Origin of the sequence: Aeromonas sp. s13, from assembly GCF_040907905.1 — a bacterium.
Lineage (GTDB): Bacteria > Pseudomonadota > Gammaproteobacteria > Enterobacterales > Aeromonadaceae > Aeromonas > Aeromonas veronii.
In genome coordinates this window covers 1-57284 of sequence record NZ_JBFOCS010000007.1, presented here as the reverse complement: position 1 = coordinate 57284, position 57284 = coordinate 1, and the positions used below count along the sequence as shown (strand labels likewise).

At 60.0% G+C, this 57284-nt stretch carries 47 protein-coding genes, 4 tRNA genes and 1 pseudogene (1 of these 52 running past the window's edge); 28 read left to right on the top strand and 24 right to left on the bottom strand.

Going from position 1 to position 57284, the window contains the following annotated elements; translation table 11 throughout:
• Window positions 1–377, bottom strand: the 5' portion of a protein-coding gene (locus AB5Y82_RS01105; protein WP_042080923.1) for a LuxR C-terminal-related transcriptional regulator. Its footprint begins 271 nt before the window's first position; 377 of the gene's 648 nt are visible here — the first part of the coding sequence; it begins with the start codon at window positions 375–377; its stop codon lies off the left edge, out of view.
• A gap of 426 nt (window positions 378–803) precedes the next feature.
• Here AB5Y82_RS01105 and AB5Y82_RS01100 point away from each other — a divergent pair, with 426 nt between their 5' ends.
• A complete protein-coding gene (locus AB5Y82_RS01100) occupies window positions 804–1391 on the top strand; it encodes a single-stranded DNA-binding protein (protein ID WP_005340181.1) in 588 nt (195 codons plus the stop codon).
• Window positions 1392–1540: 149 nt separating this feature from the next.
• Window positions 1541–2284 (top strand): ABC transporter substrate-binding protein, encoded by a 744-nt coding sequence (locus AB5Y82_RS01095; RefSeq protein WP_111899864.1) that lies wholly within the window; start codon window positions 1541–1543, stop codon window positions 2282–2284.
• Window positions 2285–2356: 72 nt separating this feature from the next.
• On the opposite strand, the gene AB5Y82_RS01090 is transcribed toward AB5Y82_RS01095, so the two are convergent.
• On the bottom strand, window positions 2357–2479 hold the full coding sequence (locus tag AB5Y82_RS01090; RefSeq protein ID WP_005306071.1) for a hypothetical protein: 123 nt from the start codon (window positions 2477–2479) through the stop codon (window positions 2357–2359).
• Between the two features lie 463 nt (window positions 2480–2942).
• Between AB5Y82_RS01090 and AB5Y82_RS01085 the strand changes: the two genes are divergently transcribed.
• The 8 genes from AB5Y82_RS01085 to AB5Y82_RS01050 all read left to right on the top strand — a co-directional run bounded on the left by AB5Y82_RS01085 (window position 2943) and on the right by AB5Y82_RS01050 (window position 10634).
• On the top strand, window positions 2943–3845 hold the full coding sequence (locus AB5Y82_RS01085) for a cation diffusion facilitator family transporter (protein ID WP_043822581.1): 903 nt from the start codon (window positions 2943–2945) through the stop codon (window positions 3843–3845).
• Window positions 3846–3991: 146 nt separating this feature from the next.
• A complete protein-coding gene (gene yjbD / locus AB5Y82_RS01080; RefSeq protein WP_005340165.1) occupies window positions 3992–4276 on the top strand; it encodes a DUF3811 domain-containing protein in 285 nt (94 codons plus the stop codon).
• 594 nt (window positions 4277–4870) lie between these two features.
• Window positions 4871–5083, top strand: a complete 213-nt coding sequence (gene cspA, locus AB5Y82_RS01075) for an RNA chaperone/antiterminator CspA (RefSeq protein WP_005316548.1) — start codon at window positions 4871–4873, stop codon at window positions 5081–5083.
• A gap of 305 nt (window positions 5084–5388) precedes the next feature.
• Window positions 5389–6747, top strand: a complete 1359-nt coding sequence (locus tag AB5Y82_RS01070) for an NCS2 family permease (RefSeq protein WP_042032197.1) — start codon at window positions 5389–5391, stop codon at window positions 6745–6747.
• A 238-nt stretch (window positions 6748–6985) separates the two neighbouring features.
• A complete protein-coding gene (dhaK, locus tag AB5Y82_RS01065) occupies window positions 6986–8056 on the top strand; it encodes a dihydroxyacetone kinase subunit DhaK (RefSeq protein ID WP_040067692.1) in 1071 nt (356 codons plus the stop codon).
• Window positions 8057–8065: 9 nt separating this feature from the next.
• Complete coding sequence (dhaL, locus tag AB5Y82_RS01060; protein WP_075116115.1) at window positions 8066–8695, top strand: dihydroxyacetone kinase subunit DhaL; 630 nt, start codon at window positions 8066–8068, stop codon at window positions 8693–8695.
• A gap of 1 nt (window position 8696) precedes the next feature.
• Window positions 8697–9413: a dihydroxyacetone kinase phosphoryl donor subunit DhaM gene (dhaM, locus tag AB5Y82_RS01055; protein WP_368173539.1), complete on the top strand. Its 717-nt coding sequence runs from the start codon at window positions 8697–8699 to the stop codon at window positions 9411–9413.
• A 138-nt stretch (window positions 9414–9551) separates the two neighbouring features.
• A complete protein-coding gene (locus AB5Y82_RS01050) occupies window positions 9552–10634 on the top strand; it encodes a glycerol dehydrogenase (protein WP_111899862.1) in 1083 nt (360 codons plus the stop codon).
• 94 nt (window positions 10635–10728) lie between these two features.
• Here AB5Y82_RS01050 and dhaR read toward each other — a convergent pair whose 3' ends face one another.
• Complete coding sequence (gene dhaR / locus AB5Y82_RS01045; RefSeq protein WP_368173538.1) at window positions 10729–12630, bottom strand: dihydroxyacetone kinase operon transcriptional regulator DhaR; 1902 nt, start codon at window positions 12628–12630, stop codon at window positions 10729–10731.
• A gap of 465 nt (window positions 12631–13095) precedes the next feature.
• Between dhaR and AB5Y82_RS01040 the strand changes: the two genes are divergently transcribed.
• The gene (locus tag AB5Y82_RS01040; RefSeq protein WP_368173537.1) at window positions 13096–14193 is read left to right on the top strand and encodes a hypothetical protein; all 1098 of its coding nucleotides are present in this window, start codon (window positions 13096–13098) and stop codon (window positions 14191–14193) included.
• A 423-nt stretch (window positions 14194–14616) separates the two neighbouring features.
• Here the strand turns inward: AB5Y82_RS01040 and ydiK are convergent, their stop codons facing one another.
• Together ydiK and AB5Y82_RS01030 are read right to left on the bottom strand one after the other, a co-directional pair.
• Complete coding sequence (ydiK, locus tag AB5Y82_RS01035) at window positions 14617–15702, bottom strand: AI-2E family transporter YdiK (protein WP_236317082.1); 1086 nt, start codon at window positions 15700–15702, stop codon at window positions 14617–14619.
• Window positions 15699–17087 carry a phosphatase PAP2 family protein gene (locus tag AB5Y82_RS01030; protein ID WP_368173536.1) on the bottom strand — a complete coding sequence of 463 codons (1389 nt, stop codon included), beginning with the start codon at window positions 17085–17087 and terminating at the stop codon, window positions 15699–15701. The genes ydiK and AB5Y82_RS01030 overlap by 4 nt, the downstream gene beginning before the upstream one ends.
• 185 nt (window positions 17088–17272) lie before the next feature.
• Here AB5Y82_RS01030 and AB5Y82_RS01025 point away from each other — a divergent pair, with 185 nt between their 5' ends.
• From AB5Y82_RS01025 to AB5Y82_RS00985, 9 genes are all read left to right on the top strand, one after another.
• Complete coding sequence (locus AB5Y82_RS01025) at window positions 17273–17653, top strand: hypothetical protein (RefSeq protein ID WP_005340143.1); 381 nt, start codon at window positions 17273–17275, stop codon at window positions 17651–17653.
• A 256-nt stretch (window positions 17654–17909) separates the two neighbouring features.
• The gene (gene hslR / locus AB5Y82_RS01020; RefSeq protein ID WP_005340141.1) at window positions 17910–18308 is read left to right on the top strand and encodes a ribosome-associated heat shock protein Hsp15; all 399 of its coding nucleotides are present in this window, start codon (window positions 17910–17912) and stop codon (window positions 18306–18308) included.
• A 77-nt stretch (window positions 18309–18385) separates the two neighbouring features.
• Window positions 18386–19270, top strand: coding sequence for an Hsp33 family molecular chaperone HslO (hslO, locus tag AB5Y82_RS01015; protein ID WP_005340140.1), 885 nt, complete (start codon window positions 18386–18388; stop codon window positions 19268–19270).
• A gap of 149 nt (window positions 19271–19419) precedes the next feature.
• A complete protein-coding gene (gene pckA / locus AB5Y82_RS01010; RefSeq protein ID WP_005340139.1) occupies window positions 19420–21045 on the top strand; it encodes a phosphoenolpyruvate carboxykinase (ATP) in 1626 nt (541 codons plus the stop codon).
• Window positions 21046–21238: 193 nt separating this feature from the next.
• A complete protein-coding gene (locus AB5Y82_RS01005; protein WP_005340138.1) occupies window positions 21239–21904 on the top strand; it encodes a GntR family transcriptional regulator in 666 nt (221 codons plus the stop codon).
• A gap of 33 nt (window positions 21905–21937) precedes the next feature.
• On the top strand, window positions 21938–23740 hold the full coding sequence (locus tag AB5Y82_RS01000) for an aminopeptidase P family protein (RefSeq protein WP_021231621.1): 1803 nt from the start codon (window positions 21938–21940) through the stop codon (window positions 23738–23740).
• Between the two features lie 87 nt (window positions 23741–23827).
• Window positions 23828–24232, top strand: a complete 405-nt coding sequence (locus AB5Y82_RS00995) for a nitrous oxide-stimulated promoter family protein (RefSeq protein ID WP_111899877.1) — start codon at window positions 23828–23830, stop codon at window positions 24230–24232.
• A gap of 112 nt (window positions 24233–24344) precedes the next feature.
• Entirely contained in the window at window positions 24345–24842 is a 498-nt protein-coding gene (locus tag AB5Y82_RS00990) for a GNAT family N-acetyltransferase (RefSeq protein ID WP_042079722.1), read from the top strand.
• Between the two features lie 97 nt (window positions 24843–24939).
• A complete protein-coding gene (locus AB5Y82_RS00985; RefSeq protein WP_005340126.1) occupies window positions 24940–25407 on the top strand; it encodes a glycine zipper 2TM domain-containing protein in 468 nt (155 codons plus the stop codon).
• Window positions 25408–25489: 82 nt separating this feature from the next.
• Here AB5Y82_RS00985 and amt read toward each other — a convergent pair whose 3' ends face one another.
• Complete coding sequence (amt, locus tag AB5Y82_RS00980; protein WP_005355035.1) at window positions 25490–26917, bottom strand: ammonium transporter; 1428 nt, start codon at window positions 26915–26917, stop codon at window positions 25490–25492.
• Between the two features lie 505 nt (window positions 26918–27422).
• On the opposite strand from amt, the gene AB5Y82_RS00975 reads away from it, so the two are divergent.
• On the top strand, window positions 27423–28346 hold the full coding sequence (locus AB5Y82_RS00975) for a GGDEF domain-containing protein (RefSeq protein ID WP_368173535.1): 924 nt from the start codon (window positions 27423–27425) through the stop codon (window positions 28344–28346).
• Between the two features lie 90 nt (window positions 28347–28436).
• Here the strand turns inward: AB5Y82_RS00975 and AB5Y82_RS00970 are convergent, their stop codons facing one another.
• Complete coding sequence (locus AB5Y82_RS00970; RefSeq protein WP_368173545.1) at window positions 28437–29057, bottom strand: outer membrane beta-barrel protein; 621 nt, start codon at window positions 29055–29057, stop codon at window positions 28437–28439.
• 248 nt (window positions 29058–29305) lie between these two features.
• On the opposite strand from AB5Y82_RS00970, the gene AB5Y82_RS00965 reads away from it, so the two are divergent.
• The gene (locus AB5Y82_RS00965; RefSeq protein ID WP_201296124.1) at window positions 29306–29944 is read left to right on the top strand and encodes an exopolysaccharide biosynthesis protein; all 639 of its coding nucleotides are present in this window, start codon (window positions 29306–29308) and stop codon (window positions 29942–29944) included.
• Between the two features lie 6 nt (window positions 29945–29950).
• On the opposite strand, the pseudogene AB5Y82_RS00960 reads toward AB5Y82_RS00965, so the two are convergent.
• The 7 genes and pseudogenes from AB5Y82_RS00960 to plsY form a co-directional block, all read right to left on the bottom strand.
• Window positions 29951–30124 (bottom strand): annotated as a pseudogene (locus tag AB5Y82_RS00960) (helix-turn-helix domain-containing protein); the annotation flags it as partial.
• Between the two features lie 384 nt (window positions 30125–30508).
• Complete coding sequence (locus AB5Y82_RS00955) at window positions 30509–31681, bottom strand: nucleoside recognition domain-containing protein (RefSeq protein ID WP_111899857.1); 1173 nt, start codon at window positions 31679–31681, stop codon at window positions 30509–30511.
• Window positions 31682–31786: 105 nt separating this feature from the next.
• Window positions 31787–31862 (bottom strand) — tRNA-Asn (locus AB5Y82_RS00950).
• 8 nt (window positions 31863–31870) lie between these two features.
• Window positions 31871–31946, bottom strand: a tRNA-Phe gene (locus AB5Y82_RS00945).
• Between the two features lie 3 nt (window positions 31947–31949).
• Window positions 31950–32025, bottom strand: a tRNA-Thr gene (locus AB5Y82_RS00940).
• Window positions 32026–32077: 52 nt separating this feature from the next.
• A tRNA-Phe gene (locus AB5Y82_RS00935) sits at window positions 32078–32153 on the bottom strand.
• A gap of 47 nt (window positions 32154–32200) precedes the next feature.
• On the bottom strand, window positions 32201–32863 hold the full coding sequence (gene plsY, locus AB5Y82_RS00930) for a glycerol-3-phosphate 1-O-acyltransferase PlsY (RefSeq protein WP_368173534.1): 663 nt from the start codon (window positions 32861–32863) through the stop codon (window positions 32201–32203).
• 157 nt (window positions 32864–33020) lie between these two features.
• Between plsY and folB the strand changes: the two genes are divergently transcribed.
• The 3 genes from folB (at window position 33021) to AB5Y82_RS00915 (ending at window position 34489) form a co-directional block, all read left to right on the top strand.
• A complete protein-coding gene (gene folB / locus AB5Y82_RS00925; protein ID WP_068978960.1) occupies window positions 33021–33392 on the top strand; it encodes a dihydroneopterin aldolase in 372 nt (123 codons plus the stop codon).
• The gene (gene folK / locus AB5Y82_RS00920; RefSeq protein WP_368173533.1) at window positions 33392–33901 is read left to right on the top strand and encodes a 2-amino-4-hydroxy-6-hydroxymethyldihydropteridine diphosphokinase; all 510 of its coding nucleotides are present in this window, start codon (window positions 33392–33394) and stop codon (window positions 33899–33901) included. Before folB ends, folK begins: the two co-directional genes overlap by 1 nt.
• Before the next feature lie 99 nt (window positions 33902–34000).
• A complete protein-coding gene (locus tag AB5Y82_RS00915; protein ID WP_368173532.1) occupies window positions 34001–34489 on the top strand; it encodes a YbaK/EbsC family protein in 489 nt (162 codons plus the stop codon).
• Here the strand turns inward: AB5Y82_RS00915 and mdtD are convergent.
• Together mdtD and AB5Y82_RS00905 are read right to left on the bottom strand one after the other, a co-directional pair.
• The gene (gene mdtD, locus AB5Y82_RS00910) at window positions 34461–35864 is read right to left on the bottom strand and encodes a multidrug transporter subunit MdtD (RefSeq protein ID WP_368173531.1); all 1404 of its coding nucleotides are present in this window, start codon (window positions 35862–35864) and stop codon (window positions 34461–34463) included. The two genes, AB5Y82_RS00915 and mdtD, sit on opposite strands and share 29 nt — an antisense overlap.
• Window positions 35865–35875: 11 nt before the next feature.
• Complete coding sequence (locus AB5Y82_RS00905) at window positions 35876–36484, bottom strand: TetR/AcrR family transcriptional regulator (protein WP_160880590.1); 609 nt, start codon at window positions 36482–36484, stop codon at window positions 35876–35878.
• Between the two features lie 90 nt (window positions 36485–36574).
• Here AB5Y82_RS00905 and AB5Y82_RS00900 point away from each other — a divergent pair, with 90 nt between their 5' ends.
• The gene (locus AB5Y82_RS00900) at window positions 36575–37675 is read left to right on the top strand and encodes an efflux RND transporter periplasmic adaptor subunit (protein WP_231719979.1); all 1101 of its coding nucleotides are present in this window, start codon (window positions 36575–36577) and stop codon (window positions 37673–37675) included.
• Window positions 37672–40779, top strand: a complete 3108-nt coding sequence (locus AB5Y82_RS00895; RefSeq protein ID WP_368173530.1) for an efflux RND transporter permease subunit — start codon at window positions 37672–37674, stop codon at window positions 40777–40779. Before AB5Y82_RS00900 ends, AB5Y82_RS00895 begins: the two co-directional genes overlap by 4 nt.
• Here AB5Y82_RS00895 and AB5Y82_RS00890 read toward each other — a convergent pair.
• The 5 genes from AB5Y82_RS00890 to AB5Y82_RS00870 all read right to left on the bottom strand — a co-directional run bounded on the left by AB5Y82_RS00890 (window position 40764) and on the right by AB5Y82_RS00870 (window position 50414).
• Entirely contained in the window at window positions 40764–41891 is a 1128-nt protein-coding gene (locus AB5Y82_RS00890; protein WP_368173529.1) for a GTP-binding protein, read from the bottom strand. The genes AB5Y82_RS00895 and AB5Y82_RS00890 overlap by 16 nt on opposite strands.
• A gap of 9 nt (window positions 41892–41900) precedes the next feature.
• Window positions 41901–43295: a D-arabinono-1,4-lactone oxidase gene (locus tag AB5Y82_RS00885; RefSeq protein WP_111899851.1), complete on the bottom strand. Its 1395-nt coding sequence runs from the start codon at window positions 43293–43295 to the stop codon at window positions 41901–41903.
• 162 nt (window positions 43296–43457) lie between these two features.
• A complete protein-coding gene (locus AB5Y82_RS00880) occupies window positions 43458–45044 on the bottom strand; it encodes an EAL domain-containing protein (protein ID WP_088868335.1) in 1587 nt (528 codons plus the stop codon).
• A gap of 280 nt (window positions 45045–45324) precedes the next feature.
• Window positions 45325–47922, bottom strand: coding sequence for a bifunctional aconitate hydratase 2/2-methylisocitrate dehydratase (acnB, locus tag AB5Y82_RS00875; protein WP_005355080.1), 2598 nt, complete (start codon window positions 47920–47922; stop codon window positions 45325–45327).
• Between the two features lie 230 nt (window positions 47923–48152).
• Complete coding sequence (locus AB5Y82_RS00870; protein ID WP_111899850.1) at window positions 48153–50414, bottom strand: patatin-like phospholipase family protein; 2262 nt, start codon at window positions 50412–50414, stop codon at window positions 48153–48155.
• 234 nt (window positions 50415–50648) lie between these two features.
• Between AB5Y82_RS00870 and AB5Y82_RS00865 the strand changes: the two genes are divergently transcribed.
• Window positions 50649–52559: a methyl-accepting chemotaxis protein gene (locus AB5Y82_RS00865; protein ID WP_159144443.1), complete on the top strand. Its 1911-nt coding sequence runs from the start codon at window positions 50649–50651 to the stop codon at window positions 52557–52559.
• A gap of 83 nt (window positions 52560–52642) precedes the next feature.
• On the opposite strand, the gene AB5Y82_RS00860 is transcribed toward AB5Y82_RS00865, so the two are convergent.
• The 3 genes from AB5Y82_RS00860 to aceF all read right to left on the bottom strand — a co-directional run bounded on the left by AB5Y82_RS00860 (window position 52643) and on the right by aceF (window position 57195).
• Window positions 52643–53605: a sensor domain-containing diguanylate cyclase gene (locus AB5Y82_RS00860; RefSeq protein ID WP_368173528.1), complete on the bottom strand. Its 963-nt coding sequence runs from the start codon at window positions 53603–53605 to the stop codon at window positions 52643–52645.
• A gap of 124 nt (window positions 53606–53729) precedes the next feature.
• Window positions 53730–55157: a dihydrolipoyl dehydrogenase gene (gene lpdA / locus AB5Y82_RS00855; protein WP_005341659.1), complete on the bottom strand. Its 1428-nt coding sequence runs from the start codon at window positions 55155–55157 to the stop codon at window positions 53730–53732.
• Window positions 55158–55305: 148 nt separating this feature from the next.
• Window positions 55306–57195, bottom strand: coding sequence for a pyruvate dehydrogenase complex dihydrolipoyllysine-residue acetyltransferase (gene aceF, locus AB5Y82_RS00850; RefSeq protein WP_159144445.1), 1890 nt, complete (start codon window positions 57193–57195; stop codon window positions 55306–55308).
• Window positions 57196–57284 lie beyond the last annotated feature (89 nt).

Genomic DNA, 57284 nt, shown 5'->3' with positions numbered 1-57284 from the left:
GGCATCCAGTACTCGCCCAACAGGATTTTCTGCAACCCGGCAACCAGTCTGTCGAGCGGATCCTGACGGAAAAACAGACCGCAGATCTGCGGCCACATCAGCAGCAGGTCGCGATCCGTCGCAGTGGGAGCATTGAGCAGCACGGTGGTCGCCATGCCAAAGCGTTCGGAGATCGCCCGGTTCCAGCCCAGTGACTGGCCGGAGCGAATATAGTCGAGATCGATGAGAAACAGCGTGCCGTCACACTGGTTATCTAGCTGATTAATCTCGTGGATTAGCTGGACGGGACGGCTCAAATGAGAGATGAGGTATGCAGCAAATGTGCTGGCCTGCACATTATTTTCAGTGACCAGTGCGATCGGGCATGCGGCTTTCATTGTGTGCTCTTCCTTGAACCTGTAAACCACCTAATCTGGCCGACTGAGTCTACCAAGGAGGTATGGGAGCACAATATTAAAAAAGTATGAGAATGGATCTCATAAATATCGTAACCATATGTTTTTAGTCGATTTAAAAACCTATTCCAATTCGCCAATCGGCCAGCATAACAGGAATATATGGCAGAAATGTGATGCCGGACGCGCCGGAAACAGCAGCAACCCGACCATCACTACGGCAGGAGCCAACAGTTACCTTTGGCACATCAAGCAGGTTAAGGATGCTGCCAATCCGCTTCGCAACTGTTACTATGACCGTCACATGCGTCTGCGGGACATTGCGCCCCGCACACAGCAACTAATCAGGTATCTAGTCGTGTTGGACCAGGTTTCGACCTGGCCGGTAAATAAGGTGGAAGAGAGATTATGGCCAGTCGAGGCATCAATAAAGTCATTCTGATCGGTAACCTCGGGCAAGACCCGGAAGTACGCTACATGCCGAGTGGCGGTGCTGTGACCAACATTACTCTGGCTACCTCCGAAACCTGGCGCGACAAGCAGACCGGTGAGCAGAAAGAGCGTACCGAATGGCATCGCGTCGTCTTCATGGGCAAGTTGGCCGAAGTGGCTGGCGAGTACCTGAAGAAGGGCTCCCAGGTCTATGTGGAAGGCAAACTGCAGACCCGCAAATGGCAAGATCAGAGCGGCCAGGAGCGCTACACCACTGAAGTGCTGGTCGACAGCTTCACTGGCGTGATGCAGATGCTGGGTGGCCGTCCGCAAGGCGGTCAGGGTATGGGCCAGAACATGGGTGGCCAATCCCAGGGTAACTGGGGTCAGCCACAGCAGAGCATGCCTGCCCAGCAGCCGATGAATCAGCAGCGCCCGGCACCGGCTCCGCAGCAGAATATGCAGCCGCAAGGCGGTTATGGCCGTCCTGCCCAGCAGCCGCAATCTGCGCCGCCGGTATATAACGAGCCGCCGATGGATTTCGACGACGATATCCCGTTCTAAGAACAGAATATTGAAAAGGCCCTGATAACTCAGGGTCTTTTTTTATGCACTCAGGCTGAACCTCTCAGCCCGAAAGGGATATAACGCTTTTTGGTTGCCTCCCCTACAGTGATGGATATTCTCCACAGGAGCGCTTTGTGAAAAGTGCAATGAAACTGCTCACCCCTTTATTGCTAATGCTGACCAGCATGCTCTCCGGCCAGTTGCAGGCAACGCCACTCAAGGTCGGGGTCAGCTTTGCCATCCCCCCTTATGTCATCGAAGGCGAGAATCGCGGCATTGAGCTGGATCTGCTGAAAGAGGCGTTCGCTGGCAGCGGCTATGAGCCCAACTTTGAATTTCTGCCGCTGGAGCGTACCTTCCGCCTGTTCGAGTCAGGAAAGCTGGATGCCATCATCAACGTCAGACCCGGTATGGTTGATCCTCACGTTCTGACCCAGCCCGTTATCACCTTCCATAACCGGATCTTCACCCTGCGCAGCACCCACATCAATACTCTGGACGACCTGCATTCAAAACGGGTTACCGCCTTTCAACGGGCAAGGATCATTCTGGGGGGCGCGTTCGCCACCATGGCCAACCAGAATCCCCACTATGAGGAGGTAGCCAAGCAGCAGGTGCAGGTACATCAGCTAATGCGCGGCAGGGTGGATGCAGTCGTACTGGAGGAGCGGGTGTTCTACTACTACCTCGACCAGCTGATTGCCACCGCTCAGGCAGGCGAGCACTACGAGCGCAATCAGGTCAGGCAAGCAGACCTCTTCCCGCCCACCGTCTATCACTTTGCCTTCCGAACGGCCGATGCCCGCAATCTGTTTGATAAGCGCCTTGAGGCGATGCGTCAGGATGGTCGTTATCACCAGATTTTCGCGGCTTACGGCGCCACACCGTGAGCCACAAACATAAAAGCCAGCCGGTAAGGGCTGGCTTTGTACTGGCTCCGAAGGAACAGCAGTAGGGGAGCGTTACTTCATTGCGCTGCCGTTTTTCAGTTCTGCTTTCTGACGTTTGGCTTCGCGTTTCTCTTTCAGTGACATCTGCGGTTTTTTCTTGGCATCTTTGCCGTTGTGATGTTCTTTGTTACTCATCATCAAACTCCAAAAATGTTACCCAGACAGTTGGTTCCCAGAGGGAGCCAGCATGCCATCCGAATCATCAACTTCAGTACGCTTGGTGGGATGGTGCAAGACCATCACCAGACCCAGCATACCCTCCAGCGGCATCCGGATCCAGCCTCATTCTCGTCCAAAAAATGCTGTGCTCCGCCCCCTGAGCGCAGAGGCCAAAGGACCTCGACAGGAAAGATCCAAAAAGAGTAATTCGCATTATTAAATGTTGTCACGCTTATATTAAGCCATCGTTACCTGGATATTTTCACGGATAAATATAAATCCCTCTCATTATTTATTGCCGCGCAAGAGGTCACCATTTTAATAAGCATTCGCAATATCATCAGAAACATCAGGTTACAACACCGAATAGGTTATTTCCGGTCAGCCGGATATAATGCGCGCCGCACCGAAATATCCGTTTTTATTCAGGAAGCTGTACATGAACAGAAAAACCAGAGCCGCCATGGTGTCGGTCTGCTCCAATATCAGTCTGATCATCATGAAAATGGTAGCCGGGTTCGCCAGCGGCTCGGTCAGTATCATCTCGGAGGCGATCCACTCCGCCATGGATCTGGTGGCGGCCCTGATCGCCCTGTTCGCGGTGAAAAAGTCCGATCTCCCGCCCGATGAGCGCCACCCCTATGGTCACGACAAGATTGAAAATGTCTCCGGTGTCATCGAAGCACTGCTTATCTTGCTGGCCGCAGGCTGGATCATCTTCGAAGCTGTCGACAAGCTAATCACCCCCAGCCCGATTGAAAGCATTGGCTGGGGCGTGCTGGTGATGGTGATCTCGGCGCTGGTCAACAGCGGCGTCTCAGCCTACCTCTACAAGGTGGCCCGGGAAGAAGAGTCAGTTGCATTGGCGGCCGATGCGCTCCATCTCAAGGCGGATGTGCTCACTTCAGCCGGTGTCGCCGTCGGTCTTGGCGGGATCTGGCTGGCCGGTCTGTTCGGCCATTCACTCGCCATCCTCGACCCGCTGGTCGCCATTGCGGTCGCCATCTTTATTGTCAGAGAGGCGATCAGCATGCTCAACGAGGCCTTCCAGCCGCTGATCGACCAGAGCATGAGCCCGGAAGAGCTGGCGATGACCAGCCGCATCATCACCGAATGCTGCCCTGCCGCCAGCGGTTTTCACGATCTGCGCAGCCGTCGTGCCGGTCGTCGTCGCCATATCGACTTCCATCTCACCCTGCCCCCGGAGATGAGCATCGGCGAAGCCCACGATATCTGTGATCGCATCGAACACGCCATCATGGCGCAGTTGCCCCACGCCATCGTGCTGATCCACGTCGAGCCGGAGGAGCAAGAGCTGCCCTCACCGCTCGCCATAAATTGAAATGTGGCAAACAGGCGGGAAAGTGGCAGCGAAATAACGGAAAGTTGGCACAAACCCGCATTTTTACTGCCGGAAAGCCGATTGCATAAGAAGTGATCGGCACAACTGTGTTAGGGTGTCTAACCACCCTGCCGCAGGAGCGCGCCGTGAAAAAGCTGGAAATGAAAGATCTGACCGAGGCCGAAAAAGCCGAGATAGCCTTGTTATTGCAAAAGGCACAAGCCAATGCAGACCACCAGCTGACCAACGGAGAGCGGAACAAGATCCGCGAAGAGGGTCGCCTGAAAATTGTGGCCGACCGCGCCGAAGCGGCCAAGGCAGCCTCCAAGCTGGCTCGCGAGAAAGCCAAAGAGCGCGCCAAAAACCAGGTACTGCCGGAAACCTTCAGCTGGATTGATTCGGTCAGCAACAAGTTTCGCAGCAAGCGCTGATCCCCTCTTGCAAAACGCCCGCTGGCACTTGTGCCTGCGGGCGTTTGCATGTCTGGGCGATGCTCGATGAGCCAGATTTGGCGCCGCCATTGATTTGCAGCCCAGAAGCTAATCGCAGCAGCAAAGAAGTGATTTACATTGTGAGTTAGAGAGAACGCCAACTGACAATCCCCATCTATCGCCAGCTTTTCATTTTTTCTCATATTTTTTGCCAGAACTGGCTACATAGTCAGGACAAAAAAGCCGAATCTGACTTGCCACAGGGTGATATGAGTCTGCACTGATTTTTCTATGCCGTTGAAATGCATCATGTTTACTATAAAAAATGATATTTTTGGCTGTTACAAAACATTAATATCGAGATAAAGTTTGCTTTAAAAATGAGAGCGTGTTTTAATCTTTCTCGATGGTTCGGCAGTTCAGACCTGATTATGTTAGGCAGTCATTTTAGTAAAGCAGTGATTAGCATAAGCGTTATCCTCGGATAATTCTTATCAAATAATTCTCCTTCTTTAGTGCTCCCCATACGTATTGCTGACGAAAAATCAAAAATTGCCATTTAGGTGGCATTCAACACTATTTAAGGAAATTATTATGTCTAACAAAATGACTGGTACCGTTAAGTTCTTCAACGCTGAGAAAGGTTTTGGTTTCATCTCCCCGGCTGACGGCAGCAAAGACGTGTTCGTACACTTCTCCGCTATCCAGTCCACCAGCTTCAAAACCCTGGACGAAGGTCAGCGCGTTGAGTTCACCATCGAGCAAGGCCAGAAAGGCCCGGCTGCTGCCAACGTAGTTGGTCTGTAATTCAAGCCGGAGCATGCTGCTGATGGCTCATGCCAACTGCTGACAGCTCTGCAAGAATTTAAAAAAACCCGCTTAGGCGGGTTTTTTGTTTTTCCCCGCTTTTTCCTCACAGCTCTCACCTCGCCCGACCGCTTGATCCCTCCCTTACACGCTCTCACCGCTTGAGTCTTAGAATGAGCTCCGAATGGACTCAAAATGTAAAATAGTGACGAAAAAGTCAGGTTATCCGCTGTATTTGCCGCGAATTCTTGCTATTTTGCGCGCCACCAACGCAAACGATTTCCTTCACACTTTCAGGATTAGTTATGGCAAAGCAAGATATGGCCGCCCAAACAGGGACAGGCGGCTTTCTGGACTCTTATTTTTCCATTTCTGCGCGCGGCAGCAGCGTGCGTCAGGAGCTGGTCGCGGGGCTGACCACCTTCCTGGCGATGGTCTACAGCATCATAGTGGTGCCGAATATGCTGGGTGCTGCCGGCTTTGAGCAGGGCCCGGTGTTTGTGGCCACCTGTTTGATCGCCGCCTTCGGCTCCCTGCTGATGGGGCTGTGGGCCAAGCTGCCGATGGCCATCGGTTGCGCCATCTCCCTCACCGCCTTTACTGCCTTCAGTCTGGTACTGGGTCAGGGGCTGAGCATTCCGGTCGCCCTGGGCGCCATCTTCCTGATGGGGGTGCTGTTCACCCTGATCAGCGTCACCGGCGTGCGTCAATGGATCCTGGATAACCTCCCCTCCGGCATCGCCCACGGCACCGGTATCGGTATCGGTCTGTTCCTGCTGCTGATCGCCACCAACGGCGTCGGCATGGTGATCAAGAACGAAGGGGCCGGTCTGCCGGTGCAACTGGGTGAAGTCACCGCTTTCCCGGTCATCATGACGGTGCTGGGTCTGGCCGCCATCTTCGGTCTCGAGCGTCGCAAGGTGCCGGGCGGCATCCTGATGGTGATTATCGCCATCTCCATCCTCGGTCTTATCTTCGACCCGAAAGTGACCTGGCAGGGCTTCTTCGCCATGCCGAGCCTGACTGGTGAGAAAGGCTCACTGGTGGGCAGCATGGATCTGCTGGGCGCCCTCAATCCGGTGGTCATTCCGACCGTACTGGCGCTGGTGATGACCGCCGTGTTTGACGCCACCGGCACCATCCGTGCCGTGGCCGGACAGGCGGGTCTCATCAACGAACGTGGCCACATCATCAGCGGCGGCAAGGCCCTGACTGCCGACTCCGTCAGCAGCATGGTGGCAGGCGCCGTTGGCGGTGCTCCGGCTGCCGTCTACATCGAATCTGCCGCAGGCACCGCGGCCGGTGGCAAAACCGGTCTGACCGCCGCGCTGGTCGGCGTGCTGTTCCTGCTGATGATCTTCCTCTCCCCGCTGAGCTATCTGGTACCGGCTTACGCCACCGCACCGGCTCTGATGTACGTCGGTCTGCTGATGCTGGGCAACGTCACCAAGCTGGACTTCAGCGACTCGGTCGATGCGCTCTCCGGCATGCTGTGCGCCGTCTTTATCGTGCTCACCTGCAACATCGTGACCGGCATCATGCTGGGCTTCGTAGCGCTGGTCATCGGTCGTCTGTTCGCTGCCGAGTGGAAGAAGCTGAACGTCGGCACCGTCATCATCGCCGTGGCGCTGGTGGTTTTCTACGCCGGTGGCTGGGCCATCTAACCCGTCCGCATATTCCGGTTATAGCCAAGGGCCCTGCGGGGCCCTTTTTCATGGCTGTGAGTCAGCTAACAGTTTCCCGCCCGCCAGCCCTGCGCCGTTTCAGATTGAAACACCCATCTCCCTTCTGCTGTTTCAAATCCGAACCAAATCGCCCGTCATTTTTATCCCTTTTTCTGTCGTTAGACTGGCTCCATCAACCATTTGCCCACCCGAGCGGTGGCAAGCCAAGGAGTGAGCCATGAAGAAACTGATCAATGCCGTCGATGCCGTGGTCCGTGAACAACTGATGGGGATGGCAGCCGCCCACCCCGAGCTCAAGGTACGTATCGAACCCCACTACATCACCCGCGCCGACTCCCCCGTGATGGGCAAGGTGGCGCTGGTCTCCGGCGGTGGCAGCGGCCACGAGCCGATGCACGGCGGGCTGGTGGGCAAAGGGATGCTGGATGGCGCCTGCCCCGGCGAGATTTTTACCTCCCCGACGCCGGATCAGATGTACGAGTGCGGTCAGGCCGTTGATGGCGGCGCGGGCGTGCTGTTTCTGGTGAAGAACTACACCGGCGACGTGCTCAACTTCGAAACCGCAGTCGAGCTGCTGCACGGCGACGGGGTCAAGGTAGGCTTCGCCCTGATCGATGACGACGTGGCGGTCAAAGACAGCCTCTACACTGCAGGTCGCCGTGGGGTTGCCACGACCGTGCTGTGCGAGAAGCTGGTCGGTGCCGCCGCCGAAGCAGGCTACGATCTGGCGCGCTGCGAGGCGCTGGCACGTCGCATCAACAACCAGAGCCGCACCATAGGCGTGGCCATGCATGCCTGCACCGTGCCTGCCGCTGGCAAGCCCTCCTTCACTCTGGCGGACAACGAGCTGGAGTTCGGCGTCGGTATCCACGGCGAGCCGGGCATCGAGCGCCGCCCCTTCACCGACCTCAATACCCTGGTGGACGACATGTTCAGCGAGCTTGCTGACAACACCCCCTATGGCCGCACCCTGCGCCATTGGGATCGCACCAGCGGCAGCTGGCAGGAAGAGCACACCTTCATCGAACCGCTGAATGCGGGCGATCGGGTCATCGCGCTGGTCAACAGTCTGGGCGGTACCCCCATCTCCGAGCTCTATGGCGTCTATGGTCGCCTCGCCACCCTGTGCGAAGAGGCGGGCATCCATCTGGTGCGCAACCTGATTGGCCCCTACTGCACCTCCCTCGACATGACCGGCATCTCCATCACCCTGCTCAAGGTGGATGACGAGCTGATGACCCTGTGGGATGCCCCCGTTCACACCCCCGCCCTGCGTCGCGGCTGCTAAGGAGAACCCATGTTAAGCAAGCATCACATCGTCAACTGGCTGCTCGACTGCGAACACATCTTTACCGAGCAGCGTGACTACCTCACCGCGCTGGATACCGACATCGGCGACGGCGACCACGGCCTCAACATGCAGCGCGGCTTTGCCAAAGTGGCCGAGAAACTGCCTGCGGTGGCGGACAAGGATATCGGTCAGGTGCTGAAAACCACTGGCATGACCTTGCTCTCCTCGGTCGGTGGCGCCAGCGGCCCGCTCTATGGCACCTTCTTTATCCGGGCCGCGGCCAGCACCGACGCCTGCCAGAGCCTGAGCCTCAGTCAGCTGTGCAAAATGCTGAGTGACGGGGTCGAGGGGATCGTCTCCCGCGGCCGCGCCGAGCCGGGCGACAAGACCATGTGCGACGCCTGGTGGCCAGCACTGGCCGCCCTGCAACAGGCGCAGCAGCAAGAGTTGTCGATCAGCGAAGCGCTGGACAAGGCGGTGGCAGCCGCCGCAGCCGGTACCGAGGCCACCATCCAGATGCAGGCTCGCAAGGGGCGCGCCAGCTATCTTGGCGAGCGCAGCATCGGCCATCAGGATGCCGGGGCCACCTCGACCCTGCTGCTGCTGACCGCCCTGCGTGACAGAGCGAGGTTGTGACATGATCGGAATCGTAGTTGTCTCTCACTGCGCCATGCTTGCGGCCGGTTTGAAAGCGCTGGCCGACCAGCTCGGCAGCCCGGCCCGATTGCTGCTGGCGGCCGGGGTCGATGACCCCGACCACCCCATCGGCACCGATGCCATCGCGGTGATGAGTGCGATTGAAGAAGCGGATGACGGCAGCGGCGTGCTGGTGCTGATGGACTTGGGCAGCGCCCTCTTGAGCGCCGAGACCGCCCTCGAACTGCTGCCCCCGGAGCTGAGCGCCCGGGTGCGGCTCTGCCCGGCCCCGCTGGTCGAGGGCACCCTGGCCGCCGTGGTGGCGGCCGGTTCCGGCCTGACGCTGGATGAGGTCGCCGCCGAGGCGCTCGGCGCGCTGGGCCCGAAACAAGCGATGCTGCCTGCCAGTGCGGTGCAAGCCGCCACTGAGACTGCCCCCGTTACCGACGACGGCTGGCTGCGCTGCGAGGTGCTGGTGGATAACCCCCACGGCCTGCATGTGCGCCCCGCCGCCCGACTGGTGGCCGCCCTCAAGCCCTTTGCCGCTGAACTCAAATTGCAAAAGGGGGACAAAGAGGCCAACCCCCGCAGCCTGACCCGGCTCGCCATGCTCAACGTGCGTCAGGGCGACCAGCTCACCCTGCTGGCGCGCGGGGAGGATGCCGCCGCAGCACTGACCTGCTTCCAGCAGCTGGCCGCCGAGCGCTTCGGCGACTGACGCCACTGCTTCAAGGGGCTGCACTCGCTCGCTGAGCCTGTGCAGCTTCATTCAAGACGAAGGAGTCCCCGGCACTGCCGCCCCTTCGCCCCTGTTAGTTTCAAAAGAAGTCTTATGAACTAGAGAGAGGGATAGAATATGGACCGCATTATCATCAGCCCCAGCAAATACGTGCAAGGCAACGGGGCCCTCGCCAATATCGGCAACTACGTCAAAGCGCTCGGTAGCAAGCCGCTGATCTTGGCTGACGCCTTCGTCACCAAGCTGGTGGGCGATACCGTGGCCACCAGCTTCCACGGCGCAGGCATCAAGCCCGAGTTCGACTGCTTCAACGGCGAGTGCTCCCGCCCCGAGATCGACCGTCTGCTGGCCCGCTGCAAGCAGACCCCGTTTGACGTCATCATCGGCATCGGCGGCGGCAAGACGCTGGATACCGCCAAGTCGGTCGCCTTTTACCAGAAGGTGCCGGTGGTCATAGTGCCCACCATCGCCTCCACCGATGCCCCCACCAGCGCGCTGGCGGTCATCTACACCCCGGAAGGGCAGTTCAGCGAATATCTGATGATCCCGACCAACCCCAACATGGTCATCATGGATACCGGCGTGGTCTCCCGCGCCCCGGTGCGGCTGTTGGTCTCCGGCATGGGGGATGCGCTCTCCACCTACTTCGAGGCGCGTGCCAACAAGGTTTCCGGTTGCCAGACCATGGCCGGGGGCGCCTCCACGCTGGCGGCGCAGGCCATCGCCGAGCTCTGCTACAAGACCCTGCTGGCCGATGGCTACAAAGCCAAGCTGGCGGTGGAACAGGGGCTCTGCACCAAGGCGGTGGAGAACATCATCGAGGCCAACACCTACCTGAGCGGTATCGGCTTCGAGAGCAGCGGTCTGGCCGCCGCCCACGCCATCCACAACGGCCTGACCCAGCTCGCCGAGTGCCACCACCTCTATCACGGTGAAAAAGTGGCGTTCGGTACCCTGGTGCAGCTGGTGCTGGAGAACGCGCCGATAGCGGAGATTGAAACTGTGCTGGGCTTCTGCCGCTCTGTGGGCCTGCCGACCAACCTGCATATGATGGGGGTCAAGGAGCTGGATATGGCGCGCCTGATGGAGGTAGCCAAAGCCTCCACCGCCGAGGGCGAGACCATCCACAATATGCCATTCAAGGTCACTGCCGAGGATGTGCTGGCGGCCATCGTCACCGCCCACCAACTGGGGCTGTAACCACGCCACCACAGACCCTGCCATATAACACGGCCCCGCAACTGCGGGGCCTTTTCGTTTTCTACGGGCCGGTTTGCAACGGCCTCAATAGCCATCAGCCGTGATAGTCGGCGGGATCGATCTCGAGCAGCTTGAGTCGTCGCCACAGGGTGGTGCGGCTGATACCCAAATGCTGAGCCATCTGGCTCACCTGCCCCTTGCAGGCGTGGGCGCAGCGCAGGATGGCTTGCCGCTCCAGCTCCGCCAAGGTGAGCAGCGGTTGCCCCACCACCTCGTCGGCCACCTGCTGATAGCCGTGCCGAATGGCGGCAGGCAGCGCCTCGGGCGGGATCGGCCCCTGACCGGCATGAAGCAGCGCATGCTCGATGGCGCTGCGCAGCTCCCCCAGATTGCCAGGCCAGGGATAGGCGAGCAGACAGTCGAGGGCCGCCGGACTGAACTGGCGTACCGGCTCGCGCCCCTGCGCCCCTAGCTGCTGGCTGATCAGGCCCGGCAGATCCGCCGCGCGCTCCCGCAATCCCGGCAGCCACAGCTCGCACGCCTGCAAGGCATAGAGCAGCTGGCGGCCAAACAGTCCCTCCTGCACCAGCTGCTCCAGCGGGGCGCTGCTGGTGGCGATGATCCGCACCTTGAGCGGCAGAATGCGGGCCGAATCGAAGCGCTGAATACGGCCGGTCTTGAGCAGTTGCAGCAGCGCCGCCTGCATGGGGGCAGAGAGGCACTCCACCTGCTCCAGTACCAACGTGCCGCCGTGGGCCAGCTCGAACTTGCCCGCCCGCTCCTGCCCCGCCTCGTCGGAACCCATCAACTCCAGCGCCATCCGCTCGCTCGGCAGCGCCTTGCAGTTGAGGGTAATGAGCGGCCCGGCAGCCCGCTCGCTGCCAAAGTGGATCGCCTCCGCCAGTTGGGCCTTGCCCACCTCCTCCTCGCCGCGCAGCAGGATCGGCCCCTGACTCTGGGCCGCCTGCCGGGCGTAGCGCAGCAGCTTGCGCATGGCGCTCGACTCCCCCACCAGCGCCGACAGCTCGGGCACCGTCTGGCGCAGCTGATGAATGGCCCGCAGCCGATCGACCGGGTGCAGCAAGGCAATAAAGCTGACCCCCTCCGGCCCCGGCAACGGCTTGAGGCTCACCAGCGCATTGATAAACTCCCCCTCCTGCGCGCCAAGCCGCTCCAGTGTCACCTCCACATGGCTGAGCGGCGTCTGGCCCTTGATGGCCAACTGTAACCGCTGGGGCAACAGCAGGTGCTGCTCCAGCGGTTGGCCGAGACAGAGCGCCGGATCGAGCCGCAGCCGGTGGGCCGCCAGCGCATTGAGGTAGCGCAAGCGCCCCTGAGGGTCCCAGGCCAGCACGCCGTCATCCATACCATCGAGCAGGGCGTAAAGCTCGCTCAGGTGGTGCTGGGACTCCTGCATCAGGGTTTCCATCTGCAGCAGATGGGCCAGCTCGCGCCCGGCGCTGACGGTGAGCGCCAGATCGCCGGCGCTCGCCTCCTCCACCTTGCAGATCAAAGCTATGATGGCGACCTGACGGCCATTGCTGTTGTAGACCGGGCTGGCGCAGCTGTGCCACGGGTGCAGAGTCTGGTTGAAATGCTGGGGGCCGCTGACGCAGAGCGGCACTCCCTCCAGCGCCGCCAGATTGATGGCATTGGTGCCGATGCGCCCCTCGCTGAAAAAGGCACCGGGGCCAAACCCCAGCGCTGCCAACTCCGCCAGCGTGCCGGGGTGGCCGGTCTGGGCCAGCAGGCAGCCGCTCTCGTCGGTGAGCAGCAGGGCGCAGGGGCGCCCCTCCATAAATTCGTAGAGATCCTCGAGGGCCATCTCGCCGGTGGTGAGCAGGTCGCGCTTGCGCTGGCGCAGGCTCTGCAAGGTCTGCCCCTTGGCGCTGTGGGGCGGATGCCAGAGGGTGGCACTGGTCTGGTGGGCGCAGCGCAGCCAGGATGCCTGCAGATAGTCGGGCCAAGCGAGCAGCGGCTGAAGGTCAGATGGCATGGTCACAGCAATATCCGGCAAGATGTGAGCCGACCATTTAACCACGCCAGCGCCCCCGATTCAGTGACCTACCTCAGAGGGTGGCAACCCCGCCCTCCTCCCGGTCGGGTTCACCGTCGGCAAACTGCTGGCCGAGCCAGTGGCAGAAGGCGCGGCACTCCTTCGATTTTTTGATATATAGCCCCCGATCACACTCCTGACTTGTTTATGAAAAGGAGGCCATATGGCGCTTTCCATTGCCGCCCCTTAAGGGTATTTTTGCTCAGTAGCGAAAAACAGAGCCAAAGGGAAACATTTGGCGAATGCGTTCAGCACTAGAGAGTGGTCGGCAATGTTGTTATTTAAAATGAACTTTTCGTGGCGACGTTCAAGGCGAACCAGAGTTATATGGAAAGCTCTATTAACGGATTAGTACAGCCTTCCATCTAATATTCTCTATATATTTAATCATTGTTCGGAGATTCAATGGCACAAGGTGTGGTTTCAGATAATTGGTCGCTTCAAGATATATCCAGACTATTAACATCAGGTATGGACGATAGCTCAGCAGATGAAATAATTGTGAAAGGCCATAGTCATTCATACAACTCAATTTCATTCGCATCTGTACAAACAGAAGCTCTCTTTGATTTTATTACTGACTTAGTTCTTCGTGATGAAATATTGGTTGAGGAAAAGTTCTCACATGTTTGGACTGCCTCAAACAGTCCTATTTTGAAAGCAAATAAACTAGGAGTAGTTAGAAGTTATCCATTTTTAAATGAACCTGAAAAATTAGTGTTGCCAAGAAATCGCATAATTGAACACATGTGTTCAAACGAATCGATCAAAAAATCACATCAAGAAAACGTAATTAGCTGGGAAAAGACCAAAAGAGCTGCAAACCCTTTGCTCTCTGCAACTATGTGGGGAGGTGCTGGAATGTGTGCGAGAAGTTTTGTTTATGAAAAAAGTTACACACCACATCCCTTGAGAAAAAGGTTTTTTGTTAATTCTGGGTTCATGTTACCTGCTGGCGATGCACTTCATCAAGTGACATCATTTTTGAATGATGAACAGATGAAAGTGTCAAAGAAAATTTATGGTACGGACTCACTTTATTCTTTGTTTGTAAATATGCCAGCGATCCCGCTTAGAGTGATACAAGAATCATCGTCAATTCCACAACTTATTGACGTAGCTTTAGAAATGAGAAAAGACTTTTTAAAACTACGAGAATGGCTCAAACAGTTTCAAAATGCGTTATCAAATGATGATATTCATGAAATCAATAATTACCGAAAACAACTAGATTCAGTATCACAAAATGTAAGTGCAAAGATAGGTTTAGGGGTATCAAATAAGCCAGTGACAATGGAAGCAGGAATGGGAATTTTTAAAATAGCAACTCAAGCTAACCCTATAAACTCACTCAAAAATCAATTTGGTGTTAGAGCAACGCTGAATAAATTGATTTTTGGTTCAAATGGTAAATCTGAAATTAAAAAGTTTGTAAAAATGTTCGATCAACATAACACTGGTATTGGTTATGATGTGGAGCGTCATTTTACTAAACATACATAACAAGTCGTTAAACTTGGATATATAACGGCTATGGGAGAAATTAGGACACCCACCTTTCTGAGCAAGTCGCCGTATCGCCAGCACAGCCAAGATGAGTGCCCCTTTTGGGTTTCCCTGATGGCGTATGTTGGTGCAATCAACAAACTAAACACCCTTGGTCTGCCTGACAGCCCGTAGGTTCGATTAGCCGTCAGGCGTAATCGGACGTTCGCGCAAATTGATTCCCCCACTATCACGGCCATCCATATTTCCCCTCTGCCAGATGCCGCTGATTCACGGAAACTCCGGGACAGCTGCATCTCGATCGTCCGATTACGCTTCGCTAATCGAACCTACATGGGATGGTAATAAACAACAGAGCCGCCCTTATGGGCGGCTCCTGGTATCAGCTATGGATGACTGAATCGTCTTTTTACTGAATCGTCACTCGGCCTTGGGCGCTTCAACCGCCGCACTCGCCGGTTGGTCATCTTCCTTGATCCAGGCATCCAGCAGGGTGTAGCCCACCGCCAGCACTACCGGGCCGATAAAGAGACCGATGATCCCCATGGTCAGCAAGCCACCGATTACCCCCACCAGAATGAGGATGAGCGGCAGGTCGGCGCCACGCTTGATCAGGAAGGGGCGCAGGAAGTTGTCCATGGTGCCCGCAATCAGTGACCACACCAGCAGGAAGGTGCCCCAGGTGGTGTCGCCGCTCCAGTAGAGGTAGCCGATACAGGCCAGCAGCACCGGGAAGGGGCCGATCTGGGCGACGATCAGCAGGAACATCACCACCACCAGCACCATGGCGTAAGGGATACCGGCAATCAGCAGGCCGACACCGGCCACCGAGGATTGCACCAGTGCGGTCACTACCACCCCCATCGCCACGGCACGGATCGCCTGTGAAGCGAGTACGGTGGCATTGTCACCACGCTGACCCGCCAGCCGGTGGGCGAAGCGGCGAATGCCGGTCGCCACCACTTCACCCGAGTGATAGAGCACCCCGCAGATACCGACCGTCAGCAGGAAGTGGACGAACAGCAGCCCCAGATTACCGGCCTGAGAGGCCAGCCAGCGGGCGGTCTGGCCAAAATAGGGGGCCAGCTTGGCAAACAGCACCTGACCACCGCTCGCCAGAATTTGCTGCCAGAAGTCATAGAGCTTGTCGCCCACCAGCGGGATCTGTTGCAACCAAAGCAGCTCCGGCGGCGGTGACTGGCTGATATGGGTACCCAGCTCGATCAGCATGGGCGCCTTCTCCGCCACATTGGCCAGCGTCATAAAGAGCGGGATGACGAACATCAGCAGCAGCACCAGCGTCATAAAGAGGGCCGCCAAGGTGCGCTTGCCCCACAACAGGCGCTGCACCATCAACATCAGCGGCCAGGTGGCGATGGTGATCATGGTGGCCCACACCAGCGCAGGCAGGAAGGGCTGCAACACCAAGAAACAGGAGATAATCAGGATGCTGAGAAACAGCACCCCCAGGGTTATCTTGGCCAAATCCACTTTTTTCACATTCATAGAGTTCCCTTGTCAGAGCCGTTGCCCTTGGGTCGAGTGTCGCATTTCAAGAAAGAGAGTATCCACCAGAGGCCAGCGCTCAACCAGAGCCCCAGCCCGAAAAAGAGCACAAACTGACCAAGCTGTATGGCCAGCGAACTGCTGGTCAGCAGCGGCAGCGCCCAGAGTCCCGCCCCGATCACCGCGCCCCCCGCCAGCGTAACCGCGCCAGTCACAATGGGGGGATAACCGCCGCAGGTCAGGGTAAGCAAACCGCCAACCCAGATCCCGAGAGCCGCCAGCCCGATCCCGGCCAGATGGGCCGACTGGGTCAGGCCCGCGCAAACCAGTGCTGCAGCGATCAGCAAGCCCCACACGGATGAACGCTGATCCAGCCGCCAGTAGGGGCGAACCGCCAGCAGCAAGGCGCCAATCAGCAGCCCCGCCGCCACGTCGGAGATAAAGTGCACCCCGAGCCAGACCCTCGCCAGACCTGTGGTCAGCGCCAGCAGCAAGGCCAGCGAATAGGCCAGCCCGCGCCGGGCAGGCCAGAGACAGCCAAGCAGCGCCCCCCAGAACAGCAGGGCCGAAGCGGTATGACCGCTCGGCATGCCAAAGCCTTGCGCGCTCTGGGCCGCCAGCAGCGGTTGCAGATGGAAGGGGCGCGGCCAGCCAATCCCCTCCTTGCTCGCCTGCACCAGCAAGCCAAGCCAGAGCATGGCGAACAGCAGCTGGCGCAACCGTGGCCACCCCAGCAGCGGGAGCAGCAAAGGTATCAGGGCAAGCTGAAAGCCGCCTGAACCAAACAGATTGCTGACCGACAGCCACCAAACATCGGGCCCCAGCCACTGTTGCAGACGCATCATCAGTGGGATCTCGACCTGATGCAGCGCATTGCCCTGCGCCACAAAATCGGCCTGCCAGCGCACCTCGCTCTCGGGCACCTTATCCAGTCGGGATTGCAGCCAGTCGAGCTGATCCGGGAAACGGCGCTGCTCGCGGGGCAGCTTGTTCACCGCGATCAAACGGGCATTGAGGATCTCCCCGCCCAGATTGGGGGCCTTCAGCAGCGAGACAAAATCGGAATCTTGCTGGGCGACGATGGGTTCCAGCGTGCGACAAGCGAAGATAAGCGCCCGCTGCCAGCGGCCCAACTCCAGCACCACCTCCCCCCGCAAGCCGGTCTCCTCATAGAGCTCGCGCAGCGCCGCCTGCTGCGGGCTCTCGCCGCCATCTATATAGCCACCGCTCAGGCTGTAGCGGGAGGAGATGCGATCCTGCACCAGCAGCAGTTGATCCTGATGGCGGATGGCGCAGGCCGCTGCCGTTGGGCCAGCCGGTTCGGCACTCAGGGCTGGCAGAGCGGCAAACAACGCCAGCAAGAGTAAAAAGAGGGTTCTCGACATCAATTTGCTTTCCCTATGCACAATGGCGACAAGCCTCCCAGAAATCAGATAGTTGGGCAACGGTAGCGGCCGGATCGCCGCCGTTCCCGCCGCGCTGGCGGTGCACGGAAGATTGCGATGAAGCAGGGCACTCCCTACTATTGGCGGCTATCTTCAATTTCATGCAGCAAACGCTGGAGCCCTCCATGAGACAGTTCGGCTTTTTCCTCGGCATCGCCATCGGTGTCATTTTGATCCTGTTCGGCAGCATCGTCATCTTCCAGGCGCTTCCTGCCGCACTGGATGTACTGGAGATGCCAAGCCGCATCCCGTTCGTGCGCGAGGTCTACACCTGGCTGATGACCAGCGCCAACGGCCTGACCGCCCAGCTGGAGCAGAACTTCCTGGAAGCCTTCCAGACCGTGCTCAAGCTGATCCTGCTCATCACCTTCATGTGGGTCTGCGTCAAGCTGGTCAACATGGGGGTGCTGATTATCCGCGCCGGGGTTGATCTCATCCGCACCGCCATCGCCCACAGCGAAGGCCCCCACGACCAGAAGAAGCCGGATCAGCACGATCACTTCTGACTCTGACATGGTCGATGGATGTGAACGCTGCCGCCCCCAACCGGGGCGGCAGTGTTATATGCGCGGTATGAAGGCCCCTCCCAGCCCCCATGGATACCCGATAAAGCAGCGGCTTTCCCTTGTGAATCAGCAAACTGCCCATATGTTGCATCACCTTGACATGGTTTGCGCCCCGCGCGGCGGCTGCCCGGTTTCTATCCCGACCCCGTGCTCTGGTATAATCGACCACCTCTTTTCCCCGTTATGGAGCCTGTTCATGCCCAATCATGCAGAAAGTGCCCTCGAGGTTCGTCTCGACAAGTGGTTGTGGGCGGCCCGTTTCTACAAGACCCGCTCCATTGCGCGGGATCAGATCGACGGGGGCAAGGTGCACTACAATGGTCAGCGCAGCAAACCGGGCAAACAGGTGGAAGTGGGTGCACTGATCCGCTTCTGGCAGGGGCAGGACGAACGCGAAGTGCGGGTGCTGGCCTTGAGCGAGCAGCGCAAATCGGCCCCGCTGGCCCAGCAGCTCTATGAAGAGACCGCCGAGAGCCTGAAAAAACGGGCCGAAAACAGCGAGGCGCGCCGCTTCAACAGCCAGTTTGCCCCCAGCCCCGAGCGCCGCCCCGACAAGCAGGAGCGACGCCAGTTGCTCAAGGTCAAACAGTACTGACCGACCCCGATTTGATACCGGGCTGGCATCAACCCCAGCCCGCCCGATTTACCTCACCGAAAAGCCAGGAATACATGATGAGCAACCAAGATCTGCTGTATCGCTATCTGTTTGAAGAGTACGAAGTGCGTGGCGAGCTGGTCCAGCTGGATCACACCTACCGCCACGTAGTGGAAGCCCAGAACTACCCGGTGCAGGTGCAAAAACTGCTGGGCGAGCTGCTGGTCGCCACCAGCCTGCTGACCGCCACCCTCAAGTTTGAAGGCTCCATCACGGTGCAGCTGCAGGGCGATGGCCCGGTGCGTCTGGCCGTGATCAACGGTGACAACAACCAGCAGCTGCGCGGCGTGGCCCGCTATGAAGGGGAGCTGCCGAGCGATGGCAAGCTGCAGAGCCTGATTGGTAATGGCCAGCTGATCATCACCATCACCCCGGAGCAGGGCGAGCGCTATCAGGGCATCATCGCGCTGGACGCCGACACCCTGGCGGGCTGCCTGGAGCACTACTTCGCCCGCTCCGAACAGCTGGCCACCAAGCTGTGGATCCGCACCGGCTATCACGAAGGTGCGCCGCGCGCTGCCGGCATCATGCTGCAGGAGCTGCCCGCCCAGAGCGAGGATCACAGCAACGACTTCGATCACCTGACCCAGCTCACCAGCACCATCAAGGATGAAGAGCTGTTCGGCCTGCAGGCAGAAGAGATCCTCTACCGTCTCTACCATCAGGACAAGGTGCGAGTGTTCGATCCGCAGGCGGTCGAGTTCCGCTGCACCTGCTCCCGCGAGCGCTGTGAAGGGGCTCTGCTGCAGATAGAAAAGGAAGAGGTCATGGAGATGGTGCAGGAGCTCGGCAAGATCGACATGCACTGTGATTATTGCGGCGCCCAGTACCAATTTAATGGGATCGATGTCGAAACCCTGTTCAGCAGGGCTCCCGGCAATGATGCAAACCAGTTACACTAATTAAAGGCGGGCAAAACCCGCCTTTAACTTTAATAACAAAAAAATACCCTATTTTATAAAGTTTGATGGCGATCGCTAAACTCTACCACCTAAGTGATAGGATGACCGTCAGATAGAACCCTACCAACCTCTGAACCCAGGAGAATACAATGACAATCGTGGCAGAACCCACCCTGGCCCAACAATTAGGACTGGACCAGTACGGCATCAAAAACAGCCAAGAAATCGTTCGCAACCCCTCTTACGAGCAGCTTTTCGCCGAAGAGACACGCCCTGACCTGGAAGGGTTCGAGCGCGGTGTTGTGACCGAGCTGGGCGCCGTCAACGTAAACACCGGTATCTTCACCGGTCGCTCCCCGAAAGATAAATATATCGTCAAAGATGCCACTACCCAGGATACTGTGTGGTGGTCTGACCAGGGTAAAAACGATAACAAAGCCATTACCCCGGAAGTGTGGTCACATCTGAAAGGGCTGGTCACCAAACAGCTCTCCGGCAAGCGCCTGTTTGTGGTCGACGGTTTCTGCGGTGCCAACCCGGATACCCGCCTGGCCGTGCGCATCATCACCGAGGTGGCCTGGCAGGCACACTTCGTGAAAAACATGTTCATCCGCCCGAGCGATGAAGAGCTGAAAACCTTCAAGCCTGACTTCGTGGTGATGAACGGTGCCAAGTGCACCAACCCGAACTGGAAGGAGCAGGGTCTCAACTCCGAGAACTTTGTTGCCTTCAACATGACCGAGAAGATGCAGCTCATCGGTGGCACCTGGTACGGTGGCGAGATGAAGAAGGGCATGTTCTCCATGATGAACTACTTCCTGCCCCTGCGCGGCATTGCCTCCATGCACTGCTCCGCCAACGTGGGTCAGGACGGCGACGTCGCCATCTTCTTCGGCCTCTCCGGCACCGGCAAGACCACCCTCTCCACCGATCCGAAGCGTCAGCTGATCGGCGATGACGAGCACGGCTGGGATGACCACGGCGTGTTCAACTTCGAAGGGGGCTGCTACGCCAAGACCATCAAGCTCTCCGAAGAGGCTGAGCCGGACATCTACCACGCCATCCGTCGCGATGCGCTGCTGGAGAACGTGACCGTTGCTGCCGATGGCACCATCGACTTCGATGATGGCTCCAAGACCGAGAACACCCGCGTCTCCTACCCCATCTATCACATCGACAACATCGTCAAGCCGGTCTCCAAGGCAGGTCACGCCACCAAGGTGATCTTCCTGACTGCCGACGCCTTCGGCGTGCTGCCTCCGGTCTCCAAACTGACCAAGGAACAGACCAAGTACCACTTCCTGTCTGGCTTCACCGCCAAACTGGCCGGTACCGAGCGCGGCATCACTGAGCCGACTCCGACCTTCTCCTCCTGCTTCGGCGCAGCCTTCCTCTCCCTGCACCCGACCAAGTACGGTCAGGAGCTGGTAAAACGGATGGAAGCGGCAGGTGCAGAGGCCTATCTGGTCAACACCGGCTGGAACGGCACCGGCAAGCGCATCTCCATCAAGGATACCCGCGCTATCATTGATGCCATCCTGGATGGCTCCATCGAGAAGGCCGAGACCAAGGTGCTGCCAATCTTCAATCTGGAGATCCCGACCGCGCTGCACGATGTGAACCCGGCGATCCTCGACCCGCGCGACACTTACGCCGACAAGGCCGAGTGGGATGCCAAGGCCGTCGATCTGGCAGGGCGCTTCATCAAGAACTTCGAGCGCTTCACCGATAACGACGAAGGCAAACGTCTGGTTGCGGCAGGCCCGCAGCTGTAACAGGCTCGCTTCGTATCAGTGACATCATGCCGGTCAGCCACGCTGACCGGCATTTTTGTTTTTGTGGAGCCTCGAACGCCGCCATCGCCCCCGTTAAAGGGGCCAAAACCTTGCCTTTGCCTATTGTGACAGGTTAGATTCAGCCAAACTTTATACAATATACAATTCTGTAACGCCCAATCGTGACTCGACCATGACCCCACCCTACAAGACCCGAACCCAGATGGTGATGGAAAACCTCCGTGGCCGGATCCTCCGTGGGGAGTTCCCCGCTGGCGCCCCCTTGCGTCAGGATGCCATTGCCAAAGAGCTGGCCGTGAGCCGCATTCCGGTGCGCGAAGCCCTGATGCAGCTGGAAGCGCAGGGGCTGGTGAAGTTCGAAGCCCATCGCGGCGCCGTGGTCACCATGCTGGACGCCTCGGCCATTGAAGAGCTCTTTTATTTGCGAGCGCTGCTGGAAGCCGATACCCTGTTTCACGCCGTCGACAAGATGACGGAAGCCACCTTCGCGCAAGCGGAGGCGATCCTCGCCCAGTTTGATCACGCCCTGGAGTCAGGCACCCAGATCGAACATTGGGCCGAGTTGAACCACAGCTTTCACGCCACCCTCTATCAGGCAGCCGGTCGCCCCCAGGCACTTGAACTGATCGCCCAGATCAATCTGAGCTGTGACCGCTATGTCCGCTTCGAGCTGCTGTTTGCCAGCGACGGGGTGGACAAGGCGGAGCGTGAACACGCCCAATTGCTGGAACTGTGCCGCGCCCGGCGCAAGCACGAGGCGGTGGTGCTGCTCAGGCAGCATATCGAAGCGGCAGGTCAGTCGATCAAGCGGATCCTGGCCAGCGGCCATAAAAACTGAACACTCATATAGCAACCATCTGGCACTAACGACATGAATAATTTCGAGATAATTGAAACCCGCGTCGCCCAAGTCAGGGCCGAGCTGGCCATGCAGGAGTTGGACGCATTTATCGTCCCCCACGATGATGAGCACCTCGGCGAGTACATCCCCGCCTATGCCGAGCGGCTTGACTGGATCACCGGTTTCAACGGCTCTGCCGGGGTCGCCATCATCATGGCCCAGCGGGCAGCCCTCTTTGTCGATGGTCGCTATACGGTGCAGGCGCGGATGCAAACTCCCGCCGAACTGTTCGAATTCCTCCACCTCATTGAAAATCCTCATGTGCAGTGGCTGGCCGAACAGCTGCCGTCAGGCTCCCGGGTTGGCTTCGATGCCCGCCTGCACAGCCTGACCTGGTACAAGAATGCCAAGGCCGTGCTGGCCGACCGCGGTATCGAGCTGATCCGCGTCGAGCAGAACCCCATCGACCTGAACTGGAGCGATCGCCCGGAGCCGACCAAGAGCCCGGTCATCCTCTACAGCGAGGAGCTGGCAGGCCAGTCCAGCCAGTCCAAACGTGAACAGCTGGCGGCCGACCTGCGCAAGCGCGGGCTGGATGCCGTGCTGCTGACCCAGGCCGAGCCCATCAACTGGCTGCTCAACCTGCGCGGCCGCGATATCGACCGGTTGCCGGTGGTGCTGGGCTTTGCCGTGCTCTACGCCAACACCAGCATGGATTTCTTCGTCGATACCGACAAAATTGACTGCTTCGCCTTCACCCAGCACGTGGGGCAGGATGTCTCTGTCTACCCCATCGACAAGCTGGGCGACGTGCTGCAACGCATCGGTGAAGATCAGCAGAAGGTGCTGGCCGATCCGGACAGCGCCAACGCCTGGACCCAGCTCGTCATGGAAGAGGCGGGCGCCATTCTGGTGGCTGGCCAAGACCCCACCATGCTGCCGAAAGCGTGCAAAAACGAGATCGAGCTGACCGGCATGCGTGCCGCTCACCTGCGTGATGGCGTGGCCATGACCCGCTTCCTCGCCTGGCTGGATCGGCTGGTCGCCTCCGGCGAGTTCGAAGGGGTGGATGAAGGCACTCTGGCCGATCAGGTGGAAGCGTTCCGCCGCGAGCAGGAGCACTACGTCGAGCCGAGCTTCGATACCATCTCCGCGCTCGGCCCCAACGCCGCCATGTGCCACTACCACCACACCAATGGCACCCCGCGCGCGTTTGGCCAGGACAGCCTCTATCTGCTGGACTCCGGCGCCCAGTATATGGATGGCACCACCGACATCACCCGCACCATCAAGGTGGGTGAGGTGAGCGACGAGCAGAAAGCGATGTTTACCCGCGTACTGCAGGGTCATATCGCGCTGGATCAGGCCCGCTTCCCGCGCGGCACCGCCGGAATTCAGCTCGACGTGCTGGCCCGCATGCCGCTGTGGCAAGCCGGTTACAACTACGACCACGGCACCGGCCACGGCGTCGGCCACTTCCTGAGCGTCCACGAAGGGCCCCAGCGCATCGCGCCGAAAGGGAGCTTGGTCGCCCTGCAACCGGGCATGGTGCTCTCCAACGAGCCGGGCTACTACCGCGAAGATGGCTTCGGTATCCGCTGCGAGAACCTGGTAGTCGTGACCGAGCAGGAACAGGTTGGCGAGCTGCCGATGCTGGGCTTCGAGCGGCTGACCTACGTGCCGTTCGATACCCGCCTGATCGACCGCAGCCTGCTGAGCCCGGCCGAATTCCGCTGGATCAACGAATACCATGTCGAGGTGTTCCGCCGCCTGAGCCCACTGCTCGAAGGCGAGGATCTCGCCTGGCTGGAGCAGGCAACCAGCCTCATCTGATGACACAGGGCCTGCGGGCCCTGTTTTTTATCCCCCCTTTTGACCTGTATCAACACCCAAAGTGAGCAGGTCAGGAGAATGGCGGCCATGAAAAGTCATCATGCCAGCCCAGCCCGGGGCTCACACGCCGCAGCCAGCAAAAAGGCGAGTGACCACCCCAGACTCATGCGCGAGCAGCAGACGGTCAGCGCCATGATCCGCCTCTACTGCCAGCACCATCATCAGGATCCCCATTGCCACCACTGTCGCCAGTTGCGGGATTTCGCTCATCAGCGCCTTCGTCGCTGCCGTTATGGCCACGGCCACAAACCCACCTGCGCCAACTGCAATATCCACTGTTACGCACCGGCGATGCGCAAACAGATCCAGCAGGTGATGAAGTGGAGCGGCCCGCGCATGTTGCTGCGCCACCCCTGGCTCACCCTCCGCCACCTGCTCGACGGCTTGCGCAAGGCCCCCAAACTGCCCCAGAGCCGCCCCCTGCCGCCATAACCGCCAATCCCTTGCATCCGGCAGGGGATGACCACTACCCTATGACTCCTTTTTTGCCGTTGACCCCAAGGTCAGCGGCGTTGCCGATCCGTTTGCTGCCAATGGAGTCCTGATGCACCACAACCCGCCCCTGCTACGCACCGCTACCCACCATGACATGCACGCCATCTGGCAGATCGATGCCAAGGTGTTTGGCGAAGATGTCTATCCCGCCTTCTTCTTCCGTCAGGCGATGGATTTGTGGCCCGAGTTGTTGCTGGTGGCCGAATACGAGGGGCAGCTGGTGGGGTATGTACTGGGGGGATTCGGTCAGGAGCGGTCGCAAGGCTGGGTGCTCTCGCTGGCGGTGCTGCCCGAGGCGCGCGGTTTCGGCCTCGCGGAGCGGATGATGCGCCAGATGGAGGCCAACCAGCAGGCGCTGCAGATCAGCGAACTGCGGCTCACAGTCGATCCGGCCAATCCGGCCCAGCGCCTCTACTACCGGCTCGGTTACACATTGCAGGCGGAAATAGCCGACTATTTCGGCCCCGGAGAAGACCGTCTGCTGCTGGTTAAAACCCTCTCCGGTACAGCTGCGATTCAAGGACAAAACCGGTTACAGAACGCATAATTGGTTACATTTTGCCGATTTCATGTGTGACGGGGTTGGAGTAAAGTTCACTCATCAACCGGATTGTTCAAATTACGTGCAGCCCAGGAGGCCCACCATGTTGAAGCGTATGACCCTTATTGCCCTGCTGGCAGCAACCACCATCACCGGATGCGCCAACAGTGACGTTTACTCTGGCGATGTTTACACCAAAGACCGCGCCAAACAGGTGCAGACCGTCAGCTACGGCACCATCATCTCCACCCGCCCGGTGAAGATCCAGGCCGATGAGAACTCCCTGATTGGCACCATTGGCGGCGCCGTAGTCGGTGGCCTGCTGGGCAGCACAGTCGGTGGCGGCACCGGACGCGACATCGCAGCCGCAGGCGGCGCCATCGCCGGTGCAGCGGCAGGCAACGCCATCGGCAACAAGATGAATCAGGTCGACGGCGTCGAGCTGGAGATCAAGAAAGAGAACGGCGAAGCCATCGTGGTGGTGCAGAAAGCCAGCCCCACCTTCACCCCGGGTGCTCGCGTGCGCATGACCCAGGGCAATGGCAGCATCAACGTGGCCGTCGTGAACTAAGCGTGTGAACTCAGGCTTTGCAGCTTTAGAGTCATAAAAAAACCGCCGGTTCCGGCGGTTTTTTGTTGTCTGGCATTCGGGATTACATGCTGTAAGCCTTCTCGCCGTGGGAGGTGACATCCAGCCCTTCCCGCTCGGCATCGCCGTTCACCCGCAGACCCACCAGCATGTCGACCGCCTTGAAGGCAATCGCCGCCACGGCACCGGACCAGAGCAGGGTGACACCGACCCCGATAGCCTGGATCTTCACCTGAGTCAGGATGGAGTAGCCCTCGGCAACCTGATTGGTGACATAGTCCCACACCCCGGTACCGCCCAGATCCGGGCTGGCAAAAACGCCGGTCAGCAGGGCGCCGAGAATACCGCACACCCCGTGTACGCCAAACACGTCCAGACTGTCATCGGCACCCAGCAGGCGCTTGAGACCGTGGACCCCCCACAGACCCGCCACACCACTGATAAGTCCCATCACCAGACCACCGCCCACACCGACGAAACCGGCTGCCGGGGTGATCACCACCAGACCGGACACCGCACCGGATGCGGCCCCCAGCAGGGAGGGACGGCCCTTCATCACCCACTCGGCCAGCGTCCATGAAAGAGCTGCTGCAGCCGGTGCCACCCAGGTGTTGATAAAGGCGAGTGCGGCGATACCGTTGGCTTCCAGCGCGGAGCCCGCGTTGAAACCGAACCAGCCGAACCAGAGCAGGGAGGCACCGATCATGGTCATGGTCAGGCTGTGGGGGGTCATGGGATCACGACCGTAGCCCAGACGCTTGCCCACCAGATAGGCACCCACCAGACCCGCCACGGCGGCGTTGATGTGCACCACTGTGCCGCCTGCAAAATCCAGCGCACCATGCTGGAACAGATAGCCGGCAGTGGCGGTCGCTGTGGCCGCAGCCTCGGCGCTGGTATAAGCATCCGGACCCGCCCAGTACCACACCATATGAGCCAGCGGGATATAGGCGAAGGTGAACCAGATCACCGAGAAGAGCAGCACGGCAGCAAACTTGATGCGCTCGGCAAACGCCCCCACAATAAGGCCGCAGGTAATGGCGGCAAAGGCCCCCTGGAACACAACATAGATCAGCTCGCTGATCCCGACCCCCTTGCTGAAGGTGGCGGCGATGGAGTCAGGGGTTACACCCTTGAGCAGCACCTTGCTGAAGGAGCCGTAGAAATTGCCCCCCTCGGTAAAGGCCAGCGAATAGCCGTAGATCACCCAGAGCACGCAGATGAGGCAGAACAGGGTAAAGACCTGCATCAGCACGCTCAGCATGTTTTTGGCCCGCACCAGACCACCGTAGAAGAGGGCCAGACCGGGGATCGACATCAGGATCACCAGCGCCGCCGAGAGCAGCATCCAGGTGTTGTCACCCTTATTGATTGTCATGGCGGCAACCGGTGCCACCGCCGCCTGTACCTGAGCGACCTCTTCGGCCCAACTTGGGGTAACCAGCAAGGCAGGCAACATCGTCAGACCCGCCATCATCCATTTTTTGACCATAGAGCACTCTCCTTCCCTGTCGTACCGGTACAAGACCGGCTCCGTTTCCCTGATTGAATCTGTGGCGAACCGCAAGGTGTTGCTGCAACCCGCCAGAATCACACCCGCGCCCGGCACGGGGATGTCTCTTGCCACTTCCTCATCACTGCGTCTGCCGCCGATGACCGCAAGAGACCGTCTGACATGTAAAAAGCATAAAGCGGGCCACAAATATAAATCCTTTTAAATCATTGCATTAGAAAGATCATACATCATCAACGCACCAATTTGGCGCATGAGCTGCGCTAACCTGCCCAGGGTCGCCCTGTCACAGGGCAGGCGATACTTCACGCACCAGAAGTGCGCAAACCCTGAGCCAGCCCACAAGCTGACGTCATAGATATCGCGCGCTGCGGGCCCGCTCGTTTACACTGACAGACCAGCCGTTTCATGTTATCCGACCACGGCATGCCATTACACAGCCCCTTGTTTGCAACCTGATGGCAGGCCCAATCCGAGGAACACCATGCAGTTCGATCGTCTCGACATCAGCCTCTCCCACTACCGTCATCTCGACCGGGAGCATCGCGCCCACATCGCGCTGCTGGGGATAGTGATGCTGGCCATCATGGCCCTACATCTGTTGCTGCTGCCCCACTTCCCCTACGAGCGCTTTTACGCCGTCAGCTTTGGCTTCGAGGTGATCAACTGGCTCACCATGCTGTTCCTGTTCTGGGTGGTGCAGTGCGCCCACCTGCCCATCCACACCTACCGCATGCTCTCCTGCGGTCTGATGTTGTGGATCATGGGGGCCACCGCCGACATCATGGATGAGCTGGTGGCGCAGCCACTCTGGCTCGCCATCTATGCCGAGGATTTGCTGCGATCCAGCGGCATCCTGCTCAGCAGCATCGGTATCCTGAGCACCATGCACCACCTCTTCCACATCAATACCCAGCTCAGACAGCAGGCGCTGTTCGACGATCTGACCCGGCTGCCAAACCGGCGCTATTTTCATCAGCAGCTGTTTCTGGAACAGGGGATTTGCCACGCTCTCATCCTGCTGGATCTCGATCACTTCAAGCTGATCAATGACAACTACGGCCACGATATCGGGGATCGGGTGTTGCAGCAGTTTGGCGAGCTGTTGCAACAGCACTGCCCACCCGGTGCGCTGGCGGCCCGTGTCGGGGGTGAAGAGTTTGCCCTGCTGCTGCCCGTCGCCCACGAAGCCGAGCTGCAGCAACTGGCCAACACCCTGCTCACTGCGACCCGCACCATAGCACCCGACCCGGCCCATACCATGACGGTCAGCCTGGGAGTGGGGATCCGCGAGCCCAAGGAGCCGGCAGTCTCGCTGTTCAAACGGGTGGATCAGGCGCTTTATGGCGCCAAGGAGGCGGGCAGAAACTGCGCGGTATGGGCGACGCCGACTAATAAAGAGGCGTGAAGAGCTGCCGATTGATTGCCGATCACGGCGGAAGATTGCTGCTGATACAGGGGCCCAAGGGCCCCTGTTTCATGGGGAAAATCCCCCCGCCTAAAAGCGGAGGGTAAGACCGATATTGGCCTGCCACTGGGTTACCAGCTCCCCGCGCACCTTGAACACGCACTGCTCAGGGTTGCAGAGAAACTGGTTGTTGTCGTTGACCAGCGAACCATAGCCGCGCACCTCGGCCCGCAAGGCCAGATGCTCGGCGAGGCGCGGTTGCACCCCGAGCGCCAGCGACATGGAAGGAGTCACCTCGCTGTCGTAGGCGGCAAAGCGGGTCACCCCGATCCCGGCGCCGATGTAGGGCGCCATCAGGTTGTCAGAGAGGGTCAGCGCACCGGCAAAGTGCAGGATGTCCACCGTCAGGCGATCCGGCAGGTCGGGAGAGAGGGTGGTGGACTGGTGGCTGTAGAGCAGCTCGATCATGCCGGGATCATCCACCTCCTTGCTGATAAAGAGGCCCCAGCTGCCGGAGCTCTGCCCCTGCAGTGAATCAAACGATGCAGAAAGCGGCACCGGCTGCACCTCATCGATCTTCTCGAAGTCGATGGCTGAGCTGTAGCCAAAAAATGGCGTCACCTGCCAACCGGATGTGGTCGCGGCCTCGCTACTCCAGGCCTGCCCCAGTGGCAGCAACAGCCCCATCATCACTATCCCGGCTCTCTTCATCATCCCCTGCTCCCTGTGTGATTGTGCAGAAAGCATACCAGAGGCGTCCTATGCCCATCCTAAACGGCGGCTGTACCGGATCACTTTCATCGCGGGATGTCCCTCTCGCCGGAACCTCTGCCGAGCCGCCCCACTGGCGCCGCTATGCGCCCCTGCCACCATTCATCGACGGTTAACCTCTGCCACGTATGCTGGCGCCAAATCGGGTCATCGGGGCCCGTTATCACTACTCAGAAGGACATCAGGGAATGGTTGCCGCGCAACTTCACGACCCCCAAACCACCCTCGCGGATACCCTGCGGGCCACCGCGCATGCCATCGACGAGAGCCACATCAGCCTGCGCCAGATGCTGGAGCTGGTGGGCGAACAGGGAATGCTGCTGTTTTGCGTGCTGCTCACCGTCCCCTTCCTGCTGCCGGTCTCCATTCCCGGGGTCAGCACCCCGTTTGGCCTGCTGATCCTCTTTATCGGCATCGGCATCACCCTCAATCGGGTGCCCTGGCTGCCCGCCATGCTGATGGAGCGCCGCTTCGCCGCCGACCAGCTCAAGCCGACCCTGCACAAGGGGGCGGATCTGCTGGCCCGGGTCGATCGCGTTATCCGCCCGCGCCTGCTGGTGCTGACCGGCAGCAACACGGTCAACCGCTGCAACGGCCTGCTGATCATGCTGGCCGCCCTGCTGCTGATGCTGCCCCTGGGCGCCATCCCGTTCACCAACGCCATGCCTGCCTGGGCCATCCTGCTGCTTGCCACTGGCATGTTGCAGCGGGATGGTCTGTTCGTCGCCAGCGGCTATCTACTGGTAAGCGCAACCCTGGTCTGGTTCAGCGTGCTGGCCATCGGCTTGCTGATGGCAGGCCAGAGCGCCACCAGTTTGCTCGGCTAACCCGACGGGCAATTTGTCGAGCAATCCCTCGGCGCCATAGGTCTGGTAATTACGGCGAATTTCGTAGAACTGCTGACGGCTGTAGCCGATGAGCTTGCAGGCTTTGCTGACATTATTGAGCTCTTTGGCAAGCTCTAGCAGGCTGAGTTTGCGACGTGCTACTTTCTCGTTGGTGGTCATACGGTGACTCCGGATAACACGGTAGGGGTACCGTTTTGTTATCCGGTTTGAAGCCGTATGACCACTCCCTTTTGTGGGCAACTGTCAGGTGAATACCATCTCCATACAGAAAAGAGGCTCGATAGTAGCAAAGAACCCCCTTGGATTCCTTGTTGGTCGTCACATGGTGCCTGTTGGCTTGAGCGTTAACTCAGCAGCAAAGACCAGCGAAATGGCCGGTCGACGAACACACCTATCTACTCATCTTTGTGACGCAGCGCTCCACGTACATACCCTGGCCACAAAGACCTGATATAGACCGTAACGGCTTATGGTACTGTAACTGACAACCACAAATGCAAAGAGGCTCTGAAGAGCCTCTTTGCATTTGTGTCTGAACCCGACTCAGCCCAGTAGCAGATAGAGCTGATGCGCTGCCACACCGGCGCACAGGCCACCGATAGTGTGGGCGACGATGGCGCGGGAGGTGAGGTGGCGATAGCCGAGGGCATCGAGCATGGCGGTGTGGGTGCTCAGGAAGCCACTCCAGCACATCCCCATGGCGGTAAACACCGCGACCTCGTTACCGGTGATCCACCCTTTGGCAATAAAAGGCGGCACCAGCGACATGGCGGCACCGACCGCACCGAGGGAGGTAGCCGGGAAGGCGACCAGCTCCGGCTGCTGGAAGCCGAACAGCAGGTCAAACAGCCAGCTCACCTTGGCGGCCAGCACCGGCAGCAGGGCTACCCCCTGAAACGCTTCGCCGGTATAGCCCTTGTCGCCCGGGCCAAAGGTGAGCAGCATCACGAAGGTACTGATGATCAGCACCCCGGGGAGCACCGCCATCCCCAGCTCCACACCGGATTTGCCACCATCAAGCAGAGAGTTGAGGATCCGCAGCCAGCCGGGAGCCGCCTCTTTGGTCACTCCCACCTTGGGGCCGTTGCCCACAGGCTGGTCATCGTTCAGCACTTCCCCCACCAAGGGGCGGATCATCCGCTGCATCAGCCGGGTAGAGACCACCGAGCCCACCAGAGCACCCAGCAACCCAATCAGCGCCGCGCTGGCAGTGGATTCACCGCTCGGCAGCTGCAAGGTGGCCATAAAGGTCACCACGATAAGCCCCATGCCGAAGGCGGTGCCGAAGTTGGTGAGCGACACCAGTTGCCACGGAGTGAAGCCCTTGCGAAAGCGGCTGTCCTTGGCGAGGCTGATCACGGCCGGGTTGTCGGAGAAGAAGGTCATCAGGGCCGCCAGGGCGGTGCGACCGGGCAGGCGAAACACCGGCTTCATCAGCGGGGCCAGCAGTACCTCCAGCAAGCGGATCACCCCGAACTCGCTCAAGAGCTGGCTCAGGGCACCGGAGAGCACCGTGATCCCCATGATAAAGAGCACGGTATTGAGCAGCAGCTGGTGGGCGGTATTGAACAGGGTGTTGACCATGGCAGAGAGGCCCATCTGGCTGCCGAGGTAACCGAACAGGCTGCCGAGAATAAGCAGCACCAGCACGGGTTCCATCCAGTTCCGAATGGCGGCAAGTCGCCCCTTTGACTCTATAACTACATGATTTTCCATATCTATCCTGCGGTTCATCTGTGCGTGTATGGTTGTTTTTATGGTTAAAAAATGGCTGCGCCAAATAGAAAAAAGCCCTTGTCTTGCGACAAGGGCTTTTTGAATTGGCTCCTCCTACTGGACTTGAACCAGTGACATACGGATTAACAGTCCGCCGTTCTACCGACTGAACTAAGGAGGAATTGTAATTGGTGCCCAGAGACGGAATCGAACCGCCGACACGGGGATTTTCAATCCCCTGCTCTACCGACTGAGCTATCTGGGCAAATGGTGCCGGCTACCGGAATCGAACTGGTGACCTACTGATTACAAGTCAGTTGCTCTACCTACTGAGCTAAGCCGGCACACTTTAAACCATTGTGCATGAACAAATTTTTTATTTCATGGCACCAAAATTGGTGCCCAGAGACGGAATCGAACCGCCGACACGGGGATTTTCAATCCCCTGCTCTACCGACTGAGCTATCTGGGCGTGGGCGCTATTAAACGGATTTTAAGGCGGATGGTCAACGGGAAATTTCACTTTTTGTCTCGTTCGTCTCTTTTTTGCGCAACATCGTCCATTTCTGCCACTTCTTCGGCACGGGCCGCGCCTTTTCGCCCCCAGACTCTGGGTTCCTCCCCCTTGAGCAGGCGGGAGATATTCTCGTGATGGCGGATCAGAATGAGGCAGGAGAGCAGGGAGACTGGCAGGGTATATTCGGGTTTGAGCAGATAGGTAAAGAGCGGCGTCAGCAGCACGGTAATGATGGAGGCCAGCGAGGAGTAGCCACTTACCAGCAGCACCAGCAGCCAAGTGCCAATCACGGCGCCCCCCATGGTGAAACCGATGGGCATCATGGTCCCCAGCGCCGTCGCCACCCCCTTGCCACCACGAAAATGAAAGAAGATGGGGTACATATGGCCGAGACAGGCGGCGACCCCGATAAAGCCGAGGTAGACGGGTTTGATCTGCAGATACCAAGCGAGATAGACGGGCACAGTACCCTTGAGCACATCGAGCACCAGCACCACCAGCGCCGCCATCCGGCCACCGAGGCGCAGCACATTGGTTGCCCCCGGATTGTGGGAGCCATGATCCCGCGGGTCGGGCAGACCGGTGCAGCGGGAGACCAGCACAGCACTGGATAGTGAACCACCCAGGTAGGCCAGAATAATCATCAAAATCGTCAGGGCCGTCATCTTGGTCGTTTTTACCACGATATGAATGGGGTATGATGCGGGCCACATACGCTGGCATGGGCCCATGCCCACCCAGAGCGCCTCGGCAAGCCTGTTGCCCGGCCAGCATCCCTGCGCTGTCATCACAGCCCATCAAGAGTAAAGAAGAAGTACAGTCATGGACAAGGTGTTTATTCGCGGACTCGAGGTTTTGACCACTATCGGTGTATATGAGTGGGAAAAGGGCATTCGCCAGAAGCTTCGCTTTGACCTCGAGATGGGGTTCGACAACCGCCCCGCAGCAGCAACTGACGATATCAAGCTGGCATTGGATTATGCCGACCTCTCCAACAAGATTTGCGCCCATGTCACCGGCAAGGTGGTCGAGCTGGTCGAGACCATGGCCGAACAGGTCGCCATGCTGGTGCTGGATGACGAGCGGGTGCAGTGGGTCAAGGTGACCCTCACCAAACCGGGCGCCGTGCCCAATGCCGCTGGTGTCGGCGTCGAGATCCTGCGCCATCGCACCCCGGCCGCGAGCAGCAACTGATGACCACCATCTATATCAGCCTGGGTTCCAACATCGAGCGGGATCACCATATCCGCGCCGGACTCGATGCCCTGCACGCCGAATTTGGCGAACTGCGGGTCTCCCGGGTATTCGAGAGCGAGGCGGTTGGCTTCAACGGCCGCCCCTTCTACAACCTGGTGGCCGCTGCCGAGACCGAGCTGCCGCTGGCCACCGTCTGCCAGCGACTGCGGGCCATGGAGTTCGCCCACGGCCGCGAGCCGGATGCCAAGAAGTTCGCCCCGCGCACCCTGGATCTCGATCTGCTGCTCTATGGCGATCTGGTCTGCGACACCCCGCTGGTGCTGCCGCGCGGTGAAGTGCTCACCAACGCCTTCGTGCTGTGGCCGCTGGCCGAGCTGGCCCCCGCACTGCGCCACCCTGTCGATGGCCGCACCATGGGCGAGCTGTGGCAGGCTTATGACAAGGCCTCCCAACAGCTGTGCCCCATCCCCTTTCATTGGGAAGCGTGCGAATTGCAGCATCACTGATCGACAAGGGCGCCTCACGGCGCCCTTGTCGTTTATAGCTAAATAAGAGGGCCCGGCCCTGCGAGGCTGGCAGGGTAGCGCCCACTACAGGAGAACCAGATGCCACTCGATACCATTCACCATTTCAACTGCCAGCTGCTGGCCGCACTGCCCCACCAACGCTATGAGCACGAGCCCATCCTCGACTACGCCACCGACGAAAAGGTCAAGGCCCGCCTCGGCTGGCAGGCGGAGTTCAGCAAGACCCTGTTTCTCAAGTTCAAGGATGGCCGCTTCGCTCTGCTGCTGACTCACAGGGACGGGCGGCTCGACAACAAGGCGGTCAAGGCCGCGCTCGGCGCCAAACCCTCCATCTGCACCGCCGAAGAGATGCAGGCGGAGATTGGCTGCCTGCCGGGGGCGGTCTGCCCCTTCCTGCCCCGTGCCGATATTCCGCTACTGGTGGATCCGCAACTGCTCAACCACACCGCCTTCACCTGGACTCCGGGCCACCCGGAGCAGACCTTTCTGCTGGCGACCGAGCATCTGGCCGAAGTGTTGGCGCAGCTCCCCTGCGAGGTCAGCTATCTGCCCGCCCCGACGGCATAGCCCCATCGCGCGCCAGCTGGGCGAAGATCAGCGCCGCCAGCATGGAGAGCAACCCGACACAGAGGTAGGTAAGGTGGAACCCGGCCAGCCACTGGCCGTTGGCCGCTGAGGTACCCGCCGAGAAGAGCCCGAGCAGGCTGGCGGCAATCGCCACCCCCAAGCTCATGGAGAGCTGCATCACCACCGAGAGCAGGCCGTTGCCACTGCTGGCCAGGGTCGGGCTGAGATCTTGCAGCGTGAGAGTGTTCATGGCGGAGAACTGCAGCGAGTTGATGGCACCGAAGATCGCCAGCCACCCCAGCAAGACCCCGTAGGGGAGCTGGTTGTCGATAAAGTAGAAGCTGGCGATCATCGCCCCCAGCAGCAGGGTGTTGCCGATCAGAATGCGGCGATAGCCCACCTTCGGAATAAGCTTGTTCACCAGCGTCTTGGTCAGCATGGCGCCAATCACGGTGGGGATCATAGTCATCCCCGCCTTGCTCGGCGAGAAACCGAGCCCCAGCTGCAGAAACAGCGGGGTGAGGAAGGGCATGGCGCCGCTGCCGAGGCGGGCAAACAGGTTGCCCCAGATGCCGATGGCAAAGGTAGCGGTCTTGAACAGGTTCAGGCTAAAGAGCGGCTGCGGTGCATTGGCGGCATAGAGCCAGTAGCTCGCCATCGCCGCCAAGCCGAAGATCAGTGCAAACAGCGCCCAACCGGTAGAGATGCTGTGCTCCCCCAGCCCCTGCAAGCCGACCGACACCAGCACCATGCCAACGCTGAACATCACAAAGCCCTGCCAGTCGAACCGGGCGGTCTGCTGCCGCAGCTCCGGCATAAAGTGCCAACTGGCGATAAAGCCGAGCAGCCCCACCGGCAGGTTGATGAGAAACACCCAGTGCCAGCTCGCCACTTCCACCAGCCAGCCACCGAGTGCCGGCCCCATCAGCGGGCCGAGCAGCCCCGGGATGGTGACAAACGACATCACCCGCAGCAGCTCGTGCTTGTCATAGACCCGCAGCACCGCCAATCGTCCCACCGGCATCAGCAGCGCACCGCCAATCCCTTGCAACACCCGGGCGGCCACCAGCATGGAGAGGGAATTGGAGACGGCACAGGCGAGCGAGCCGAGGGTAAAGAGCGAGATGGCGGCCAGATAGATGCGACGGGTGCCGAATCTGTCAGCCAGCCAGCCGGAGGCCGGGATCAGCAGCGCCACCGTCAACATGTAGGCAATGATCACCGACTGCATCTGCAGCGGGCTCTCCCCCAACGTCTCGGCCATGCTGGGCAGGGCGGTATTGAGAATGGTGCCATCCAGCGCCTGCATAAAGAAACCGACCGCCGCCAGCAGGGGCAGCCACTTGCGCTGGGCATCTGTCACTGTGTGGCTCATTGCCACCTCCATTATTTTTGCGGGGGAGCGGCGGCGGTCAGAAAGAGATCGACACAACTCAGGGTCCAGGCATCCTGCTCGGCAGCGCTCTGGGTCAACGGCAGACCCAGCTCACGGAGCATGCGCTCCTTGCCCTGCCACATCAGCAACAGCTGCAAGGCGGCCTGTTCGCTGTCTTGATGGCACAGCAGGCCTTGCTGCTTTTGCTGCTCCAGCCAGTTGGACAGCATCTCGGTCACATAGAGCGGGCCCGCCTCGAAAAAAAGGGTGGCCAGCTGGGTATCGTTGCAGCTGATGCAGGTGCGAAAGATATTGATGGCATCATCGCTCAGGATCAACTTGCGAAAGCTGCGACCAAAGGAAATCAGACTCTCCCGCACATTGTTGCCACGCAGCAACACCTCCGGCATCAGCTCACTGCTGACGCACTTGCTGCCCACCGCTTCGGCAAACAGCGACTCCTTGTTGGCAAAATGGCTGTAGACCGTCTGCTTGGAGACGCCCGCTTCACTGGCCACCATGTCCATGCTGACCAGATGCAGACCGTGCTGACAGAAGAGCCGCCCGGCAGCATCGAGGATCGCAGCCCGCTTCTGCTGACTACGGGGTGAAATGTTCATTTTTCCTCCACAATCAAACTGGACAGTCTAGTTTTGAAAAACTAGACTCACCGGTGTGATTTGATGTTATGTCAACCAGAGGATGATGTCATGACACTTTGCTTAATCCTGCTGGCGCTGTTACTGAGTGGCTGCAGCCCGGTCACAGAGTCAGAAGAAACACCCGCCCTGACCCGGGTGATCGCCCAGCCGCTGCAAGCCAGCGATCACTACCCGGTGCTGCACCGTTTCAATGGCCGGGTGATCGCTCCCGAGCACAGCCAGATAGGCTTCGAGCTGGCAGGGCGGATCGCCACTCTGCACAAGGGACGCGGAGAGCCGGTCGCGGCTGGCGAACTGCTGGCCACACTGGACACCCGGCTGCTGGCAGTGGAAGCCAAAGAGCTGGCTGCCCGGGCCGCCCAGAACGAGGCCGAGCTGACCCTTGCCCGGCAGACGCTCGACCGACTCACCGCCCTGCGCCAGCAGCAGTTCAGCTCCCGTCAGGCGCTGGATGAACAGCAAGGCAAAGTCCGCATGCTGGAGGCAAGCGCCAACCAGCTGGCCGCCGCCCTCGAAGCCAACCGGGTCAAACAGGAGAAATCACAGCTGCGCGCCCCCTTCAACGGGATCGTAGTCAGCCGCGAGCAGGCATTGGGGGCCGTGGTGGCCGCAGGCCAGCCTCTCTTCTCCCTGACCCGCAGCGGCCAGTGGGAGGCCGATATCGGCGTGCCGGTGAAACAGGCCGAGACCCTGATCGTCGGCCAACACTACCCCCTGCAAAGCGGTGCGCAATCACTGGAGGGGCGCCTGCTTAATCTGGGGGTACAAGTGGACGGGCAGACTCACACCCGCACCGCCCGCTTTCAGCTGACCCGGGGCGGCGAACAACTGGCAGAAGGGCAACTGATCACCCTGTTGCATCAGACCCGCGAGCCTACCCGCGCCTACGAAGTACCGCTCACCGCGCTGACCCAGGGATTGCGCGGTAGCTGGACCCTCTATCTGCTCAACGACGAAACGCCACCCCGGGTGGTCAGTCGGGACGTCACTCTGCTGCAGCAAGATGGCGAGCGGGCCTGGATCAGTGGTGCCCTGAATGGACAAGAACAGCTGGTGACCGATGGCCTGCATAAACTGGTGCCGGGCCAGCAGGTCACCCTGACCACCAGCATGGATCATCAGGCAGGCCATCCGGAGCCACAGTCATGATCCGCCCGTTTATCGAGAATGGCCGCCTGCTGCTGTTGACGGTCGCGCTGCTGCTGACGGCCGCCCTTGCGGCATTGCAGACCCTGCCCAGAACCGAAGATCCCCAGCTCACCAGCCGTTTTGCCAGCGTGGTTACCCACTTCCCCGGGGCCAGCGCCGAGCGGGTGGAGGCGCTGGTGAGCGAGCCCATCGAGAACCGGCTGCGGGCCCAGAGCGAGATCAAGCTGATCGAGTCGAGCTCTCGCCCCGGTCTCTCCATCATCAATCTGGAGCTCAAGGATGAGGTCAGCGATGTCGAGCCCGTCTGGTCCAGAGTCCGTGACCGGCTGGCAGATCTTGCCGCCGGACTGCCAGCCGGCGCCAGTGCCCCCAAGCTGGATGATGAGAAAGGCTATCCCTTCACCCGGCTGGTCAATGTGGTCTGGCGCGGGCCGGGCCAGCCGCAGCTGGATCGCCTCGCCCGCTACAGCGCCGAGCTGGAACGCCGGGCTCGCCAGCTGCCGGGCACCGAATACGTCGAGCGGGTCGGGGCACCGCAGGAGGAGATCGAGGTGCGGTTCGATCCCCTCGCCCTCAGTGCCAGCGGCATGAGTGGCGAACAGCTTGCCCAGGCGCTGAGTGGTGCCGATGCCAAAGTGGCCGCCGGGGAGTTGCAGGGCAGCCACAATCGCTTTCAGGTAGAGATCCGCGGCGCCCTCGATACCCTGGAGCGGATCCGCCAGATCCCGCTGCGTACCGGCGAGCAGGGCCAGACCCTGCGCCTTGGCGATCTGGCCGAGGTAAGGCGTACCCTGCACCAGCCGGAGAGCCAGCTGGCCTTTGCCAATGGTGAACGGGCCGTGGTGGTCGGCCTGCGCATGGCACAGGATCACCGCATCGACCTCTGGTCGGCACGGGTCGATACCATGCTGGCCCAGCTGCAACAGGACTTGCCGGATAATATCGGCCTCGTCACCAGCTTCGATCAGCAGCGTTATACCGATCAGCGGCTCGATACCCTGCTCATCAACATTGTGCAGGGCTTCCTCATCATAGTGGCCGTGCTGCTGGTGACCTTGGGGGTCAAGGCTGCCATTATCGTGGCCCTGTCGCTGCCGCTTACCGTGGCATTCTCATTCGCCTGCATGAACCTGATCAATCTGCCCATTCACCAGATGTCGGTCACCGGTTTGGTGGTGGCGCTCGGGATCATGGTGGACAACGCCATCGTCATGGCGGATCGGGTGCAGTATCAGCGCCGCCACGGCATGGCCATGAGTGCCGCCGCACTGGAAGCCATCGGCCACCTCTGGCTGCCACTGCTGGGCTCCACCCTCACCACCATGCTCGCCTTTATGCCGATCATTCTGATGCCGGGCCCCGCAGGCGAGTTTGTCGGCGGCATCGCCTGGGCGGTGATCTGCTCGCTGCTGGGATCCTACCTCATCGCCCACACCCTGGTGGCTGGCCTTGCAGCTCGCTGGATTGGCAGTGATCAGGGGGGACGCTGGTATCAGGATGGCTTGCACCTGCCCCGGGTGAGCGCACGTTTCCAGCAGAGCATCGCCATGGCGCTTGCTCACCCCTGGCGGCCCCTGCTGCTGGTCAGTCTGCTGCCCCTGATCGGTTTCTGGGTGGCGGGCCGCCTCACCGAACAGTTCTTTCCCCCTGCCGACCGGGACATGATCCACATCGAGGCCAGCCTCTCTCCACAGGCGAGCCTGGCGCACACCCGCGAGCTGGCACTGGAGATCTCCGCCGAGCTGGCCAGCCTCCCCGAGCTGGTTCGTCAGGATTGGGTGGTGGGCGACAACGCACCCAGCTTCTACTACAACCTGGTGCCCAGAAAACAGGGGCGGGCCGATTACGCCCAGGGGATGATCACTCTGCAGGATGCCGATGCCGCCGAGCGGCTCATTCCACAACTGCAGCAGCGGCTCGATGCAACATTTCCCGAAGCGCAGATCCTGGTGCGCAAGCTGGAACAGGGGCCGCCTTTCAATGCCCCGGTCGAGCTGCGGCTGTTTGGCCCCGACCTTGAACAACTACACCGTCTGGGAGAGGAGCTGCGCAGTCTGCTCGCCAATACCCCGGCCGTGGTGCAGACCCGCGCCACCTTGCAGGCAGGGGCCCCCAAACTCTGGTTGCAGGTCGATGAGGAGGCCGCCCGACTGGCAGGCATGAGCCTGACCGATGTGGCCTCCCGGCTGGCGGGCGCACTGGATGGCAGGTTGGGCGGCACTGTGCTGGAAGGCACCGAGTCAATACCGGTACGGGTACGGCTGGCCGAGCCCTTGCGTCAGGATCCGGATGCGCTGCTCAATGTGCCGCTATCGCTCACCGGCACCGGCCAGCAAGAGGCAGCCAATCTCACCTTGCGGGCACTGGCCACTCCCGAGCTGCTGCCAAGCTGGGGGGAGATCAGCCGTCGGGATGGTGAGCGGGTCAATGTGCTGGAGGCCTATCTGGCGGTCGGCGTACTGCCGCAAACCGTGCTGGAGCAGGTCAAAGAGAGGCTGGCCGCCAAGGCGCTGGCGTTGCCGCCGGGCTATCGACTGGAGTTTGGCGGAGAAGCCGCCAAACGGGATGAATCGGTGGGTAATCTGATGGCCCATGTCAGCCTGGTCGCCGTGCTGCTGGTGGCCGTGCTGGTGCTCAGCTTCAACTCGTTCCGGCTGGCAGGCATCGTCACCCTGGTGGCGATCCAGTCGGCGGGGCTCGGGCTGCTGTGGGTCTGGCTACTGGGCTACCCCTTCGGGTTTACGGTGATCATCGCCCTGCTGGGACTGATGGGGCTGGCCATCAACGCCGCCATCGTCATTCTGGCCGAGCTGAGGGCAGACCCGCTGGCACAACAGGGCAATCTGCCGCAGATCCGTGACCTGGTGGCCGGTTGCAGCCGCCACATCGTCTCGACCACCATCACCACGGTGGGCGGCTTCATCCCGTTATTGCTGGGGGGCGGCGGCTTCTGGCCCCCCTTTGCCATCGCCATCGCCGGTGGCACAGCGCTGGCGACCCTGCTCTCGTTCTACTTTGTGCCGGTGGCGTTTGTGCTGTTCAACCGTCGCCGTCCTGACCCGATGCAGGAGAGCTGCAACGCGCAAGATCAGTTGTCGGGCTGACCCAGCATGGCTTTGAGCCGCTCTTCCAGAGTGGGCTCGGGGGCCTTGAGGGTCGCCATAAAGAGCTGCTCGATACCGGCCTTGTCCTGACTTTTCACGATAAACACCAGTCGGGACTGGGCCTTGCCCTCCGGCCAGTCGCCCAGCGCCTGCAGCGGATAGAGCTGGCCGTGGACACCGTGGATCACCACCGGCTGGCTCTCCCCTTCCAGCTGCAAGATCCCCTTGAGCCGCAGCAGGGCATCGCCGTATTGGGCCTGCACCGCATCGATGGCGGCCAGCAGGCGAGAGGGCTTGAGCGGCTCACCGATACGCAGGGAGAAACTTTCGATGTTGCCGTGCTCGAAGTGGGTGGGCGCAGCCGTGCCCACCTTAGCGGTGAACGGTTGCATCTTCGGTTGCATGGGTGACGCCAGCCCCTGCTTGGGGGATTCGGTGCGCAGCCAGGCCAGCAGCTGGCGCACATCGCGCCCTGCAGCTTCGTTGTAGGCGCCCAACTTCTCCAGCACTGCTGGCGACAGTTCGCCATTGGTCACCTGCTGGATCGGGGCCGCCGGGTTGAGTGCCGCCAGCTGGGCTTCGACCCGTGCTAGCTGCTCGTCATCCACCAGATCGCCCTTGCTCACTACCAGCAGATCCGCCAGCGCCACCTGCTTCACCGCCTCATATTGGGCTGCCAGCTGCTGCTCGATATGACCGGCATCCACCACGGTGACGGTGCCATCGAAGCGGTAGCGCTGGGCGATAAAGCCCTCTTCGCGCAGGGTAAATAGCACGGGGGCCGGATCTGCCAGACCAGTGGTCTCGATAATCAGCCGCTTGAACGGTTTGATCTTGCGCTGGATGGCCTTCATAAACAGCCCCTGCAACGCCTCCACCAAAGAGCCCTGCACCGAGCAGCAGATGCAGCCGGAGTCGAGCAGCATCACCTGCTCATCCACCTGTTGCACCAGATGGTGATCCAGCCCCACCGAGCCGAACTCGTTGATCAGCACGGCGCACTCGCCAAGCTCCGGCTGCTTGACCCAGTGGTTGAGCAAGGTGGTCTTGCCGCTGCCGAGAAAGCCGGTCAGCAGGGTCACGGGAATTCGAGTGTCTTGCATATCGGTCATGTCAGATCCTTACCGGTTGGCAAACAGGTCGCTGAGCCAGCGGTTTTCAAAGCGGCCGTGGGGGTCGAGCTCGGCTTTCAACGCAACAAAGTCGTTCCAGCGCGGCAGCAAGGCCGGGAAGTCGTAGAGATCCATCGCCAGATGCTTGCCGAAGTGGGGAATGCCACCGAGCGGCACCAGCAGTTGCTGCAGCTCGCGCATCTGCTCCATGGAGCCGTTGACGAAGGTGCCGTCCGCAGCCAGATAGACCAGAAAACCGATCCAGCAGACCGGCTGGCCATAAGCGGCGCTGAGCCAGGCCTCGGAAGGGCCAGTGCAGCGCAGGATAAAGGGGTAGTGCAACACGCCGGGGTTGGCCTGCTGCCACGCTTGCAGAGTCTCCAGCGCCTCGTTCATGCGATGCAGCGGCACCGCCACCTCACAGTTGATCTGAGGTGCCGGGATCCCCTTGCAGAGAATTTGGTAGACGTTGCCCACCAGATCGGAGGCATCCTTGAAGCGGCGTACTGTCTCGAAGTGCTCACCGGCCAGCGCCTCATCCTTGGTGTCTTTCGCCATCTTCTGCAAAGTGGCATCAATGGTGGCATTCATGCGGGCGTCGATATCGCCATCCAGCAGCAGCGGCTCGCTGCCACCGGCACGATAACGGGCAACCTCCTCCTCGGAGGCGGGATCCACCAGCCAGATGTGGCTTTCGCCGGTCCAGGCAAACCACCAGCTCTTCACAAAGCCGTGCTCGCGGTTGAGCCGCTCGTTGTGTTCCAGCAGGAAGGGGTAGTCGGTGGTGAACTTGGTGCAGCGCATAATGCGGTTGGACACGGTGCGCAGGGTGACGTCGAGCAGGATACCGAGCATCCCCATCCCCATCACGAAGGCCCCGAAGCGCGGGTCGGTGCGATCCACCCGGATGATGTCGCCATTGGCCAGCATCACCGTCATCGCCTCCACCGCATCGCAGAGGGCAGACTGGTGCAGCCCCTGACCGTGGGTGCCGGTGCTGAGGGCGCCGCCCAGGGTCTGGATGCCGATAACGCCCGGGGATGCGGGCAGCATCCGCTCCATGGCGATCAGCTCGGCATAAACGGTATCGAGGGGCGTCCCCGCCTGATATGTCACGGTATCGGCCGTTTTCGCCAGCTGGCCGCGCAGGTGGTGCAAGTCCACCAGCAGCGCCTGACTGCCCTCGGCATAGACGCTGTGAATGGGCTCGAAAGAGAGGCCGGAGCCGATAAGGCGCAGCTTGCGCTCGGGGTGTTCCCGCAGCAGTTGCTGCAGCTCGTCGCGGTTTTTCGGACGCCACACCTGATCCAGCGCCCCGAGGGGATTGGTTCTCGACCAGTTGAACAGCACCTCCCGATTACCGATCGCCTTGATGCTGTGAAATGCCTGGAACTGAACCGTCATACCGCGCCTCATCTTTTACTGACGTCAAAATGAGCGCCGATTCTACCGAAAAGTGAGCCACAAGGCATGGAAAACAAGCCCCTGCACTCGAGGGGGGATAGGGAGAGAGCACTCCCCTACCCTGCCAGACGGGAGCTTGGGCGCCCGTCTGTCACCGATAGATCAGGTGGCGTTCGGGATGCCTCGTACCCCATCTGGCTGGCGGGTCTGCGCCTCTTCTGGCAGCAGCTCCTCGCAGAACTGGCGCAGCGGCATGGGGCGGGCAAACAGGTATCCCTGCAGATAGTCGACCCCTTTGGCCCTGAGGTAGTCAGCCTGACGCTCGCTCTCCACCCCTTCCGCCACCAGCGCCAGACCGAGCCGGGTCGCCAGATCGATCACGTTATCCACGATATGTTCCGAGAGCGACTCGGTACCGATGCGGGCAATAAAGGATTTGTCGATCTTGAGGTAATCCACATGGAACTGCTGCAGGTAAGCCAGGCTGGAGTGGCCGGTACCAAAGTCGTCGATGGCGAGTTTGACCCCCATCTCGTCCAGCTGCCGGAACAGGGAGAGGGTCTGGGGATCTGACATCAGCAGCTCCCGCTCGGTCAGCTCCAGCACCAGTACCACCTTGCCGGGAACAAAGTGACCGAGGAAGGCGCGACACTCGGCCAGCAGGGCAAAATCGTGGCAATGGGCGGCGCTGATGTTGAAGCTGATATGAAACCCATCGGGCAACTGCTCCTGAGAGCGGTTCAACCTTGTCGCCACCTGCTTCATGATATGGGTGGTCATGGGGACGATCAGTCCCGACTCCTCCGCTTGCGGAATAAAGAGATCGGGCCGGATCACTCCTTCATTGACATGTTCCCAGCGCATCAGCACCTCGGCGCCCATCATCTTGCCGTCGTGGCTGGCAATCAGCGGCTGCAGATAGGGAACAAACTCCCTGGCCCGCAGGGCTCGTCGCAACTCATCTGTTGGCGAGCCGGGCCGCCCCAGCACCCACCACACCAGCCAGGCCAGCAAAAGCGAGGAAACCGCCAGCCACGACAGCGCCACATGCCGCGCGGCCCACAGCGACTTCCAGTAGACCGGCATGGCATAACCGGCATGGATGGTGAAAGGATAATGGGATGAGGTGAGGGCCTGGCTGATCCCGCGATGGAGGGTGGGCGCCTCGCTCAGATAGCGGCCCGACTCATTGAGCCAGGCAGACCCCACCTGCAGATAGAGCGCACTGGATTTTCCGCTCATGGAGAGCATGAAGCTGAGCTGGGTACTGTCGATGGCGCTCAAGGCGGCATCCTTGCCCTGCTCGGTGCGCACTACCAGCAGCGGGTGATTTTGCCGCACCCGGTTGCCACTCATCAGCAACAGCTTGCGGCCGGTGTAAATGGAGCCGTCATCGGCATCATTGGCCTCACCAAACAGCGAGGTGCAATTGATGATGCCGTTTCGCACCAGATTGACCGAACGCAGGAAGGGCTCGATGGCGACCTTCTTGCGCAGCACCAGCAGGTTGTCGCGACAGGGAGCATTCACCAGAGGCAGCACGGAGCGATTGGCCTGCTCCGCATGATCCAGCATCGACTCCATCAGGGTTCTAGCCTTGTGGGCCGAGGCGCTGGATTCCGCTTTCAGCTCCTGCACATAATTGCTGTGGATGAGCCAAGCTCCCACCAGCAGCGGCAGGGTAAAGACCAGCAAGGCACCGCCGAAGCGTAACCCGGTTCGGGAGAGATCGATCCTGAACAGAAACATAAAGAACCACGCCGCAATTCGTCAGGCCTGCCAACGCAAGCACCCAGTGAACAGATATCCACTTTCCCTCGATAACGATGCCTCATCATTACCGCACATAACCGAACAACATAACCCAAAGCGTTTATAAAACGAACCACCAAACAGGTGGTTGGATCTCTCTAGCAAGGATCGTGCAAACAATCTTCAAAAAAGACGGTGAATAACACACAAATAAATAATGCCGCGTAAATACGCGGCATTATTGGCTTCTTATTGCGCAAATCGCGCAAGAACTCCGTTAAACGGCTTGTTGCAGGATCACCGCATCGGCCTTCTTGGTGTAGGAGGCGATCTCGTTGAAGTTGAGGTAGCGGTAAGTATCTGCCGCAGTGGCATCGAGCGCCTTGGCGTACTGCAGGTACTCCGCCACGGTCGGGATCTTGCCGAGGATGGCGGCAACGGCGGCCAGCTCCGCAGAGGCCAGATAGACGTTGGCACCTTTACCCAGACGGTTCGGGAAGTTACGGGTGGAGGTGGAAACCACGGAGGCCCCTTCCGCTACCCGCGCCTGGTTGCCCATGCACAGGGAACAGCCCGGGATCTCGATGCGGGCACCGACGCGACCAAAGATGCCGTAGTAGCCCTCTTCGGTCAGCTGATCCTTGTCCATCTTGGTGGGTGGCGCGATCCACATGCGGGTCGGCAGCTCGCCCTGATACTTCTCGAGCAGTTTGCCGGCGGCACGGAAGTGACCGATGTTGGTCATGCAGGAACCGATGAACACTTCGTCGATCTTGTCGCCAGCCACGTCGCTTAGCAGACGGGCATCGTCCGGATCGTTCGGCGCACACAGGATCGGCTCCTTGATGGTGGCCAGATCGATCTCGATGATTTCGGCGTACTCGGCATCCTTGTCCGCTTCCATCAGGGTCGGGTTGGCCAGCCACTCTTCCATCCCCTTGATGCGACGGGTGATGGTGCGCACGTCGCCGTAACCTTCGGAGAGCATCCATTTCAGCATCACGATGTTGGACTTCAGGTACTCGATGATCGGCTCTTTATCCAGTTTGATGGTGCAACCGGCAGCGGAACGCTCGGCGCTGGCGTCCGCCAGTTCGAACGCCTGCTCTACCTTCAGGGTCGGCAGACCTTCGATCTCGAGGATACGGCCGGAGAAGATGTTCTTCTTGCCCGCTTTCTCGACGGTCAGCAGCCCTTTCTGGATGGCGGCGTAGGGGATGGCATGCACCAGATCACGCAGGGTGATGCCCGGCTGCAGCTCGCCCTTGAAGCGCACCAGCACAGATTCTGGCATATCCAGCGGCATCACGCCGGTAGCAGCGGCGAAAGCCACCAGACCGGAGCCCGCCGGGAAGGAGATACCGATGGGGAAACGGGTGTGGGAGTCACCACCGGTACCCACGGTATCCGGCAGCAGCATGCGGTTCAGCCAGGAGTGGATGACGCCGTCACCCGGACGCAAGCTCACACCGCCGCGGTTCATGATGAAGTCCGGCAGGGTATGGTGGGTCTGTACGTCGATGGGCTTGGGATAGGCGGCAGTGTGGCAGAAGGACTGCATGGTCAGATCGGCGGAGAAGCCGAGGCAGGCCAGATCTTTGAGCTCGTCACGGGTCATCGGGCCCGTGGTGTCCTGGGAGCCGACCGTGGTCATCTTGGGCTCGCAGTAAGTGCCCGGGCGAATGCCCTTCACGCCGCACGCCTTGCCCACCATCTTCTGGGCCAGGGTGAAGCCTTTACCGGTATCGGCCACCGGCTGCGGGCGACGGAACACGGTGGAAAACGGCAGACCCAGCGCCTCGCGGGCCTTGTCAGTCAGGCCGCGACCGATGATCAGCGGGATACGGCCACCGGCGCGCACTTCGTCGATCAGCACGTCGGTTTTCAGTTCAAACTGCGCCAGCACCTGTTCGGTGCCGTGTTTGCAGATCTTGCCGGCATAGGGGTAGATGTCGATCACATCGCCCATTTCCAGCTTGGAGACGTCCACTTCGATGGGCAGAGCGCCGGCATCTTCCATGGTGTTGAAGAAGATCGGGGCAATCTTGCCACCCAGACAGACACCGCCAGCGCGCTTGTTCGGCACGAACGGAATGTCGTCGCCCATGAACCAGAGCACGGAGTTGGTGGCGGATTTACGGGAAGAGCCGGTACCGACCACGTCACCCACATAAGCCAGCGGGAAGCCTTTCTCTTTCAGGGCATCGATGGTCTTGATGGGGCCGACGGCGCCATCCTTGTCCGGGGTAATGCCGGGACGGGCGTTCTTCAGCATCGCCAGGGCGTGCAGCGGAATATCCGGGCGGGACCAGGCGTCCGGTGCCGGAGAGAGGTCGTCGGTGTTGGTTTCGCCGGTCACCTTGAACACGGTGACAGTGATCTTCTCGGCCAGCTCCGGGCGGGAGAGGAACCACTCGGCATCAGCCCAGGATTGCATCACCTGTTTGGCGTGGACATTGCCCGCCTTGGCCTTCTCTTCCACGTCGTGGAAGGAGTCAAACATCAGCAGGGTGTGGGAGAGCCCCTTGGCGGCAAGCGGCGCCAGAGTGGCATGATCCAGCAGGTCGATCAGCGGTTGAATGTTGTAACCACCCTGCATGGTGCCCAGCAGCTCGACAGCTTCGGCGGCAGTCAGGATGGGAGAGTGGGCTTCGCCCTTGGCGACGGCGGTGAGGAAACCGGCTTTGACATAGGCCGCTTCATCAACACCGGGGGGAATACGGGAGGACAACAGCTCTTTCAGAAAGTCTTCTTCGCCAGCGGGCGGGTTCTTGAGCAGCTCAACCAGGGCGGCGACCTGCTCTGCATCCAGAGGTTTGGCAACCACGCCCTCGGCGGCACGTTCTGCGACGTGTTTACGGTATGTTTCAAGCACGACTAATTCCTCTTTGGTCTTTTTTTTGGGGTTCGCCCACGCTCGCGGCGATCGTCCTTGCGGGACACCCCGTAGGGTGCTCCCCACTATATAAGTTTTAACGACTAATTAAAATCCAAACCCTGTTTACTTATTCACCACAAAATCGTAACCAATTAAACAGACTGGTATTTTTTGAAAATTAATTGAACGCCCTCAACCAGAGTTAACAAATTGGCATCATTTCAGCATTATTCGAACGTACTGCCCAATTGCAGATAGAAGACGTCATTGCCCCCCTCCGCCATGCCGTAGCCGAGGAACACAGGGCCGAGGAAGCTCTCCACCCCGACATAAACCGACCCGGCGGTAAACGAGCTCTCCAGACTGATATCCTCACCCTTGTTCCAGACCCCGCCCTGCTCCAGAGATCCACCCAGATAGAGCGGCATCTTGAGGGCACCGAAGTCATTGTCTGCCACCCGATAGATGTAGCGCAGGCCACCAAACAGGCTGTAGCGACCACTCAGCTGGTAGCGCTGGAAACCGGAGAGGCGGAACAGCCCGCCCAGATCCTGAATATGCAGTGGCACCACCTCTTCACTGCCCGATCCACCCCCTTCGAGGATCAGGTTGAGGCTGTGCCTGTCCCATGACCAGGGCTTGATCATCGAAAGCTGATAATTCCAGCCTTCACTGCGGCCATCTGCCGACTCGAGTCCATCCACACTGACGTGGGAGTGGCCCAGTTTCATATCCCATTTCACCCCCTGATAGGGGAAATAGCGGCTATCCAGATTGTCGTGTTCAAAGCGGACATAGGGGCCCCACGCCGTGGCATCCATCTCCAGCCCCTTGAAGTTCTTCACATCAATCGTGCCCAGTTGTCCCTCCAGTCCCATCGACAACCGGCTCCAGGGCTGGCGGTTCCAGCCCACCGCCAGATCGCCGCTGAAGAAGGAGTATTCGGAGTCGAGATAGCTTATCGAAACCGTCTCGGGATCCGGATTGGGGAAAAACAGGCGGCGCAGGGTCTGGTCATAGGCCAGACTCGCCTCACCATAGAAGGTCTGGGAGGGTTCGAGCGGGGTATAGAAGTCGGTCTTGATATGTTTGGCCGTGCCCAGCGACGCCTCGGTCAGCCACTCGGCACCCCACTCGTTGACGTTGGTGAGGGTATAGGACATGCCGACGTTGTAGTTGGAGGTGTTCTCGAAGTCATCGGTGAAACCGAACTGGAAGTTGAGGTAGCCCGGCCCCCAGTTCTTCTCGCTGGCGTCCACCAGCAGCACATTCTCCCCGTCACGCTCCTCCACCTCGTAGGTGATGCGATCGAACGACTCAAGGGCATAGAGGCGGCGAATGCCCGCTTCCAGACTCTCGTTGGTCTGTACCTTGTCCGGCCGCACTTTCAGCATGGCGCGCACCGTCTCATCCGAGAGGCGCGACTTGTTGATGATCTCCACCTTGTCGATGAAGTAGGCGGGCTGACCGCTACGCTCGGCACGACGGCTCAGCTTCTGGTTGCGATAGGCGTTGTACTGCGCCTTGGTGAGCGACAGCTTATCGAGTTGCAACGACACCTTGTCAGCCGCCGTCTCACCGACCTTGATCCCCTCCGGCATCCGGGCAAAGTCGGCGATCCCCATATCGCCAAACTCGGGGGCGATCAAAATATCCTTCGGTCCCATCAGCGCCTTCTGCTTGTCGGTGCCCACCTGGGTCATGTAGGTGGTGAGCTGGTCAATCATCGCCAACCCTGACTTGAGGGACTCCCGGGTACGCAGCTTGGCACCGATATCCACCGCGATCACCACATCGGCCCCCATCGCCTTGGCGACATCCACCGGCATGTTGTTGACGCTGCCGCCGTCCGCCAGGATGTGCCCCTCCCACTCCACCGGCTTGAGGGCACCGGGAATGGACATGGAGGCCTGCATCGCCCTGGCAAGGCTGCCGTGATCCAGCACAAAGGGGGTGACCGTCTCCATGTCGGTCGCCATGGCGCGATAGGGAATGGGGAGATCATCGAAGCTCTCCTGCACCGGCAGGTTGGAGGTGGCCCCCCGCAGCAGGCTGGCCATGGATTGGCCCTGGAAGAAACCGTCCGGCAACTGGGTGGTATCGCCATTCACCCCGATGTCGGTGCGCAGCTGATACTGTTCGTTCTGCTGCTTTTTACGCAACGACAGCTCGTCGCGGCCAACCTTGTCCTGATACCCCTTGTTCCAGTCGATGGCCAAGGTGGTGCGCTCCACCTCCTCGGCACTGAGCCCCATGGCATACATCCCCGCCACATAAGAGCCCATGCTGGTGCCGACTATGATGTCGACCGGAATCCGTTTCTGCTCCAGCACCTTGAGAATGCCGATATGGGCCGAGCCCTTGGCGCCGCCGCCACTGAGCACCACCGCAATCTTCGGGCGCTCCCCCTGTGCCGCCACAGCCAGCAGCGGGCAGGCCGCCAGCATCACCAAAAGCAGACGGGTCCATCCCGCACCTAAGCTGCGCATCATATTTTCCATATTATTCAGAGGGTCAGTCACCAAGGATGGCCTCTACTATAAGGGGCCCGGCAGTTAGCGCAACCGTCAATCCGCATCCCGCGAGTGCAGCATGGCGAAGGGGCGAGTCGCCGCCCCTGTGAGCGCAAACGTAATCCGCAAATAAAGGGCTGCAAGCCTCATGGGTAGCGCCGCGCTGCCGCTAATATGAGCGTCGTCAATCTCAACCTTTTGAGCACCTTTATGCTGGCAACCCTCACTCTTAAACAGAAAATACTGGCCACGGTCACCCTGGCCGTGGTCGTCTCCTGCCTGCTGGTAGGCTACTTCAGCCAACGCTCGGCCCAGCAACTGATCGAAAACCGGATGTTCGAGCAGGAGCTCCCCAACCTGACCCAGCGGATCAGCAAGGAGATTGAACAGGATCTCCACGGCATTGCCCAGGCCGCACGCCAACTGGCCACCGACCGCTTCATCCTCGACTGGGTGGATCGGGGCATGCCCAAAGAGCAGGAGCCAATCCTCATCAACCAGCTCAAGGATGTGGCCAACCAGTATGGTCTGGTGACCGCCTCCTTCGCCGATCGCCAGAGTGCAGCCTACTACAACCAGGATGGCTTTCTGCGCAACCTGACCCCCACGCAAGATGCCTGGTTCTATGACTACACCAAGAGCCAGAAGGAGATGACCCTCAGTATCTTCCGCGAGAGCAACGGCGAGGTGAAGCTGTTCGTCAACTTCCAGCAGCTCAACGGGCGCGGGCTGGCCGGCTTTGCCAAATCCCTCGACACCATGGTGACCATGGTCTCCAACTTCCGGCTGGAAGAGAGCGGCATCGTCTTTATGGTCGATGGCAGCGGCAAAGTGAAACTGCACCCCGAGGCCAACCGCATCGAGCGTGACACGCTTGGCAACATTGCCAGCGGAGATACCGGCAGCCTGCTGGCCAAACGCCCCTTTGCCGTTATCAACGCCAAGGTAAATGGTGAGCCCATGGTACTGGCCAGCAGCTATATCCCGCTGCTCGACTGGTATCTGGTGGCCCAGGTGCCAGAAGCCGAGATCTATGCCGAGCTGGATCAGACCCGCAACGAGATCCTGATGATCTCGCTGGTGATTGCGCTGGCTATGGGTCTGATTGGGATGCTGCTGGCAGGCTCGGTCAGCCGCCCGCTTAACGAGTTGGCCCGCCTGTTCAAAGAGCTGGGCAGCGGCGATGGGGATCTCACCCAGCGCCTGAAAGTGGAAGGACGTGACGAACTGAGTCAGGTCGCCACCGGTTTCAACAACTTCGTCGCCAAGATCCACGGCTCCATCGAGCAGGTGGCGGAGAACTCCCGCCAGCTCGCGGCCACCGCCAACGAGGTGGCCAACAAGGCGCAGCTGACCCAGCATAACTGTACTGCCCAGCGTGACCGCACCGTGCAGGTGGCCACCGCCATCCATGAAATGGGGGCCACGGTGAGCGAGATCGCAGGTAACGCCTCGCTGGCAGCCGAAGTAGCCAGACAGGCCAACGATCAGGCCGATGCAGGAGCGGTAGTGGTGGCGCAGGCACGCCACGGCATCGTCGACCTCTCCGGTGAGATTGAGCAGGTGGCAGGGGTTATCGAGTCGCTGGCGAGCCAGACCGACTCCATCGGCAGTATCCTTGAAACCATCCGCAGCATCTCGGAGCAGACCAACCTGCTGGCATTGAACGCCGCCATCGAGGCCGCTCGCGCCGGTGAACAGGGTCGCGGTTTCGCCGTGGTGGCAGATGAGGTGCGCAATCTGGCCAACCGCTCCGCCGCCTCGACCGCCGAGATCCAGGGGATGATCAACCGCTTGCAGGAGCAGAGTGCCCGCGCTGTCAGCGCCATGGCACAGGGGCGCGACCAGAGTCTGGAGGTGGTGAGCCAGGCCGATGAGGCCAACGCCGCCCTCGGCCAGATCACCGCCCACATCACCCAGATCAACGACATGAACATCCAGGTCGCCACCGCCACCGAGGAGCAGTCCAGCGTGGTCGGCGAGATCAACCGCAACGTGGAAGACATCAACCAGCTCACCATGGAGACCGCCGATATCGCCCACCAGCTGACCGAATCGAGCCGCAGCCTGCAGCAGCTCTCCGGTCAGCTCGACAAGCTGGTTGGCAACTTCCGACTCTGACCCCGACCTTGACCTGAGTCATCAACAACAGAGAGCCCGTGGCGCTCTCTGTTGTTTTGGTGGCGGCTAATCCGGCATAGCAGTCAGCCCTTGCCATCACGTTTGCGCTGATACATCAGCTCATCCGCGCGGGTGAGCAGCTCGGCCAGAGAGGCACAACCGCGCCCGTCATAGCAGACAATTCCGGTGCTGCAGGTCAGTGCATAACCGCAACCACTGTGCTGATTGTGCTCGGCCAAAATGGCATTGAAACGCTCATAGGCCAGTTGCGCCTGCGCCTCTACCACATTGGGCAACAGGACGGCAAACTCATCGCCGCCCATGCGGGCAAACACGTCGGCGCCACGAAAAGCCTGCTTGAGCAGAGTGGCAAAGGCGATCAGGGCCCGATCCCCTTCTGCATGCCCCCACCGATCGTTGATCCCCTTGAAGCCATTGAGATCCAGATAGAGCAGCGCCAGTGGCATCTGCAAACGACTGGCCAGCGAGAGGCTCTTCTCCGCCAGCATCACGAACCCGCGCCGATTGGAGATCAGAGTCAACTCATCAATGGTGGCCAGCTGCACCGCTTCGAGCTCCCGCACCACCATCGCCGCCAGATCCTTGAGCAGCCCCACATCCTCGTCGCTCAATTCCCGCGGCACCGTATCTATGATGCAGAGCGTCCCCAGTTTGCAACCGTTGGCGATCCGCAGTGGCTGTCCGGCATAGAAGCGGATGCCGGGCCCACCCACCACCAGCGGATTGTCGGCAAAGCGGGGATCCTGCGAAGCATCCGGCACGATAAAGGTCTCATTGCCCATGATGGCGTGGCCACAGAACGAGATGTCCCGGGCGGTCTCACGGACCTCCAGTCCGATACAGGATTTGAACCACTGACGATCTTCATCCACCAGACTCACCAGCGCGATGGGGACATTGAACACCCGTCGGGCCATGCGGGTCAGCCGGTCAAACCGATCCTCAGCCTCGGAATCGAGCAAAGAGAGCCGCCGCAGGGTCTCCAACCGCAATGCCTCATCGGGTGGAATGGGTGCTTCTAGCATCGTACCTCTCTCATCAGTGCCAAAACCTATCTTTAGCATATTGGGCTTTGTCGAAGTCGGGGCTGCAAGGAGAAAACAAAAAGCCGCTCATTCGAGCGGCTTTTTAGACAAGCGGGGAAGAAAATTACTTTTTCTTCTTGGCCTTGGCGTTCGGCAGGTCGGTGATGGAGCCTTCGAACACTTCGGCAGCCAGACCCACGGACTCGTGCAGAGTCGGGTGAGCGTGGATGGTCAGCGCGATATCTTCGGCGTCAGCACCCATCTCGATGGCCAGACCGATTTCACCCAGCAGTTCACCACCGTTGGTACCCACGATGGCACCACCGATGACGCGGCCGCTCTCCTTGTCGAAGATCAGCTTGGTCATACCGTCGGAGCAGTCGGACGCGATGGCGCGACCGGAAGCAGCCCACGGGAAGGTGGCGACTTCGAAGTTCAGGCCCTGTTGCTTGGCTTCCTTCTCGGTCAGACCAACCCAGGCCATCTCTGGCTCGGTGTAGGCGATGGACGGGATCACTTTCGGGTCGAAGTAGTGCTTCTTGCCGGCGATCACTTCGGCGGCAACGTGACCTTCGTGAACACCTTTGTGTGCCAGCATCGGCTGGCCAACGATGTCACCGATGGCGTGGATGTGCGCCACGTTGGTACGCAGCTGCTTGTCCACTTCGATGAAACCGCGCTCGGTCACGGCAACGCCAGCTTTCTCGGCATCCAGCATCTTGCCGTTCGGCACACGACCTACCGCAACCAGCACGTTGTCGTAACGAACCGGCTCGGCCGGAGCGTGCTTGCCTTCATAGGAGACGTACAGGCCGTCTTCGCGCGCTTCAACTGCGGTGACCTTGGTCTCCAGCATGATGTTGAATTTCTTGGCCACACGCTTGGTGTAGATCTTGACGATGTCTTTGTCGGCAGCCGGAACCAGCTGGTCGGCAAATTCCACCACGTCGATCTCGGAACCCAGAGAGGAGTAAACGGTACCCATCTCCAGACCGATGATGCCGCCACCGATAACCAGCAGTTTGCCGGGAACGGTTTTCAGCTCCAGCGCATCGGTAGAGTCCCATACGCGGGGATCATCGTGCGGGATAAACGGCAGTTTCACCGGACGGGAACCGGCCGCGATGATGGCGTTGTCGAAGGTCACGGTAGTCTTGCCGTCTTCCCCGGTCACTTCGAGCGTGTTCGGGCCGGTAAATTTACCCAAGCCGTTAACAACCTGAACTTTACGCATCTTGGCCATGCCAGCCAGACCGCCGGTCAGCTGGTTGATAACCTTCTCTTTCCACAGACGGATCTTGTCGATGTCGGTCTGCGGTGCACCGAAGACGATGCCGTGCTCGGCCAGCGCCTTGGCTTCTTCAATCACTTTGGCAACGTGCAGCAGCGCCTTGGAGGGGATGCAGCCCACGTTCAGGCAGACGCCACCCAGGGTGGAGTAACGCTCGACGATAATAGTATCCAGACCCAGATCGGCTGCACGGAAAGCAGCGGAATAACCGGCAGGGCCAGCACCCAGTACTACGACCTGGGTTTTGATTTCTTTACTCATCATGACCTCTTTGTCGTTCTTATATCCCCGGACAGCGCAGTCTTATACCGAAACGGGTGGCTGCAGCCGTGAAAAAAACGGGGCAAGTTTACGATCATGTTAATGAAATGAGAAGTAAAAAGGGCAGGCTCTGGGCCCGCCCTCTCACTTACAGGACCAGTCGACGAATGTCGGACAGCACGCCGTTCATGGTGGTGATGAAGCGAGCCCCATCAGCACCATCGATCACGCGGTGGTCGTAGCTCAGAGCCAGCGGCAGCATCAGGCGCGGCGCGAACTCTTTACCGTTCCACTTCGGCTTCATCTCGGACTTGGAAACACCGAGGATGGCCACTTCCGGCGCGTTGACGATCGGGGTAAAGCTGGTACCGCCGATGCCACCCAGGCTGGAGATGGTGAAGCAACCGCCCTGCATGTCGGCAGCGGTCAGCTTGCCGGCACGGGCCTTCTTGGAGATCTCGGCCAGATCGCGAGACAGCTCCATGATGCCCTTCTTGTTAACATCGCGCACCACGGGCACAACCAGACCGTTGGGGGTATCTACCGCCACACCGATGTGGATGTACTTCTTCATGATCAGCTTACTGCCATCTTCGGACAGGGAGCTGCAGAAGCGCGGGTGAGCTTCCAGTGCTTTGGCGGCGGCTTTCAGGATGAACACCAGCGGGGTGATCTTCACGTCTGCCTTCTGCTTCTCGAGCATCGCGTTCTGCTCTTTGCGGAACGCTTCCAGCTCGGTGGTATCGGCTTCGTCGAACTGGGTGACATGAGGGATCATGACCCAGTTGCGGTGCAGGTTCGGACCGGAGATCTTCTGGATGCGGGTCAGCTCGACCTCTTCCACATCACCAAACTTGCTGAAGTCTACTTTCGGCCACGGCAGAACGCCCAGACCGTTGCCACCGGCTACGCCCGCAGAGGCAGGAGCGGACTCGGCACGCTTGATGGCATCCTTCACGTAGGCTTGCACGTCTTCTTTGACGATGCGGCCCTTGCGACCGGAGGCTTTCACCTTGGCCAGGTTGACACCGAACTCGCGCGCCAGACGGCGTACCGCCGGAGAGGCGTGTACATAAGCGTCGTTGGCAACGAAATCGGTCGCAGCGGCAGCAGCCTGGGCAACCGGAGCCGGAGCAGCGGCAACAGGGGCTGCAGCGACCGGGGCGGCAGCTTGAGCAACCGGCGCGGCGGCAGGAGCTGCGCCAGCCACTTCGAATACCATGATCAGGGAGCCGGTAGAGACCTTGTCACCCGCCTTCACCTTGATCTCTTTGACCACACCGGCGAACGGCGCAGGCACTTCCATGGAGGCCTTGTCACCTTCCACGGCGATAAGGGACTGGTCGGCTTCAACCTTGTCACCCACCGCAACCATGATCTCGGTGACTTCCACTTCGTCGCCACCGATATCCGGTACGTTGACCTCTTTGGCTGCGGCGGCAACCGGGGCAGCAGCCACGGGCGTGGCAGCTTGAGCCGGAGCAGCAACAGCAGCAGGCGCAGCGCCAGCCACTTCAAATACCATCACCAGAGAGCCGGTAGAGACCTTGGCACCAGCGGCAACCTTGATCTCGACTACGCGACCAGCGAACGGAGCCGGTACTTCCATGGAGGCCTTGTCACCTTCCACGGCAATGATGGACTGGTCAGCTTCTACCATGTCGCCCACGGCAACCATGATTTCAGTCACGTCCACTTCGTCGTCACCGATGTCCGGTACGTGCACATCTTTGCGCACGGCAGCGGCAGGTGCGGCGGCCGGAACAGCAGCAACCGGTGCAGCGACTTCCGCAGGGGCGGCAGCGCCTTCGGCTTCAAAGATCATGATCTGGGAACCGGTGGCAACCTTGTCGCCCACCTTGATCAGGATCTCTTTAACGATACCGGCAGACGGAGCCGGTACTTCCATGGAGGCCTTGTCGCCTTCTACCGCGATGATGGACTGGTCCAGCTCGACCTTGTCACCCACGGCCACCATGATCTCGGTGACTTCAACTTCATCGGCGCCGATATCCGGCACCATAATCTGTTTGGACATTGTGCTTTATCCTCTTGCGTCGATCCGCGTGACTGGCTGATGCCGCCACGCACATCTCGCGTTAACCGTTTTAAATCCTGGCAGGGTCG

Bases quoted from the DNA above. Each gene is read 5' to 3' on its own strand.
- AB5Y82_RS00905 (WP_160880590.1), bottom strand. From the start codon at position 36,484: ATGAACATTTCACCCCGTAGTCAGCAGAAGCGGGCTGCGATCCTCGAT.
- AB5Y82_RS00870 (WP_111899850.1), bottom strand. From the start codon at position 50,414: ATGCGCAGCTTAGGTGCGGGATGGACCCGTCTGCTTTTGGTGATGCTG.
- AB5Y82_RS00900 (WP_231719979.1), top strand. From the start codon at position 36,575: ATGACACTTTGCTTAATCCTGCTGGCGCTGTTACTGAGTGGCTGCAGC.
- cspA (WP_005316548.1), top strand. From the start codon at position 4,871: ATGTCTAACAAAATGACTGGTACCGTTAAGTTCTTCAACGCTGAGAAA.
- dhaR (WP_368173538.1), bottom strand. From the start codon at position 12,630: ATGCCATCTGACCTTCAGCCGCTGCTCGCTTGGCCCGACTATCTGCAG.
- hslR (WP_005340141.1), top strand. From the start codon at position 17,910: ATGCCCAATCATGCAGAAAGTGCCCTCGAGGTTCGTCTCGACAAGTGG.
- AB5Y82_RS01040 (WP_368173537.1), top strand. From the start codon at position 13,096: ATGGCACAAGGTGTGGTTTCAGATAATTGGTCGCTTCAAGATATATCC.
- AB5Y82_RS01050 (WP_111899862.1), top strand. From the start codon at position 9,552: ATGGACCGCATTATCATCAGCCCCAGCAAATACGTGCAAGGCAACGGG.
- AB5Y82_RS01100 (WP_005340181.1), top strand. From the start codon at position 804: ATGGCCAGTCGAGGCATCAATAAAGTCATTCTGATCGGTAACCTCGGG.
- AB5Y82_RS00985 (WP_005340126.1), top strand. From the start codon at position 24,940: ATGTTGAAGCGTATGACCCTTATTGCCCTGCTGGCAGCAACCACCATC.
- hslO (WP_005340140.1), top strand. From the start codon at position 18,386: ATGAGCAACCAAGATCTGCTGTATCGCTATCTGTTTGAAGAGTACGAA.
- dhaM (WP_368173539.1), top strand. From the start codon at position 8,697: ATGATCGGAATCGTAGTTGTCTCTCACTGCGCCATGCTTGCGGCCGGT.
- AB5Y82_RS01005 (WP_005340138.1), top strand. From the start codon at position 21,239: ATGACCCCACCCTACAAGACCCGAACCCAGATGGTGATGGAAAACCTC.
- AB5Y82_RS00895 (WP_368173530.1), top strand. From the start codon at position 37,672: ATGATCCGCCCGTTTATCGAGAATGGCCGCCTGCTGCTGTTGACGGTC.
- AB5Y82_RS00885 (WP_111899851.1), bottom strand. From the start codon at position 43,295: ATGACGGTTCAGTTCCAGGCATTTCACAGCATCAAGGCGATCGGTAAT.
- AB5Y82_RS00955 (WP_111899857.1), bottom strand. From the start codon at position 31,681: ATGGAAAATCATGTAGTTATAGAGTCAAAGGGGCGACTTGCCGCCATT.
- AB5Y82_RS00890 (WP_368173529.1), bottom strand. From the start codon at position 41,891: ATGACCGATATGCAAGACACTCGAATTCCCGTGACCCTGCTGACCGGC.
- AB5Y82_RS01085 (WP_043822581.1), top strand. From the start codon at position 2,943: ATGAACAGAAAAACCAGAGCCGCCATGGTGTCGGTCTGCTCCAATATC.
- AB5Y82_RS00865 (WP_159144443.1), top strand. From the start codon at position 50,649: ATGCTGGCAACCCTCACTCTTAAACAGAAAATACTGGCCACGGTCACC.
- dhaL (WP_075116115.1), top strand. From the start codon at position 8,066: ATGTTAAGCAAGCATCACATCGTCAACTGGCTGCTCGACTGCGAACAC.
- plsY (WP_368173534.1), bottom strand. From the start codon at position 32,863: ATGACGGCCCTGACGATTTTGATGATTATTCTGGCCTACCTGGGTGGT.
- amt (WP_005355035.1), bottom strand. From the start codon at position 26,917: ATGGTCAAAAAATGGATGATGGCGGGTCTGACGATGTTGCCTGCCTTG.
- AB5Y82_RS01070 (WP_042032197.1), top strand. From the start codon at position 5,389: ATGGCAAAGCAAGATATGGCCGCCCAAACAGGGACAGGCGGCTTTCTG.
- pckA (WP_005340139.1), top strand. From the start codon at position 19,420: ATGACAATCGTGGCAGAACCCACCCTGGCCCAACAATTAGGACTGGAC.
- folK (WP_368173533.1), top strand. From the start codon at position 33,392: ATGACCACCATCTATATCAGCCTGGGTTCCAACATCGAGCGGGATCAC.
- AB5Y82_RS00995 (WP_111899877.1), top strand. From the start codon at position 23,828: ATGAAAAGTCATCATGCCAGCCCAGCCCGGGGCTCACACGCCGCAGCC.
- lpdA (WP_005341659.1), bottom strand. From the start codon at position 55,157: ATGAGTAAAGAAATCAAAACCCAGGTCGTAGTACTGGGTGCTGGCCCT.
- AB5Y82_RS01030 (WP_368173536.1), bottom strand. From the start codon at position 17,087: ATGTCGAGAACCCTCTTTTTACTCTTGCTGGCGTTGTTTGCCGCTCTG.
- AB5Y82_RS01000 (WP_021231621.1), top strand. From the start codon at position 21,938: ATGAATAATTTCGAGATAATTGAAACCCGCGTCGCCCAAGTCAGGGCC.
- folB (WP_068978960.1), top strand. From the start codon at position 33,021: ATGGACAAGGTGTTTATTCGCGGACTCGAGGTTTTGACCACTATCGGT.
- AB5Y82_RS00880 (WP_088868335.1), bottom strand. From the start codon at position 45,044: ATGTTTCTGTTCAGGATCGATCTCTCCCGAACCGGGTTACGCTTCGGC.
- AB5Y82_RS00860 (WP_368173528.1), bottom strand. From the start codon at position 53,605: ATGCTAGAAGCACCCATTCCACCCGATGAGGCATTGCGGTTGGAGACC.
- AB5Y82_RS00975 (WP_368173535.1), top strand. From the start codon at position 27,423: ATGCAGTTCGATCGTCTCGACATCAGCCTCTCCCACTACCGTCATCTC.
- AB5Y82_RS00970 (WP_368173545.1), bottom strand. From the start codon at position 29,057: ATGAAGAGAGCCGGGATAGTGATGATGGGGCTGTTGCTGCCACTGGGG.
- AB5Y82_RS01090 (WP_005306071.1), bottom strand. From the start codon at position 2,479: ATGAGTAACAAAGAACATCACAACGGCAAAGATGCCAAGAAAAAACCG.
- AB5Y82_RS00965 (WP_201296124.1), top strand. From the start codon at position 29,306: ATGGTTGCCGCGCAACTTCACGACCCCCAAACCACCCTCGCGGATACC.
- aceF (WP_159144445.1), bottom strand. From the start codon at position 57,195: ATGTCCAAACAGATTATGGTGCCGGATATCGGCGCCGATGAAGTTGAA.
- mdtD (WP_368173531.1), bottom strand. From the start codon at position 35,864: ATGAGCCACACAGTGACAGATGCCCAGCGCAAGTGGCTGCCCCTGCTG.
- AB5Y82_RS01095 (WP_111899864.1), top strand. From the start codon at position 1,541: ATGAAACTGCTCACCCCTTTATTGCTAATGCTGACCAGCATGCTCTCC.
- AB5Y82_RS00915 (WP_368173532.1), top strand. From the start codon at position 34,001: ATGCCACTCGATACCATTCACCATTTCAACTGCCAGCTGCTGGCCGCA.
- ydiK (WP_236317082.1), bottom strand. From the start codon at position 15,702: ATGAATGTGAAAAAAGTGGATTTGGCCAAGATAACCCTGGGGGTGCTG.
- AB5Y82_RS01025 (WP_005340143.1), top strand. From the start codon at position 17,273: ATGAGACAGTTCGGCTTTTTCCTCGGCATCGCCATCGGTGTCATTTTG.
- AB5Y82_RS00990 (WP_042079722.1), top strand. From the start codon at position 24,345: ATGCACCACAACCCGCCCCTGCTACGCACCGCTACCCACCATGACATG.
- dhaK (WP_040067692.1), top strand. From the start codon at position 6,986: ATGAAGAAACTGATCAATGCCGTCGATGCCGTGGTCCGTGAACAACTG.